The sequence below is a fragment of the Candidatus Thiothrix sulfatifontis genome, assembly GCA_022828425.1.
Lineage (GTDB): Bacteria > Pseudomonadota > Gammaproteobacteria > Thiotrichales > Thiotrichaceae > Thiothrix > Thiothrix sulfatifontis.
Genome location: CP094685.1, coordinates 1,603,214 through 1,660,884, shown reverse-complemented (window position 1 = coordinate 1,660,884; position 57,671 = coordinate 1,603,214). Strand labels below are relative to the sequence as shown.

56 protein-coding genes, 2 tRNA genes, 3 rRNA genes and 1 other RNA gene (2 of these 62 running past the window's edge) are annotated in these 57,671 nt (G+C 51.9%); 25 read left to right on the top strand and 37 right to left on the bottom strand.

What is annotated here, in order from left to right:
• Nucleotides 1–757: the beginning of a DNA polymerase III subunit gamma/tau gene (gene dnaX / locus L3K52_08660; GenBank protein ID UOG93777.1), read on the bottom strand. It extends 779 nt beyond the left edge of the window; the window shows 757 of its 1,536 coding nt (coding positions 1–757); its start codon is at nt 755–757; its stop codon lies off the left edge, out of view.
• A 33-nt stretch (nt 758–790) separates the two neighbouring features.
• An RNA gene (gene ffs / locus L3K52_08655) (signal recognition particle sRNA small type) lies at nt 791–887 on the bottom strand.
• A gap of 182 nt (nt 888–1,069) precedes the next feature.
• Here ffs and L3K52_08650 point away from each other — a divergent pair.
• The 6 genes from L3K52_08650 (at nt 1,070) to L3K52_08625 (ending at nt 8,793) form a co-directional block, all read left to right on the top strand.
• Nucleotides 1,070–1,432, top strand: a complete 363-nt coding sequence (locus L3K52_08650) for a response regulator (protein ID UOG93776.1) — start codon at nt 1,070–1,072, stop codon at nt 1,430–1,432.
• A 65-nt stretch (nt 1,433–1,497) separates the two neighbouring features.
• Nucleotides 1,498–1,944, top strand: coding sequence for a chemotaxis protein CheW (locus tag L3K52_08645; protein ID UOG93775.1), 447 nt, complete (start codon nt 1,498–1,500; stop codon nt 1,942–1,944).
• 32 nt (nt 1,945–1,976) lie between these two features.
• Nucleotides 1,977–3,245: an ABC transporter substrate-binding protein gene (locus tag L3K52_08640; GenBank protein ID UOG93774.1), complete on the top strand. Its 1,269-nt coding sequence runs from the start codon at nt 1,977–1,979 to the stop codon at nt 3,243–3,245.
• Nucleotides 3,246–3,260: 15 nt separating this feature from the next.
• On the top strand, nt 3,261–5,090 hold the full coding sequence (locus L3K52_08635; GenBank protein ID UOG93773.1) for a methyl-accepting chemotaxis protein: 1,830 nt from the start codon (nt 3,261–3,263) through the stop codon (nt 5,088–5,090).
• A gap of 3 nt (nt 5,091–5,093) precedes the next feature.
• Nucleotides 5,094–7,988: a response regulator gene (locus L3K52_08630; GenBank protein ID UOG93772.1), complete on the top strand. Its 2,895-nt coding sequence runs from the start codon at nt 5,094–5,096 to the stop codon at nt 7,986–7,988.
• A gap of 16 nt (nt 7,989–8,004) precedes the next feature.
• Entirely contained in the window at nt 8,005–8,793 is a 789-nt protein-coding gene (locus tag L3K52_08625; GenBank protein ID UOG93771.1) for a response regulator, read from the top strand.
• Nucleotides 8,794–8,885: 92 nt separating this feature from the next.
• On the opposite strand, the gene rrf is transcribed toward L3K52_08625, so the two are convergent.
• The 6 genes from rrf to tyrS form a co-directional block, all read right to left on the bottom strand.
• A 5S ribosomal RNA gene (rrf, locus tag L3K52_08620) occupies nt 8,886–9,001 on the bottom strand.
• Nucleotides 9,002–9,141: 140 nt separating this feature from the next.
• Nucleotides 9,142–11,968: ribosomal RNA gene (locus L3K52_08615) — 23S ribosomal RNA — on the bottom strand.
• Between the two features lie 299 nt (nt 11,969–12,267).
• Nucleotides 12,268–12,343 (bottom strand) — tRNA-Ala (locus L3K52_08610).
• Between the two features lie 23 nt (nt 12,344–12,366).
• Nucleotides 12,367–12,443, bottom strand: a tRNA-Ile gene (locus L3K52_08605).
• Between the two features lie 87 nt (nt 12,444–12,530).
• A 16S ribosomal RNA gene (locus tag L3K52_08600) occupies nt 12,531–14,019 on the bottom strand.
• The 16S, 23S and 5S rRNA genes sit together here with 2 tRNA genes alongside, the layout of an rRNA operon.
• Before the next feature lie 348 nt (nt 14,020–14,367).
• Nucleotides 14,368–15,567 carry a tyrosine--tRNA ligase gene (gene tyrS, locus L3K52_08595; protein UOG93770.1) on the bottom strand — a complete coding sequence of 400 codons (1,200 nt, stop codon included), beginning with the start codon at nt 15,565–15,567 and terminating at the stop codon, nt 14,368–14,370.
• Nucleotides 15,568–16,151: 584 nt separating this feature from the next.
• On the opposite strand from tyrS, the gene L3K52_08590 reads away from it, so the two are divergent.
• Nucleotides 16,152–17,429: a M23 family metallopeptidase gene (locus L3K52_08590; protein UOG93769.1), complete on the top strand. Its 1,278-nt coding sequence runs from the start codon at nt 16,152–16,154 to the stop codon at nt 17,427–17,429.
• A gap of 45 nt (nt 17,430–17,474) precedes the next feature.
• Here the strand turns inward: L3K52_08590 and iscX are convergent, their stop codons facing one another.
• The 14 genes from iscX to L3K52_08520 are packed head-to-tail and all read right to left on the bottom strand — an operon-like array spanning nt 17,475 to nt 29,117.
• Nucleotides 17,475–17,678 carry a Fe-S cluster assembly protein IscX gene (gene iscX, locus L3K52_08585; protein ID UOG93768.1) on the bottom strand — a complete coding sequence of 68 codons (204 nt, stop codon included), beginning with the start codon at nt 17,676–17,678 and terminating at the stop codon, nt 17,475–17,477.
• Between the two features lie 12 nt (nt 17,679–17,690).
• Nucleotides 17,691–18,029, bottom strand: coding sequence for an ISC system 2Fe-2S type ferredoxin (gene fdx / locus L3K52_08580; protein ID UOG93767.1), 339 nt, complete (start codon nt 18,027–18,029; stop codon nt 17,691–17,693).
• Between the two features lie 4 nt (nt 18,030–18,033).
• The gene (hscA, locus tag L3K52_08575) at nt 18,034–19,896 is read right to left on the bottom strand and encodes a Fe-S protein assembly chaperone HscA (protein ID UOG93766.1); all 1,863 of its coding nucleotides are present in this window, start codon (nt 19,894–19,896) and stop codon (nt 18,034–18,036) included.
• 8 nt (nt 19,897–19,904) lie between these two features.
• Nucleotides 19,905–20,447 carry a Fe-S protein assembly co-chaperone HscB gene (gene hscB / locus L3K52_08570; protein ID UOG93765.1) on the bottom strand — a complete coding sequence of 181 codons (543 nt, stop codon included), beginning with the start codon at nt 20,445–20,447 and terminating at the stop codon, nt 19,905–19,907.
• Nucleotides 20,447–20,767, bottom strand: a complete 321-nt coding sequence (iscA, locus tag L3K52_08565; GenBank protein ID UOG93764.1) for an iron-sulfur cluster assembly protein IscA — start codon at nt 20,765–20,767, stop codon at nt 20,447–20,449. Before iscA ends, hscB begins: the two co-directional genes overlap by 1 nt.
• A 1-nt stretch (nt 20,768) precedes the next feature.
• Entirely contained in the window at nt 20,769–21,164 is a 396-nt protein-coding gene (gene iscU, locus L3K52_08560) for a Fe-S cluster assembly scaffold IscU (GenBank protein ID UOG93763.1), read from the bottom strand.
• Nucleotides 21,165–21,185: 21 nt separating this feature from the next.
• Entirely contained in the window at nt 21,186–22,400 is a 1,215-nt protein-coding gene (locus tag L3K52_08555; GenBank protein ID UOG93984.1) for an IscS subfamily cysteine desulfurase, read from the bottom strand.
• A gap of 30 nt (nt 22,401–22,430) precedes the next feature.
• On the bottom strand, nt 22,431–22,898 hold the full coding sequence (locus L3K52_08550) for a Fe-S cluster assembly transcription factor (protein UOG93762.1): 468 nt from the start codon (nt 22,896–22,898) through the stop codon (nt 22,431–22,433).
• 54 nt (nt 22,899–22,952) lie between these two features.
• Nucleotides 22,953–23,750 carry a serine O-acetyltransferase gene (gene cysE / locus L3K52_08545; GenBank protein ID UOG93761.1) on the bottom strand — a complete coding sequence of 266 codons (798 nt, stop codon included), beginning with the start codon at nt 23,748–23,750 and terminating at the stop codon, nt 22,953–22,955.
• A 40-nt stretch (nt 23,751–23,790) separates the two neighbouring features.
• Nucleotides 23,791–26,106 (bottom strand): carbamoyltransferase HypF, encoded by a 2,316-nt coding sequence (gene hypF / locus L3K52_08540; protein UOG93760.1) that lies wholly within the window; start codon nt 26,104–26,106, stop codon nt 23,791–23,793.
• A gap of 38 nt (nt 26,107–26,144) precedes the next feature.
• Nucleotides 26,145–27,170, bottom strand: a complete 1,026-nt coding sequence (gene hypE, locus L3K52_08535) for a hydrogenase expression/formation protein HypE (GenBank protein UOG93759.1) — start codon at nt 27,168–27,170, stop codon at nt 26,145–26,147.
• Nucleotides 27,167–28,309, bottom strand: a complete 1,143-nt coding sequence (gene hypD, locus L3K52_08530; GenBank protein ID UOG93758.1) for a hydrogenase formation protein HypD — start codon at nt 28,307–28,309, stop codon at nt 27,167–27,169. Before hypD ends, hypE begins: the two co-directional genes overlap by 4 nt.
• A complete protein-coding gene (locus L3K52_08525) occupies nt 28,306–28,590 on the bottom strand; it encodes a HypC/HybG/HupF family hydrogenase formation chaperone (GenBank protein UOG93757.1) in 285 nt (94 codons plus the stop codon). The genes hypD and L3K52_08525 overlap by 4 nt, the downstream gene beginning before the upstream one ends.
• A gap of 14 nt (nt 28,591–28,604) precedes the next feature.
• Nucleotides 28,605–29,117 (bottom strand): ACT domain protein, encoded by a 513-nt coding sequence (locus L3K52_08520; GenBank protein ID UOG93756.1) that lies wholly within the window; start codon nt 29,115–29,117, stop codon nt 28,605–28,607.
• Nucleotides 29,118–29,292: 175 nt separating this feature from the next.
• On the opposite strand from L3K52_08520, the gene L3K52_08515 reads away from it, so the two are divergent.
• Genes L3K52_08515 through L3K52_08485 form a run of 7 tightly spaced genes read left to right on the top strand, consistent with a single transcriptional unit; the run spans nt 29,293 to nt 37,509 of the window.
• Complete coding sequence (locus tag L3K52_08515) at nt 29,293–29,565, top strand: type II toxin-antitoxin system Phd/YefM family antitoxin (GenBank protein ID UOG93755.1); 273 nt, start codon at nt 29,293–29,295, stop codon at nt 29,563–29,565.
• Nucleotides 29,546–29,815 (top strand): Txe/YoeB family addiction module toxin, encoded by a 270-nt coding sequence (locus tag L3K52_08510; protein ID UOG93754.1) that lies wholly within the window; start codon nt 29,546–29,548, stop codon nt 29,813–29,815. The genes L3K52_08515 and L3K52_08510 overlap by 20 nt, the downstream gene beginning before the upstream one ends.
• A 14-nt stretch (nt 29,816–29,829) precedes the next feature.
• Nucleotides 29,830–31,722 (top strand): site-specific DNA-methyltransferase, encoded by a 1,893-nt coding sequence (locus L3K52_08505; GenBank protein ID UOG93753.1) that lies wholly within the window; start codon nt 29,830–29,832, stop codon nt 31,720–31,722.
• Nucleotide 31,723: 1 nt separating this feature from the next.
• Entirely contained in the window at nt 31,724–32,824 is a 1,101-nt protein-coding gene (locus tag L3K52_08500) for a PDDEXK nuclease domain-containing protein (protein UOG93752.1), read from the top strand.
• A complete protein-coding gene (locus L3K52_08495) occupies nt 32,817–34,043 on the top strand; it encodes an AAA family ATPase (GenBank protein UOG93751.1) in 1,227 nt (408 codons plus the stop codon). The genes L3K52_08500 and L3K52_08495 overlap by 8 nt, the downstream gene beginning before the upstream one ends.
• Before the next feature lie 4 nt (nt 34,044–34,047).
• A complete protein-coding gene (locus L3K52_08490; GenBank protein UOG93750.1) occupies nt 34,048–34,722 on the top strand; it encodes a DUF4276 family protein in 675 nt (224 codons plus the stop codon).
• 15 nt (nt 34,723–34,737) lie between these two features.
• On the top strand, nt 34,738–37,509 hold the full coding sequence (locus L3K52_08485) for a DEAD/DEAH box helicase family protein (GenBank protein ID UOG93749.1): 2,772 nt from the start codon (nt 34,738–34,740) through the stop codon (nt 37,507–37,509).
• Nucleotides 37,510–37,582: 73 nt separating this feature from the next.
• Here the strand turns inward: L3K52_08485 and L3K52_08480 are convergent, their stop codons facing one another.
• From L3K52_08480 to L3K52_08465, 4 genes are read right to left on the bottom strand one after another with little or no spacing between them, the layout of a single operon-like run.
• A complete protein-coding gene (locus tag L3K52_08480; GenBank protein UOG93748.1) occupies nt 37,583–37,798 on the bottom strand; it encodes a hypothetical protein in 216 nt (71 codons plus the stop codon).
• Between the two features lie 41 nt (nt 37,799–37,839).
• Nucleotides 37,840–38,589 (bottom strand): hydrogenase nickel incorporation protein HypB, encoded by a 750-nt coding sequence (gene hypB, locus L3K52_08475; protein ID UOG93747.1) that lies wholly within the window; start codon nt 38,587–38,589, stop codon nt 37,840–37,842.
• Nucleotides 38,589–38,930, bottom strand: a complete 342-nt coding sequence (gene hypA / locus L3K52_08470) for a hydrogenase maturation nickel metallochaperone HypA (GenBank protein UOG93746.1) — start codon at nt 38,928–38,930, stop codon at nt 38,589–38,591. Before hypA ends, hypB begins: the two co-directional genes overlap by 1 nt.
• A 39-nt stretch (nt 38,931–38,969) precedes the next feature.
• On the bottom strand, nt 38,970–39,335 hold the full coding sequence (locus L3K52_08465; protein ID UOG93745.1) for an NAD(P)H-dependent oxidoreductase: 366 nt from the start codon (nt 39,333–39,335) through the stop codon (nt 38,970–38,972).
• Nucleotides 39,336–39,419: 84 nt separating this feature from the next.
• On the opposite strand from L3K52_08465, the gene cysZ reads away from it, so the two are divergent.
• Nucleotides 39,420–40,148, top strand: a complete 729-nt coding sequence (gene cysZ, locus L3K52_08460; protein ID UOG93744.1) for a sulfate transporter CysZ — start codon at nt 39,420–39,422, stop codon at nt 40,146–40,148.
• On the opposite strand, the gene tsaB is transcribed toward cysZ, so the two are convergent.
• Genes tsaB through mrcB form a run of 4 tightly spaced genes read right to left on the bottom strand, consistent with a single transcriptional unit; the run spans nt 40,145 to nt 45,752 of the window.
• Nucleotides 40,145–40,843: a tRNA (adenosine(37)-N6)-threonylcarbamoyltransferase complex dimerization subunit type 1 TsaB gene (tsaB, locus tag L3K52_08455; GenBank protein ID UOG93743.1), complete on the bottom strand. Its 699-nt coding sequence runs from the start codon at nt 40,841–40,843 to the stop codon at nt 40,145–40,147. The genes cysZ and tsaB overlap by 4 nt on opposite strands.
• Nucleotides 40,824–42,749, bottom strand: a complete 1,926-nt coding sequence (locus L3K52_08450) for an ATP-dependent DNA helicase (protein UOG93742.1) — start codon at nt 42,747–42,749, stop codon at nt 40,824–40,826. Before L3K52_08450 ends, tsaB begins: the two co-directional genes overlap by 20 nt.
• A 25-nt stretch (nt 42,750–42,774) precedes the next feature.
• The gene (locus tag L3K52_08445; GenBank protein ID UOG93741.1) at nt 42,775–43,317 is read right to left on the bottom strand and encodes a tetratricopeptide repeat protein; all 543 of its coding nucleotides are present in this window, start codon (nt 43,315–43,317) and stop codon (nt 42,775–42,777) included.
• 8 nt (nt 43,318–43,325) lie between these two features.
• On the bottom strand, nt 43,326–45,752 hold the full coding sequence (gene mrcB / locus L3K52_08440; GenBank protein ID UOG93740.1) for a penicillin-binding protein 1B: 2,427 nt from the start codon (nt 45,750–45,752) through the stop codon (nt 43,326–43,328).
• 50 nt (nt 45,753–45,802) lie between these two features.
• On the opposite strand from mrcB, the gene L3K52_08435 reads away from it, so the two are divergent.
• From L3K52_08435 to L3K52_08415, 5 genes are read left to right on the top strand one after another with little or no spacing between them, the layout of a single operon-like run.
• Nucleotides 45,803–47,374, top strand: a complete 1,572-nt coding sequence (locus L3K52_08435) for an AAA family ATPase (GenBank protein UOG93739.1) — start codon at nt 45,803–45,805, stop codon at nt 47,372–47,374.
• The gene (locus L3K52_08430; protein UOG93738.1) at nt 47,364–48,209 is read left to right on the top strand and encodes a hypothetical protein; all 846 of its coding nucleotides are present in this window, start codon (nt 47,364–47,366) and stop codon (nt 48,207–48,209) included. The genes L3K52_08435 and L3K52_08430 overlap by 11 nt, the downstream gene beginning before the upstream one ends.
• A gap of 8 nt (nt 48,210–48,217) precedes the next feature.
• Complete coding sequence (locus L3K52_08425; protein UOG93737.1) at nt 48,218–48,655, top strand: type II toxin-antitoxin system RatA family toxin; 438 nt, start codon at nt 48,218–48,220, stop codon at nt 48,653–48,655.
• Nucleotides 48,642–48,953: an RnfH family protein gene (locus L3K52_08420; protein ID UOG93736.1), complete on the top strand. Its 312-nt coding sequence runs from the start codon at nt 48,642–48,644 to the stop codon at nt 48,951–48,953. The genes L3K52_08425 and L3K52_08420 overlap by 14 nt, the downstream gene beginning before the upstream one ends.
• Nucleotides 48,953–49,201, top strand: coding sequence for a hypothetical protein (locus L3K52_08415; GenBank protein ID UOG93735.1), 249 nt, complete (start codon nt 48,953–48,955; stop codon nt 49,199–49,201). Before L3K52_08420 ends, L3K52_08415 begins: the two co-directional genes overlap by 1 nt.
• Nucleotides 49,202–49,212: 11 nt before the next feature.
• On the opposite strand, the gene L3K52_08410 is transcribed toward L3K52_08415, so the two are convergent.
• Entirely contained in the window at nt 49,213–49,542 is a 330-nt protein-coding gene (locus tag L3K52_08410) for an outer membrane protein assembly factor BamE (GenBank protein ID UOG93734.1), read from the bottom strand.
• A gap of 67 nt (nt 49,543–49,609) precedes the next feature.
• Between L3K52_08410 and fur the strand changes: the two genes are divergently transcribed.
• The 5 genes from fur to L3K52_08385 all read left to right on the top strand — a co-directional run bounded on the left by fur (nt 49,610) and on the right by L3K52_08385 (nt 52,494).
• Nucleotides 49,610–50,029 (top strand): ferric iron uptake transcriptional regulator, encoded by a 420-nt coding sequence (gene fur / locus L3K52_08405; protein UOG93733.1) that lies wholly within the window; start codon nt 49,610–49,612, stop codon nt 50,027–50,029.
• A 72-nt stretch (nt 50,030–50,101) separates the two neighbouring features.
• Complete coding sequence (gene rpsU, locus L3K52_08400; protein UOG93732.1) at nt 50,102–50,317, top strand: 30S ribosomal protein S21; 216 nt, start codon at nt 50,102–50,104, stop codon at nt 50,315–50,317.
• A gap of 1 nt (nt 50,318) precedes the next feature.
• Nucleotides 50,319–50,765, top strand: a complete 447-nt coding sequence (locus L3K52_08395; GenBank protein ID UOG93731.1) for a GatB/YqeY domain-containing protein — start codon at nt 50,319–50,321, stop codon at nt 50,763–50,765.
• A 41-nt stretch (nt 50,766–50,806) separates the two neighbouring features.
• Nucleotides 50,807–51,877 carry a uroporphyrinogen decarboxylase gene (gene hemE, locus L3K52_08390; protein UOG93730.1) on the top strand — a complete coding sequence of 357 codons (1,071 nt, stop codon included), beginning with the start codon at nt 50,807–50,809 and terminating at the stop codon, nt 51,875–51,877.
• Between the two features lie 338 nt (nt 51,878–52,215).
• Nucleotides 52,216–52,494 carry a hypothetical protein gene (locus L3K52_08385; GenBank protein UOG93729.1) on the top strand — a complete coding sequence of 93 codons (279 nt, stop codon included), beginning with the start codon at nt 52,216–52,218 and terminating at the stop codon, nt 52,492–52,494.
• Here the strand turns inward: L3K52_08385 and L3K52_08380 are convergent.
• The 6 genes from L3K52_08380 to folC all read right to left on the bottom strand — a co-directional run.
• Nucleotides 52,458–53,639, bottom strand: a complete 1,182-nt coding sequence (locus tag L3K52_08380; protein ID UOG93728.1) for an O-succinylhomoserine sulfhydrylase — start codon at nt 53,637–53,639, stop codon at nt 52,458–52,460. The genes L3K52_08385 and L3K52_08380 overlap by 37 nt on opposite strands.
• Before the next feature lie 3 nt (nt 53,640–53,642).
• Nucleotides 53,643–54,278: a L,D-transpeptidase gene (locus L3K52_08375; GenBank protein UOG93727.1), complete on the bottom strand. Its 636-nt coding sequence runs from the start codon at nt 54,276–54,278 to the stop codon at nt 53,643–53,645.
• Between the two features lie 13 nt (nt 54,279–54,291).
• Entirely contained in the window at nt 54,292–55,797 is a 1,506-nt protein-coding gene (gene purF / locus L3K52_08370; protein ID UOG93726.1) for an amidophosphoribosyltransferase, read from the bottom strand.
• A 110-nt stretch (nt 55,798–55,907) separates the two neighbouring features.
• Nucleotides 55,908–56,423 carry a CvpA family protein gene (locus L3K52_08365; GenBank protein UOG93725.1) on the bottom strand — a complete coding sequence of 172 codons (516 nt, stop codon included), beginning with the start codon at nt 56,421–56,423 and terminating at the stop codon, nt 55,908–55,910.
• 5 nt (nt 56,424–56,428) lie between these two features.
• On the bottom strand, nt 56,429–57,502 hold the full coding sequence (locus L3K52_08360) for an SPOR domain-containing protein (GenBank protein ID UOG93724.1): 1,074 nt from the start codon (nt 57,500–57,502) through the stop codon (nt 56,429–56,431).
• Between the two features lie 53 nt (nt 57,503–57,555).
• Nucleotides 57,556–57,671, bottom strand: the end of a protein-coding gene (folC, locus tag L3K52_08355) for a bifunctional tetrahydrofolate synthase/dihydrofolate synthase (GenBank protein ID UOG93723.1). The gene runs 1,102 nt beyond the window's last position; only the last 116 of its 1,218 coding nucleotides appear in the window; its start codon lies off the right edge, out of view; its stop codon occupies nt 57,556–57,558.

Here is a 57,671-nt window from a genome sequence, read left to right as displayed (position 1 = left end):
AATGCTCGTGAGGCAACAAGCCCAGCATATCCTGCACCTCGTCTTCACTCACCGCCCCGCCACCGGCAACAATGGCCTGATCAGTCAGGCTCAGCGCATCGCGCATACTGCCATCTGCCGCTCGTGCCAGTAAGCGCAACGCACTCTCGCTGAAGGGGATATTTTCCTGTTCCAGCACATTCGCCAGATGCCCGCTGATCATATCCACCGGCATCCGCTTCAAATTGAATTGCAGACAGCGTGACAAAATCGTGACCGGCAATTTCTGCGGATCAGTGGTGGCAAACAGGAATTTGACGTGCGGCGGCGGCTCTTCCAGCGTTTTCAATAACGCATTGAAGCTATGACCGGAGAGCATGTGAACTTCGTCGATCAGGTAAATCTTGAAACGCCCACGGGTCGGCGCGTATTGCACATTGTCCAGCAAATCGCGGGTATCTTCGACCTTGGTGCGGGAAGCCGCATCGACTTCGATCAGGTCAACGTGACGGCCTTCCGCAATTTCACGGCAACTGCGGCATTCCCCACACGGTTTGGCGGTAACACCCGTTTCGCAGTTGAGGCATTTGGCAAAAATTCGCGCAAGCGTCGTCTTCCCTACCCCGCGCGTGCCAGTGAACAAATAGGCATGATGCAGCCGTTGCTTGCCATCATCACCTTCCAAGGCGTTCATCAAAGCTCGCAATACGTGCGCCTGACCCACCATTTGCTGGAAGTCTTGAGGCCGCCATTTTCGTGCAAGAACTTGATAACTCATGAGGTATTCGTAGAATTTTAGAGTGGTGGCAGCCTGCACCAGCCACATCCCGGCGCCCGAATCAGTAGCTGTTGCTGCTCCCTTCCGGGCCTGACAAGGTTCACCACTTATCGTCGCGGGAGAACCCATGCAGGCCACCATTGCGAAGAACGTGGAATTATGAACGAATTGCCTGCTAACAACAAGGCATTTACGCAAGCGTCAGCAAACCCACGCCATTCATAGAAATTTCATTGCTTAATCGGAAACGATTGACTATAAACATTGCTGGTAATTATTTATCCCTGTTGAGTGTACTTAAGAGAAATGCCCATGACGATCCGCAAGATTCTTATTGCTGACGATTCCAACACTGAGCGTCTACACCTTACACACATTCTCGAATCCGCCGGTTATCAAGTGGTAGCGGCGCAATCTGGCAATGAAGCGAAAATCTTAGCCGAAAGCCAGCACCCTGATTTGATTCTGTTGGATATTATTATGGATGACGGTGACGGTTATCAGGCGTGCCGTGCGATCAAACGCAACCCAGCGACGCAAGACATTCCCATTATTATGGTATCGAGCAAATCCAACCCCGTGGACAAGCAATGGGCGCAAAAGTTGGGTGCAAGCAATTACATCGTCAAACCCTACACAGATGCGGACGTACTCGCCCAAGTAGCCGCATTGTAACAATGTCTTATCACCAATGATGTGTCAAACAATAACAACAGCCGATAATAATGAGGAATAAACAGGTGGAAATAACCGCTGATACAGTTGAAAACCGATTTTGTTATTGCATAGGTACGCACACGCTGCTATTGGAAAGCGTGATCCGAGCAGAAGTGCTGACGGATCAAATCAATTACCCGATGCCCTTTGCACCGGCATGGTGTGCAGGACTCATCAGCCTGCGCGGTGATTTGGTGCCGATCATTGATATGCACCAAGTGGTGCAAGGTCAAACGTATCAGGGCAAACCGCAATTGCTACTCATACAGCACCCTCAATTTCCCCCCATCGCTTTAACGTGCGACGGCTATCCTCGCTCGCTGAAATTAATGGCTGCGGATTTGACCCCACAGACAGAAGATAACCTGCCAAGTTGGATTCCCCACACCCTGCACCACCAAGGCATTCGTTTACTGGCCGCTGACCATGGCAAATTATTGCGGCATATCCAGCGTACACAAGGAAGTTAAACCCACCGTAACCCAACAAGGAGGAGTTAAGTATGAAAAACAACAACAAACCCCTATTATTCACAATATTATTCAGTCTGTTTTTTACTGGCATTCCTGTAAATGTCCAAGCTGAAGATGGCGTGACTGCCACTGAAATCACCATCGGCGGCGTCATGGATTTGGAAGGGCATTCCAGCGGCCTAGGTTCAGGCATGAAAGCAGGCATTGAAGCCGCGCTAAGCAATCAAACCGTGGCGGGGCGCAAAGTTCGCATCATTGTGGAAAACGATTCTTACACCCCGGATAAAGCTGTCGCTGCCACCGAAAAACTCATAGCACAAAAAGTCATGTTGTTTGCCGGTAATGTCGGCACGCCCACCGCGCAAGTTGTATTGCCGTTGCTAGAGCAACAAAAAATTCCAGCAGTAGGTTTCTTCACCGGAGCGGGCTTACTACGCCCTGGACAAGGTGACATTATTAACTTCCGTGCCAGCTATGTGCAGGAAACCAAAGCTGTTATTGATGCAGCACTGCAACAAGGCGTTAAGCCCAACGAAGTGTGCGCTTATGTGCAAAATGACGCTTATGGCATGGCAGGTGTCGCCGGTATTCGTTCAGCCCTGCAAAAAAGTTCAGGAGTTGATACTATTCTCACCGCGTTAGATAAGATCATCGCGGCAAGTGGCACCGAACCGGAACGTAACAATTTAGGGCCAGTAGGCGTTTACACGCGTAACACGTTCATTGCGCGTGATGGTTACGACTCGCTTAAAGCGTGGGAACAACAAGGCAGCGCCTGCAAGCTTGTGGTCACTGTCGGCACGTATGAAGCGGTTGCCCGCTTCATTGCGTATGCACGCAGTAAAAATGAACCGTGGATCTTCAGTGCGGTATCCTTCACCGGAGCCGACGATTTCCGCAAAACATTGAACAAATTTAATACGAGTGACCGTATCATTATGACCCAAGTAGTGCCATTGCCGGAAAGCGACCTGCTCATTGTGCAAGAAGCCCGCACAGCACTCGGTAAAAATTACGGTTATGTGTCACAAGAAGGTTATATTGTGGGTAAATTACTGTTGCACGGCTTGAGGCAATTGGAGACCGATGAAAAAACAATCAATCGTGCCAATTTGCTCGCCGCGTTTAGAGGCAAACAGTTTGATCTCGGCGGCTTAGCAATGGATTTTAGCAATGACAACCAAGGCTCTGATTTGGTTGTCATGACACGCCACACCAATGATAAATGGCTGGCCATGCAAGATAACACTTGGCGTGACTGGCTCAACCAACAACAAAAATCACCAACGAAAGATTAAGCGAGGCAGATTACTATGGTCACTCCGGCAAAGAAACGCGCCAGTTTTCTGAGCAACTTATCCGTTGCTCGCCGCATTTATGCACTGATTCTGGTTCCATTAGCCATTCTATTCATCACAGGTATTTTCGCCATTATCGCGTTGAACCAAAACCGCTCCGCACTGGAAGACATCAACCTCCGCGTAGTGGCGATCGACAAAGGCAACAAAGTTATTCGCCGAATGCAACGCGATTACGCGGTTCTGCTGCACGAAGTTCAAATCGGTAGCCGCACTTGGGACGACGGGCGCAAAACCATGGACAAGCTCAAAGCTGACCTCAGCAGCAGCATTTTGCCCAATTATAAAACCGTGAAAGCGGCAAGTATGCAAGATGCGCAAACCCTGAAAGTTTTTAAAGAAGCCGATAACTTACTCGCTGCCATCGACAAAGTTAGCGAACTGCTTAAAACCGAAGACCGAGGCAAGCTGGAACTGTACCTGCAAAACGACATCAACACCGATACCGGACCGCTGCGTGACGACCTTCACGACGAAATAGAGCGTGACATCAAGCAAGTAGAAGAAGCCTTCGTCAGTGCACAAAACAATGTTGGTATCTTTTTGATTACCAGTATCGCCCTGATTTTGTTCGGAACATTGATTGCTGCTGCGTTAGGCTTCTTTATTTACAAATCCATTGCGGATTCGATTGAACAGCTCATTAGCACCATGCGTAAAATTTCCGAAGGTGATTTGAATGCCCGTGTAGAACTTGAAGGCAAAAACGAATTAGCCGAACTCGGACAAAACTTCGACCAAATGATCGAAGACCGTATCACCACCCAAGCGCGTATCGACCAAGAAAACCAACAGCTTAACCAATCAGTGGGTTCATTGTTGAATGCGGTATTTGACCTAAGCGAACGCGATCTGACTGTTCGCGCCAAAGTTACCGAAGACGCAACCGGCCCGCTGGCGGATGCGATTAACCAGCTTGCCGAAGACACCGCCGACGTCCTTAAACAAGTACGCGACGTCGCCACGTCGGTCGAGACCACTTCGCAAGACGTTAATCATTACGCGCTATCGGTCAACAAACTGGCACAATTGGAACAATCTGAAGCGGAAGAAACCACCGCGCAATTGGGCAATATTTTACAACGTTTGGATAGCATTGCCGCTTTTGCGCAGCACGCTAATCAGGTTGCGGACACCACCTCCAGCACCACCCGTAACGCGCAACAAGCCGTATCGCGCAGTATGGAAAACATCACCAATATCCGTGATACCGTGCAAGAAACCGGCAAACGCTTGAAACGCCTCGGTGAACGTTCCCAGGAAATCAGCCAAATCATCGACTTCATCAACAACCTCTCCGAACGCACTACCGTACTGGCACTCAACGCCAGTATGCAGGCCACGGCTGCGGGTGACGCCGGACGCGGGTTCTCGATGATCGCCGAAGAAATCCAACGTTTGGCGGAAAGCTCGCGGGATTCCACCAACCAGATTTCCACCTTGGTTCGCAATATTCAACAAGAAGCCAACACCACCATCGCCACGATGGATAACACCATCGCGCAAGTAGTCAACGGCTCAACACTGGCCAGCGAAGCCGCACAACAAATGCAAGCCACGCTTGAGGCGACTAACCAACTGGTTGCTTCGGTCGAAAAAATTGCTGAATCTTCAGCCGAACAGGTCGCCATCAGTAAATCGCTGCAAACCCGCGCGGAACGCATCGTGGAAGCCACGCAATCCACGGGTAAAGAACTGCTCTCCCTCACCGGATTGACCAAGAACATGGCGGAATACGGGCAACGTCTGGTGAAATCGGTTAACGTTTTCAAACTGGATGCGTAAGCCATGGATGATGTCAGCGCCTTTGCCGAAGTACTGGAAGATGTTGCCCTGCAACTCTCCAGCCTCAATCCGCTTGCGGAAGAGCCAGCAGAAATTGCCGCGACTGCTGCCACCATAGTTGCCGAATACCAACGCTTGTCTGAAGCTGCCCGTCAGTACGGCATGGCGGGTGTGGCACAAACCGCAGAGTGGATACACGATCTGCTGCTTAGCTATCAGGAAATGTTACCGGAAGCCATCCTCGAATTGCTGCAAGGCGGGCAATTGTTCGGCTGGATCGAACTGGGTGCTTTTGCCCTGCGCGAGCCAGAAGATCACTCGCATTTGCCTGCAATTGCCGCAGAGTTAATGAATGAGGCTTGGCCAGAACCGCCCACGCCGGATATTTTGGAAAACTTGCTAGTTAATTTGCGCGTTAATACCCTGCAACCAGCGCCTGTTGAAGAAGAAACCGTCGCCACGGTTATGGCTATTGATGCAACGATACCAAGCAACGCCATCGCACAAAATCCACTGGCTTGGGATGCTGACATTCACCCCGAATTATTGGAAGCCTATTTACAAGAAACGCCGGGGCAAATCGCCGAAGCCGCCCGCTTGATTCACCTGATTTCCCAAGGTGACAATACCTCAGAACAAAAACGTCATGCGGCACGTCTGGCGCATACGGTCAAAGGAGCCAGTGGCGTCGTCGGTGTCAAGGCGATTGCTGCCTTCACACATCGATTGGAAGATATTCTCGAACTCGACATTAACCCGCATTTATCCAATGGTCTAGGCGCAACCTTAGCCGCTTGCGCTGATTGCCTCGAAACCCTGTTCGACCATTTGCAAGAACACAAACCGCTGCCGGACGAATACCACAGCTTGCTTGCAGAAATGGATGCGTGGGAATTACGCCTTGCCGAAGCAACACCAACAGAAGCCGCCGAGCCTGATGTTTCCGAACTGTTGCCGTCAACACCGCTGATTCTGCCCGATTTCATCACCCAATCGGGTTTAACCATCGACGATGAAACCAGCACAAACAACACGCTCAATGCCGAAGTGCCGCGTAGCAGCGCCACCCATTTGAGTGTGCCGCTGGAAACCGTACAACGCTTGCTCAACTTGGCAGGGGAATTAATCACCTCCACCAGTCAAATTGCCGAACAAGCACAACACACCTTGGCATTTGGCAAACAACTCCAACAGCAAGACGAACGCATTCGCCAGATGCTAGAAGAACTCAGTGAAACCATCGACCAGCAATCCAGCAATTTGCACTCGCCATCCACTTATCAGTCTTTTACAACCTTGAATCAGGCAGACGGTTTTGACCAATTGGAATTGGAAGCTTATAACGACTTACACAGCGCCTCCAATTTGCTCACCGAATCCATTGCCGATAACCGTGAATTAACCCGCAATCTGCAACAGCAAATTCGCCAAATTTCGGAACAGGTTTATCAGCAACAACGCCTGCAACGGCAACTCAGTGAAACCATTTTGCGCACCCGTCTCATTCCGGTGCAATCCATCGTCACACGCCTAGAACGTACCGTGCGGGAAACGTGCCGCCGCACCGACAAGCAAGCCAACATCAGCATCATCGGGCAAAACTTGCAAGTGGATACCGACATCTTGCAAGGGCTGAACGCCCCTCTGTTGCACATGTTGCGCAACGCAGTTGACCACGGTATCGAAACACCCGAAGCACGCCAAGCCGCAGGCAAATCGCCAGAAGGTCAAATTGAGCTGCGTTTTGAACAAAAAGGCAATCAGATTCACCTCACCTTGAGCGATGATGGGCAAGGCTTAAACCCTGAGCAAATCCGGGCGCGGGCTATCGAACGCGGCATGATTAAACCGGATAGCAAACTCAGCGAATCTGATATTTTACGCCTGATCCTGCAACCGGGCTTCACCACCCGCGATCAAGTCAGCGATATCTCAGGGCGCGGCGTGGGCATGGATGTGGTGCAAACTGCTGTCGAAGACCTGCAAGGCTTGCTGCATATCAGCAGCCAAATAGGGCAAGGCACGACCATTCACATCCAAGTTCCGCTGACGCTGATTGCCACTAATGCCTTATTGGTACGTGCAGGCAATCATTTAGTCGCCATTCCCAGCAATACCATTCAACAACTGCTTTATGTTGCCATCGATCAATACCGATTTGAAGGTGAAAACTGGTTTATTCAACACCAAGAGCAATCGCTGGAAGTGCTGCAACTGGCGCAATTACTCGGCTGGCAAGCACCTGCAACTGACTTACGCAAAGGCCATTCACTCTTGATCATTGCCAGTGAGCAGAAAAGTTATGCGCTGTATGTCGACGAAATTCAACAACCGCGTGACATCGTGGTCAAAAGTCTCGCGCCTTGGCTAAACTTAGCTCAAGGCGTCAGCGGTGCTTGTACTCTAGCCAATGGTGCAGTTGCGCCAGTATTAGACGTACTGCGCATCTTGCGTCATCTGGAAAGCGGTCAGCTCACCTTAAAAAGTCATGACACGCTCAACACCAACAAAACGGCACAACGTGCCCGCATCCTAATCGTTGACGATTCACTCAGCAACCGTAAGTCGCTTAGCCTCATGGTGGAACAAATGGGGCATCAAGCCATGACCGCTGTTGATGGCCTCGAAGCACTGCAACACTTGCATGAACATACGATAGAGCTGGTGTTGACCGACTTGGAAATGCCGCGCATGAATGGCTTAGAAATGACCCAAGCCATCCGCATCTGGCCTGAAAAACGCCACTTGCCAATTGTTATGATCACCTCGCGTGGCACGCAAAAGCACCGCAATATGGCACAACAAGCGGGAGTCGATGCTTACCTCACTAAGCCGGTTGACTACGACACCCTGCACAAACAATTACAGCGCTGGCTGCAAACACAACTTGTGGCCTGACTAAAGAGAGAACCCCATGCTTATCACAACAAAAGAAACAATCGGCATTTGTTTATTTGAGCTTCCCGAGAAAGATCAGACAGTTATTCAACGTGTTGTCACATTCGGGGCTTCGCAGGGCAAACATTACAACTTGCAACCCAACATCACGTATTCTGAAATTGTAATCACATTGGATGAAGTAGAGCTACCTAACAGTGCCGCTGTGCATATCCGTATTGGTGAATCGGATCTACCGTATGACATTTTATTGCAGCGCCCACTATTAGTGACTCGTGTTATGCGAGCTCTTGATGATGCCGCACAATTACTTAAGTCACGCCCCGCGATTACCGAAGCAACTCCAGAAATACTCGTACAGGAAATACCCGCTCCAACAGTGGTTGTGCCAGAAAATGGGACTGAACCAGTAGAAACTTACCATTATACCGCACTCGTCGTCGACGATAGTGCAGCCATTCGCAAACAGTTAGAGCTGGAGCTACGTCACGCCAATATTGCAGCAGAATTTGCGGAAACAGGTGAAGAGGCTTTGGAAAAGTCAGCGCAAAAGCAGTATGACTTGGTATTCTTGGATGTCATTATGCCCGGTATTGATGGCTACGAAGTCTGCCGCAAAATGCGTTCTAGCAAAACCATGAAAAAAACCCCAATCATCATGCTAAGTGGCAAAACCTCGCCATTGGATGAAGTTCAAGGAGTTATTGCTGGCGCATCCACATACTTGACCAAACCCGTTCAACATGAACAGTTTCAACAGACATTAAAACGTGTGTCTAAATGGCTCACAAACTTTGCCCGCTGAAGCGGGCATTTTTTATGGTATCGTATTTCACAAATCACAGGCATAAAAAAAGCCCCGCAACGGAAACCGTTAACGGGGCTTTTAGGAATGATGCTTGGCGTTGACCTACTCTCACATGGGGAGACCCCACACTACCATCGGCGATGCTGCGTTTCACTTCTGAGTTCGGGATGGGATCAGGTGGTTCCACAGCTCTATGGACACCAAGCAAACTGGCAAGGTTGGGAAGGGAATGCCTAGGCAGCCTTCTCGACCTAATCTGGAAAAATATCAAGTGATACGCAATACTGAGGTCTGACAGTTGCCTGTCTTCGATGTATATATCTCTAGTAGACCGTTTTGGGTTATAGGATCAAGCCTCACGGGCAATTAGTACTGGTTAGCTGCATACATTACTGCACTTCCACACCCAGCCTATCAACGTCGTAGTCTCCAACGGCCCTTTAGGACCCTCAAGGGGTCAGGGAGATCTCATCTTGGGAGGGGCTTCCCGCTTAGATGCTTTCAGCGGTTATCCCGTCCGAACATAGCTACCCTGCAATGCCACTGGCGTGACAACAGGAACACCAGAGGTTCGTCCAACCCGGTCCTCTCGTACTAAGGTCAGCTTCCCTCAAATCTCCAACGCCCACGGCAGATAGGGACCGAACTGTCTCACGACGTTCTGAACCCAGCTCGCGTACCACTTTAAATGGCGAACAGCCATACCCTTGGGACCTGCTTCAGCCCCAGGATGTGATGAGCCGACATCGAGGTGCCAAACTCCCCCGTCGATATGGACTCTTGGGAGGAATCAGCCTGTTATCCCCGGAGTACCTTTTATCCGTTGAGCGATGGCCCTTCCATTCAGAGCCACCGGATCACTAAGACCTACTTTCGTACCTGCTCGACTTGTCTGTCTCGCAGTCAAGCGTGCTTATGCCTTTACACAAACCTCACGATTTCCGACCGTGATTAGCACACCTTCGCGCTCCTCCGTTACTCTTTAGGAGGAGACCGCCCCAGTCAAACTACCCACCATGTATTGTCCCCGGCATTGTGATGCCTGGGTTAGAACTCCGAACATACCAGGGTGGTATTTCAAGGACGACTCCACCAGAACTGGCGTTCCGGTTTCATAGTCTCCCACCTATCCTACACAAGTAGGTTCAAAGTTCAATACAAAGCTATAGTAAAGGTTCACGGGGTCTTTCCGTCTAGCCGCGGGTACACTGCATCTTCACAGCGATTTCAATTTCACTGAGTCTCGGATGGAGACAGTGCCGCCATCGTTACGCCATTCGTGCAGGTCGGAACTTACCCGACAAGGAATTTCGCTACCTTAGGACCGTTATAGTTACGGCCGCCGTTTACCGGGGCTTCGATCAAGAGCTTCGCTTGCGCTAACCCCATCAATTAACCTTCCGGCACCGGGCAGGCGTCACACCCTATACGTCCTCTTTCGAGTTTGCAGAGTGCTGTGTTTTTGATAAACAGTCGCAGCGGCCTGGTCTCTGCGGCCCGCTTGCGCGGGCGTACCTTCTCCCGAAGTTACGGTACCATTTTGCCTAGTTCCTTCATCCGAGTTCTCTCAAGCGCCTTGGAATTCTCATCCAGCCCACCTGTGTCGGTTTGGGGTACGGTTAATTTATACCTGAAGCTTAGAGGCTTTTCTTGGAAGCATGGCATCGAACACTTCAGTACCGTGGTACCTCGTCGTCACGCCTCAGCATTAAGATCCCGGATTTGCCTAAGATCTCTGCCTAAACGCTTAAACAACCATCCAATAGGTTGCTGTCCTAGCCTTCTCCGTCCCCCCATCGCAGTATAAATTAGTACAGGAATATTGACCTGTTTCCCATCGACTACGCATTTCTGCCTCGCCTTAGGGGCCGACTAACCCTGCGCCGATTAACGTTGCGCAGGAAACCTTGGGCTTTCGGCGGACGGGTTTTTCACCCGTCTTGTCGTTACTTATGTCAGCATTCGCACTTCTGATACCTCCAGCAAACTTTCCAGTTCACCTTCACAGGCGTACAGAACGCTCCTCTACCACTTGCTTACGCAAGTCCGCAGCTTCGGTGTGTGGCTTAAGCCCCGTTGAATCTTCCGCGCAGGCCGACTCGACCAGTGAGCTATTACGCTTTCTTTAAAGGATGGCTGCTTCTAAGCCAACCTCCTGGCTGTCTGTGCCTTCCCACATCGTTTCCCACTGAGCCACAACTTGGGGACCTTAGCTGGCGGTCTGGGTTGTTTCCCTTTTGACAACGGACGTTAGCACCCGCTGTCTGTCTCCCGTGCTCGCACTTCCTAGTATTCGGAGTTTGCAATGGGTTGGTAAGCCGGTCAGGGCCCCCTAGCCATAACAGTGCTCTACCCCTAGGAGTGATACACGAGGCGCTACCTAAATAGCTTTCGAGGAGAACCAGCTATCTCCGAGCTTGATTAGCCTTTCACTCCTATCCACAGCTCATCCCCTACCTTTTCAACGGGAGTGGGTTCGGTCCTCCAGTACCTGTTACGGCACCTTCAACCTGGCCATGGATAGATCGCTCGGTTTCGGGTCTACTCCCAGCGACTGAACGCCCTGTTCAGACTCGCTTTCGCTACGCCTCCCCTATCGGTTAAGCTTGCCACTGAAAGTAAGTCGCTGACCCATTATACAAAAGGTACGCAGTCACCCCGTAGGGCTCCCACTGCTTGTACGTACACGGTTTCAGGTTCTATTTCACTCCCTTCACCAGGGTTCTTTTCGCCTTTCCCTCACGGTACTGGTTCACTATCGGTCAGTCAGGAGTATTTAGCCTTGGAGGATGGTCCCCCCATCTTCAGACAGGATTTCACGTGTCCCGCCCTACTTAATGTGTCCTTAAAGCATTTTCGTGTACGGGGCTATCACCCGGTATCGCTGGCCTTTCCATACCATTCCACTAACACTAAAAGATTCGGCTGCTCCCCGTTCGCTCGCCGCTACTGGGGGAATCTCGGTTGATTTCTTTTCCTACAGGTACTTAGATGTTTCAGTTCCCTGCGTTCGCCTTCCTTTCGGAATACCACAAAAGTGGTGGGTTTCCCCATTCGGAAATCTACGGGTCAATGCCAATTTGCAGGCTAACCGTAGCTTATCGCATGCTATAACGTCCTTCATCGCCTCTGACTGCCAAGGCATCCACCGTGTACGCTTAGTCACTTGATCCTATAACCCGAAACAGTCTACTACCTTTTGTGCAGTAAACTTGGGTTACAGAGTGTCTATAATCTCGTAACGATCAATCTTGAGATATATAATCTTCTCAGTTATACATTTCGCCTTGATATTTTTCCATTTTGTTAAAGAACGACCTATCTACTTAGGTTGAACTGACAAAAGCCAGTGCAAAATAAACGGCTGCTTCATGGTATGATGAAGGAGGGTTTGCTTTGCGGTGACTTCTGAAGTTACCGTGGTTGTGTACATTTATTGCAATGCCTTTCGATTCGGGGGGAATCAGAAAGTGGTGGAGCCAGACGGGATCGAACCGACGACCTCCTGCGTGCAAGGCAGGCGCTCTCCCAGCTGAGCTATGGCCCCATGAACCTTTTGCGATGCAAGAGTGGTGGGTCTAGGTGGACTCGAACCACCGGCCTCACCCTTATCAGGGGTGCGCTCTAACCAACTGAGCTATAGACCCGTGTTCGGTACTAGAGCACTTGCAATAAATGCGGTCTGCCAGACTACTTGTGTGGGAACTTGTGTTCGTGTGAGTGACGTTTCTCGTAAAGGAGGTGATCCAGCCGCAGGTTCCCCTACGGCTACCTTGTTACGACTTCACCCCAGTCATCGGCCACACCGTGGCAAGCGCCCTCCTTTCGGTTAGACTACCTGCTTCTGGTGCAACAAACTCCCATGGTGTGACGGGCGGTGTGTACAAGGCCCGGGAACGTATTCACCGCGACATGCTGATTCGCGATTACTAGCGATTCCGACTTCACGGAGTCGAGTTGCAGACTCCGATCCGGACTACGGATGGCTTTCTGGGATTTGCTCCACCTCGCGGTATCGCTTCCCTCTGTACCACCCATTGTAGCACGTGTGTAGCCCTGGTCATAAGGGCCATGATGACTTGACGTCATCCCCACCTTCCTCCGGTTTGTCACCGGCAGTCTCCTTAGAGTTCCCACCTTTACGTGCTGGCAACTAGGGATAGGGGTTGCGCTCGTTGCGGGACTTAACCCAACATCTCACGACACGAGCTGACGACAGCCGTGCAGCACCTGTGTTAGTGTTCCCGAAGGCACCAAAACATTTCTGCTAAGTTCACTACATGTCAAGACCAGGTAAGGTTCTTCGCGTTGCATCGAATTAAACCACATGCTCCACCGCTTGTGCGGGCCCCCGTCAATTCCTTTGAGTTTTACTCTTGCGAGCGTACTCCCCAGGCGGTCAACTTAATACGTTAGCTCCACCACCAAACTCTAAAGCGAGCCTGACGGCTAGTTGACATCGTTTACGGCGTGGACTACCAGGGTATCTAATCCTGTTTGCTACCCACGCTTTCGTGCCTCAGCGTCAGTGTTGGTCCAGAGAGTCGCCTTCGCCACTGATGTTCCTTCCGATCTCTATGCATTTCACCGCTACACCGGAAATTCCACTCTCCTCTCCCACACTCTAGTCTACCAGTATCAGATGCAGTTCCCAGGTTGAGCCCGGGGATTTCACATCTGACTTAATAAACCGCCTACGCACGCTTTACGCCCAGTAATTCCGATTAACGCTTGCACCCTCCGTATTACCGCGGCTGCTGGCACGGAGTTAGCCGGTGCTTCTTCTGTTGGTAACGTCATTATCTTCCCAACTGAAAGTGCTTTACAACCCGCAGGCCTTCTTCACACACGCGGTATTGCTGGATCAGGCTTGCGCCCATTGTCCAATATTCCCGACTGCTGCCTCCCGTAGGAGTCCGGGCCGTGTCTCAGTCCCGATGTGGCTGGCCATCCTCTCAGACCAGCTAAAGATCGTCGCCTTGGTAAGCCTTTACCTTACCAACTAGCTAATCTTACGCGGGCTCATTAAATAGCGGCTTGCGCCTTTCCCCCGTAGGGCGTATGCGGTATTAATCCGGCTTTCGCCGGGCTGTCCCCCACTACTCAGTAGATTCCCACGTGTTACTCACCCGTCCGCCACTAAATCCGAAGATTCCGTTCGACTTGCATGTCTTAAGCATACCGCCAGCGTTCAATCTGAGCCAGGATCAAACTCTTCAGTTCAATCTTTATCGTTTGAAATTGAAGAGCAAATCCATCGAAATTACGTATAAAATATATTAACGTGAACTCAATGGTTGCTTGCTTCTTATGCCTCTCGACACAATCACAAGCCCCCACACAAGTTTTCTGGCTTCTTTTGTTAATCTGCGCACTGCTCTCTAAGCAGCGAGGGGCGAATCTTAAAGCGTTTCGATTGTCGTGTCAAGCACTTTTTCAAAACTCTTTTTCGATTCCAAAAACACAATAATTACCTAAGTCATTGATTCTGCTTTTGTTTCAGAGCGTTTCCGCCCTGAGTGAGATGCGCATTATACAGACCGCTCTGAGGCCGTCAACTGCTTTTTTACATTATACCAAGGTTATTTTAGCGAACTTACGCTTGCCCACCTGGAAGACTGCCGTGATTCCCTTTTCAATCAAAAGATTACGGTCTTCAACCTTGATGCCATCGACTTTCACGCCACCTTGTTGAATCATCCGCAACGCATCCGACGTACTGCCAATTAAGCCCGCCGCTTTCAATAATGAAGCAATTGGCATTCCCACGCCTTCGGCAATCAGGCTAATTTCGTCCATTTCATCCGGCATCGCACCTTTCTGGAAACGTGCGATAAAGTCTTCACGCGCCCCGACTGCCGCCGCCTGACTATGGAAACGCGCAATCAGCTCTTCCGCCAACAGGAATTTGAGGTCACGCGGGTTCGCTCCCTGCTCCACATCCTGCTTGAAACGCTTCAGCTCAGGCAGTGGGCGGAAACTCAATAATTCAAAGTACCGCCACATCAGCTCATCCGAAATCGACATGATCTTGCCAAACATATCGTTAGGCGCGTCAGTAATACCAATGTAGTTACCCAACGACTTAGACATTTTATTAACGCCATCCAAGCCTTCGAGCAATGGCATGGTCATCACCACCTGCTGTTCCTGCCCGTATTGACGTTGTAATTCACGCCCGACTAGCAAATTAAATTTTTGATCCGTGCCACCCAGTTCCACATCGGCCTTCATCGCCACGGAATCGTAACCTTGCACCAATGGATACAAAAACTCATGGATGGCAATTGGCTGCCCTGACTTATAGCGTTTTGTGAAATCATCGCGCTCTAACATCCGTGCCACAGTATGCTTTGCCGCCAACTGAATCAGCCCTGCACTTCCCAACTGATTCATCCACGTTGAATTAAACATAATCTCTGTTTTATCAGGATCAAGAATCTTGAAAATTTGCTCCTGATACGTCACCGCGTTTTGTTGTACTTGTTCGGCTGTCAAAGCAGGTCGCGTGGCGGATTTGCCCGTCGGATCGCCGATCATCCCGGTAAAATCACCGATCAGAAATAAAATCTGGTGTCCAGCGTCCTGAAACTGTCTCATCTTATTAATGAGCACGGTATGCCCCAGATGCAGATCAGGCGCAGTCGGATCGAAACCCGCTTTTATTCTGAGTGGCTTACCTTTTTTAAGTTTCGCCACCAATTCGGCTTCGACCAGTACCTCTTCGCAGCCACGCACCAGCTCTTGCATCAGGTCAGCAACATCATCCATTTAACATGCTCCAGAATTGACAATTCTTTAATTTTGATCTACATAGGAAAGTAAGTTTATCAGTTTTCTCAGGTGCAAGGTCAAGCAAGCCTAGAGAGTGTCAGCATTTTTGGCTGATAAGCGTGGTGAGTCAACCTCTATTGAGTTCAGGAATGATTCAGTACATACTCGCTAACCTCTGCTTCACTTGCAGGTTTCTGTATGAAAAACATACAGAAACACACCATTTGATAACAAGTATGGAGTGAAAACCCTTGTCATCGTTTACACGAAAGTCGCAACCCAAAAAAAGCTGGGACGAGACTATGAAAGGCTTTGATTTCCCCGGATGTTACATCCCTGTAGATCATAAATCCGGGTCAACAAAGACGCCTTCCAAACTGTTGGAAAGCATTTTAAAACCTGCCCCGGTCAACACCAGGGTCGCGCCACCCAAAAATAGCGCGAAGCCAAAAGTACCAGCCACACCGCGTACTCTTGCTACACCGCCCCTTTCTACGAAAAAACCGCTGCGCTACCTCGCGACTCGTTCATTGTTACTTGCCTGTGGCCTTGCTACACTGGGCAATGTACCTGTTTACTCAATGATCATCAGCACGGAAGACGGCAAAATCATTCACCTGACAGAGCCATTGCTGGATAGCACATCCCCTGCACAAATCGTTAAGGATCTGAATTTACCAGCCGTTGCGGTTGAATCTTTCTCAGGATACGCCGTCGATATTTTGCCCGATGCCACGCAAGGTAACTGGTCGGCACACACCGTAGAAACGGATGACACCCTAGAATCCATTCTAGGCAGACTCGAACTCACCAAAACGTCACAGAAACTGCTGGAAAACACCGCTATTAAGCAAGCACTCGGCAATCTGAAAGCGGATACCCGCCTCTTCACCCAAGTGGTTGATGACAGCTTACAACAGCTCATTTATGCCAAAAACAACGCGGAAGTTTACATCGTTTCCGTGACGGATGACGGCTACGTCGGCAAATGGGAAAGCAATGCATTGGAAACCCGCAATGCCAAAATCGCTTTCACGGTCAAACATTCCATACAAAAAGATGGCAAAGCCGCAGGCTTGAGCAAGTCGGTCATTCGTCAACTCAGTCAAGTATTCCAGAAAGATGTCGATTTCAAGAAAGGCATCAAAGCGGGCGATAAAATTGGCGTTATTTTTGAAGATTTCCGTTACCAAGGCGAAAGCATCTACACCGACAAAGTACTGGCAGCCGAATACGCCACCGCGAAGAAATCCTATCAGCGGGTACGTTTCACTTTGGGTGAAGGCAGAACCGACTACTTCCGCCCCGATGGTGACACTGAACTGAAACGTGCCGCCTTTGACCGCAAGCCGCTGACAGACGGACGCCTGAGTTCGGGCTTTGGAATGCGTCGCCACCCTGTTTTTGGCTTACGTAAAAACCATGCCGGTACAGATTTCGCTGCGCCCCGTGGCACACCGATTTATGCCACCGCCGACGGCAGCGTCAAATCCATTGGTCGACAAGGTGGCTACGGCAATGTCATTGAATTGAGCCATATTAACGGCATTACTACCCTGTACGGCCACATGTCAGCTTTCAAAGAAGACTTAAAATCAGGTCAAAGCGTTAAACGCGGTGATGTGATTGGGTATGTTGGCTCAACAGGAACATCCACTGGCAACCATGTGCATTACGAATTCCGCGTTAATGGTGAACCGCAAAACCCAATGGCAGTAGAACTTCCGCAAGTCGGCATTATGACAGCCGAGGAAATGCAGAGCTTTAAAAGTATCGCGACTGCAATGGTACAAGACCTTGCAGACTTGCGCAAATTGGCTTCAGCCGATCAAACAAGTCGCACACAAAACGGCGGTTGAATTCCAACAGTTGGCTTGTTGTGAGCAACAACAAGCCACGTTCGCTTACTCCGCTTCTTCAATCCACGCCATTTGAATCGCTTCTAGGATCTTTTCATTGGATTTTTCCGGGTTATCACTAAACCCATCCAATGCCTGCACCCACGCATGTAAATCGGTAAAACGAATATAACGCGGATCAACATCAGGGTGCGCGTCGTTCAATTGGATAGCAATTTCCAGTGTATCCGTCCATTTAAGTTCGTCCACTTCCCACTCCCCTTAATGATTTTCAGACACCATATTGATGGTATATTTGGGAATTTCGATCACCAGATCTTCATCGGCAACTTTTGCTTGGCAACTCAGACGTGAATCAGGGTCTACACCCCACGCTTTATCCAGATAATCTTCTTCCAGATCAGTGGCGTCTGTCAGTGAATCGAAACCTTCGCGGATGTAGACGTGGCAAGTGGTACACGCACACGATTTTTCACAAGCGTGTTCGATGGCAATGCCATGCGCCAACGCTGCATCACAAATGGTCGTCCCTGTTTCGACATCCAACACCGCACCTTCTGGGCAAATGTCTTCGTGCGGTAAAAAAATCAGTTTTGGCATGGTGTTATCCTTTGAATTCGTCAACCCGGTGGCCGGTCATCGCGGCGCGAATACTGGCATTCATACGGCGCTCTACATAGGCTTCAGCAGCTTTTTCCAACGCCTTGATTCCGGCTTCAATCGCTTGGTAATTATTGCTGGGGCGCAGTTCGGCTAATTTTGCACGGAAACCGAGAATATGCTCACGCTCGACAGCACTCAGCAATACCTCGCCATCGGCTTGTAAGGCAGCATCCAGCGCTTCGATGGCGCGGTCTGCTTCCACTTGCTGTTCCCTCAATCGCCGCGCTTCCATGTCATCGCGGGCATAGGTCATGGAATCACGCAACATGGTTTCGATTTCAGTATCGCTCAAACCGTAGGACGGCTTCACCTCGACACCCGATGTAATGCCGGTAGTTTGCTCTTGCGCGGTCACATTCAACAAACCGTCCGCATCCACTTGGAAAGTCACGCGGATACGCGCCGCCCCCGCCACCATTGGCGGAATACCGCGCAATGAAAAACGCGCCAATGAACGGCAAGCCTCGACGGTATCCCGTTCGCCTTGCAGCACATGGATAGACATCGCCGTTTGCCCATCCTTAAACGTGGTGAACTCCTGAGCACGAGCCACGGGAATGGTGGTATTGCGCGGAATCACTTTTTCCACCAAACCGCCCATGGTTTCCAGCCCCAAGGACAAGGGAATCACGTCCAGCAGCAGCATATCGGAATCGGGCTTATTGCCTGCCAATATATCGGCTTGAATCGCCGCCCCCAGCGCCACCACCCGATCAGGGTCGATATTCACCAAAGGCGGTTTACCGAAAAATTCGCTGACCTGTTCGCGCACTGCCAATACACGGGTCGAACCACCGACCATGACGACATCTTTCACCTCATCCTTGCTCAGATTCGCATCACGCAAAGTACGGCGGCACGCCATCAAGGTCTTTTTAATCAAGGGCGCAATCAAGTCATTCATCTGGCTGCGCGTGAATTCGCCCTGCCACTCGCCTAACGTCACCGCAGTGGTTTCTGCCGTCGTCAGCGCTTCTTTGGCATCACGCGCCACCACCAACGCACCGCGCAGCACGGTTTGTTCGGCACTGCCTTGCAGACCAGAAGCTTGCAACAGCCATTCCGCAATCACATGGTCAAAATCATCGCCACCGAGTGCTGAATCGCCACCCGTTGCCAATACTTCAAACACGCCTTTATGCAAGCGCAAAATCGAAATATCAAACGTACCGCCGCCCAAATCGTAAACCGCAATCACGCCTTCCGCATCCTGGTCCAAACCATAGGCAACGGCGGCAGCAGTTGGCTCATTCAACAAGCGATAAACATTTAAACCCGCCAACGTTGCAGCATCACGGGTGGCTTGACGTTGCGCATCATCAAAATACGCCGGAACGGTAATCACCACACCGGTCAAATCACCACCCAAGGTAACTTCCGCGCGTTGTTTGAGGACGCGCAAAATTTCTGCCGATACCTCTACCGAAGACACATCGCCGCCCACGGTATGAATGCGCGGCACTGTCGATTCACCACTCACAAAATGGTACGGCAAATGCCCACCAAGCTGTTTCACATCATCGACCCCGCGCCCCATCAGGCGTTTGGCAGAAGCAATGGTGTTGTAAGGGTCTTGGCTAATCGCGGCTTTGGCCGCGTACCCCACCAGCGGTGCAACATCGGCTTGATAACGCACCACGGAGGGCAACAAATGCCGCCCCTGCGCATCCGCCAGCGTATCCGCTTGCCCGCTGCGCACGGTAGCGACTAATGAATTGGTGGTTCCAAGGTCAATGCCGACTGCCAGCCGGTGCTGATGCGCGGTCGTGGACATGCCGGGTTCGGAAATTTGCAGTAATGCCATGATTAATCCTAGAAGCTTTCTTCAAGACGTTCTTCACGCTGGCGAATGTCTTCCAGCAGGCGCTCGAAAAAGCGCATTTTGAGCATAGCATCTTTGGCGTCAGGCAAGTGTTGCTGCGCCCATGCTGAGGTGAAATCGCCTTCCAAATCGTGCATGGCTTGGCGCACTTGCGTGGCTAACGCATCCAGCACTTCAAACGGCTCTTCCGCCGTTTCAGCCTCTTCAATCGCCTCACGCAATTCCATCTGCTCCATTAGGAACTCAGGGTCGGAAGAGGTATCGCGCTCATCGTTAATGACAACACCCGCCTGCACCAGCAAATAACGCGCCCGCAGACGCGGTTGCCGCAAGGTATCGTGGGCTTCATTTAACAACGACGTAATTTGCATTGCCAAGCGCCGCTCCTGATCGCTGCCGCTGGCAAACCGATCAGGATGGTATTGGGATTGCAATTCACGAAAACGCTGACTTAGCACCGCACCATCGACCTCGAATTGCGGCGGCAAACCGAACAGGGCGAAATAATCCTGTTGCAGCGCTGACATTGCCATCAGACCGTGAAGCTCTCGCCACACCCGCAACGCGCTTTTTCGTTGGGGTTGGTGAATTTGAAGCCTTCGTTCAAGCCTTCGCGGGCGTAATCGACTTCCGTGCCGTCCAGATACACCAAGGCTTTCGGGTCAACAATCACCTTGACGCCCAGACTTTCAAACACCGTGTCTTCGGCTTGAAGGTCATCCACAAACTCCATGACGTAAGCCATCCCAGAGCAACCATTGGTTTTGACACCCAAGCGCAAACCCAAGCCCTTACCACGATTGGCAATGAACTTGTTGACGCGGGCAGCAGCGGATTCAGTCAAGGTAATCATCTTATGCGCCTGCCTGTTCTAGCTGTTTCTTTTGGTAGTCTTCAATCGCGGTACGAATCGCGTCTTCTGCCAAGACCGAACAGTGGATTTTCACCGGGGGCAAATCCAATTCCGCCGCAATGTCAGTGTTCTTAATCAGCTTGGCTTCTTCCAAGGTTTTGCCTTTGACCCATTCCGTCAGCAAGCTGGAAGACGCAATCGCCGAACCGCAACCGTAGGTTTTAAACTTAGCATCTTCGATAATGCCTTGGTCGTTCACCTTGATTTGCAGCTTCATCACGTCGCCGCAAGCCGGAGCGCCGACCATGCCCGTGCCGATATTCACATCTGCCTTGTTGAAACTGCCCACGTTGCGGGGATTTTCGTAATGGTCAATGACCTTTTCACCGTATGCCATGATCTGTACCTCGTAGAAATCTTAATGCGAAACCCATTCGACCTTACTAATGTCGATGCCTTCTTGGAACATTTCCCACAATGGAGAAAGTTCACGCAGTTTTTCGACCGCTGTGCGAATACGTCCGATGGCGTAATCCACATCTTCGACAGTGCTGAATCGCCCCATCGACAAGCGTAGGGAACTGTGTGCCAATTCATCGCTACGCCCCAAAGCACGCAACACATAGCTGGGTTCGAGACTGGCGCTGGTACACGCTGAACCGGAAGACATCGCCAAATCTTTCAACGACATCATCAGACTTTCGCCTTCGACGTAGTTGAAACTGATGTTCAGAATCCCAGCAACACGGTGCTCCAAATCACCGTTCACGTACACTTCTTCAATGTCTTTTAGACCATCGTACAAGCGATTGCGCAACATCAGCACGCGGTCTCTCTCGGTATCCATCTCCAACTTAGCGATGCGGAAGGCTTCCCCCATGCCCACGATTTGGTGAGTGGGCAGTGTGCCGGAGCGCATTCCACGCTCATGACCGCCACCGTGCATTTGCGCTTCGATACGCACACGCGGCTTGCGACGTACATACAACGCACCAATGCCTTTCGGACCGTAAATCTTGTGAGCCGAAAAGCTCATCATGTCGACTTTCAGGGTTTCCATGTCAATCGGCACTTTGCCCGCGCTTTGCGACGCATCAACGTGGAAAATGGTTTGGTTGGCACGACACAATTCGCCAATCGCTGCAATGTCTTGAATCACGCCGGTTTCATTGTTTACATGCATGATGGAAACAACGATCGTGTCTTTACGCAATGCCGCTTTGAACTTATCCAGATCAATCAAACCGTTCGGTTCTGGATCAAGATAAGTGACTTCAAAACCTTCACGTTCCAATTGACGGCACGTATCCAACACCGCTTTGTGTTCGGTTTTGCAAGTAATAATGTGTTTACCGCGCCGCTCGTTGAAGTGTGCTGCACCTTTGATTGCCAGATTGTTGGCTTCGGTAGCACCGCTCGTCCAGACTATTTCTTTGGCATCCGCGTTAAGCAATGCGGCAACGTCATGGCGGGCTTGTTCCACCGCTTCTTCGGCTGCCCAACCAAACGCATGGCTTTTCGATGCTGGATTGCCGAACATGCCGGTAGGGGTCAAGTATTGCATCATTCTTTCGGCAACACGCGGGTCAACGGGAGTCGTTGCGGCGTAATCGAAGTAAATGGGCATTTTCATTTCACTCATGGGGCTCATCCTGCACTAGCATTAATGGGAATGTGAATGGATAAAATCAATACGTTTGTTGTGTTGACGCGCGGCGGTTTCTTGAACTTCCATTCTGGCTGTCATGTCAGCGAGGGTAATCTCTGACAGGAAGACGCGGATTTGGTTACTCAAGTCCATCCACAAATCGTGGGTCAAACAACGCTTATTGTCTTGGCAATCGCCTAAACCGCCGCAGCGGGTAGCATCCACGTTTTCATCGACGGCGCTGATAATGTCAGCAATCACGATGGATTCGGGTGTACCACTGAGCTGATAACCACCACCGGGGCCGCGCATACTCACTACCAGACCGGCTTTGCGCAATTTGGCAAACAGTTGTTCCAGATAGGAAAGTGATATATCCTGCCGTTCAGAAATCTCTGCCAGTGATACTGGCTGTTCTCCATTGTGCAAGGCCAAATCCAGCATGGCTGTCACTGCATAGCGACCCTTAGTCGTCAGTTTCATATTGATGCTCTCCATTCAAGCTAAATGCATCCTACCAATACCCGACAAAACTAGTCAAGTATTAAGGTTTTTTGTATCCCTTTTAGCAGAGTGCTCTCCACCACCACCCATACCACTAAAACCTTCCGTCTTTAACACCGGCAACGGCACCATTTCCAACTCCCCACCAAGACGATGCACTTCTTCGCAGAGTTTATCCATGCGTTCGTCCATGAGGTGAATGTGATCAAGCATTCGGTTGACAGCATTGGCTACCGGGTCAGGCATGTCTTGGGTCGCACCGTAAGCGTCGAACCCCATTTTTTGCGCAATTTCCTCGCGGCGTTTTTCTTGCTGTTTGCGTGGGGTCACGATACGCCCTGGAATGCCGGTGACGGTTGCACCTTCTGGCACGTCTTTCACCACCACCGCGTTAGAGCCGACTCGCGCACCGTTGGCTAACGTAATCGGGCCGAGGATTTTTGCGCCTGCGCCGACAACCACATCATTGCCCAAGGTAGGGTGACGTTTGCCTTTTTGCCAGCTCGTGCCGCCCAAGGTGACACCGTGGTAGAGGGTGCAATCGTCGCCAATTTCAGCGGTTTCACCGATGACCACGCCCATGCCGTGGTCGATGAAAAAACGCCGCCCGATGGTTGCGCCGGGGTGAATTTCCACGCCGGTAAACAAACGTGCCACATTCGACAATACCCGCGCTAACCATTTGAAGCCCCGCTGCCACAGCCAATGACTCGCGCGATGAATGAACACGGCATGTAAGCCGGGGTATGTGGTGACAATTTCAAAGACATTGCGGGCAGCAGGGTCACGGTCAAAAATGCAGTAAATATCTTCACGAATGCGCTCGAACATGCGAGTCCTCTGGGGTGGCAAATTGAGCTACTTAGTATGCCTACATCTGCGTGGTTGCGCCAATCACTGCTTGACCCAAGGCAATACCGCCGTCGTTAGGCGGTACGTGTTGATGCGTCAACACTGGCAAGCCCGCCGCTTGCAGGCGCTGACTAACACCGTTAAACAGGATGGCATTCTGGAATACGCCACCTGACAATGCGACAGCTTGAATAGTCGGGCATTCCACACACAAATGTTGTGCCAATTCGACGATTATGCGGATCAAACCTTGGTGGAATTGTGCCGCAATCGCTTCACGGCAATAGCCGGTTTGCAAATCTTTGAGCAATGCATACCACATCGGTGCGGGGTCGATTTCCCAACAACCCGCCGTATTTTTTTCCAGCGCAAACGGATACGGAGGAACGATTTTGAGTAAGCACGCGGGGGTAAGCGCTTCGAGTTCAATGGCTGCTTGCCCTTCATAGCTGATGCTGTCACGGCTGCAATCCAGTGCCGCTGCCACCGCATCAAACAATCGCCCGCAAGAACTGCTCAACGGGGAATTCAGCCCCCGTGCCACCATGGTTTCCAGCGTCGCTAACGGTTGTTGTTGCAAGTATTGAATCAGTTCCAGATCGGCAAAACAGGTGCTGACTTCTGACCAGCCGAGTGCTTGCAAATGCGCCCAGGTATTGCGCCAAGGTTGCAAAATGGCTTGCGTACCGCCGGGCATGGCAACGGGTTTGAAATGCCCTACCCGCTCATAGCCACTGTAATCGGCCAGCAAAAATTCGCCGCCCCAGAGTGTGCCATCATCACCGTAGCCTAAGCCATCCAGCACGATGCCTAGCACTTTGCCACCCTCCACCGGCCAGCCGTTTTCTGCCATGCAAGCAGCAACGTGGGCGTGATGATGTTGCACTTCGAGCAGCGGCAGGCCTTGTTCACGCGCCCATTGCTGCCCCAGTTGGGTGGAACGGTAGCCGGGGTGTTTATCCACCACAATGGCTTGCGGCTGGTGTTGGAATAGGTCGCGGTAAAGTTGCACGGTGTGGGTGTATTCGCGCCAAGTACGCGCATCTTCGAGGTCGCCTAAATGTTGCGAGAGCATGGCTTGTCCGTCGCGTAGCAGGGCGAAGGTGTTTTTGAGTTCGCCCCCCATTGCCAACAGTGGCGGGACATCCGCAAAGCCTGACGGCAAGGTGAGGGGTTCGGGCGCATAGCCACGGGCGCGGCGTAGGAGGCGCGGTTTGCCTGCAAGGATACGGGTGACGGAATCATCAACACGGTTCACGATCGGGCGATTGTGCAAGAGCAGGTAGTCGGCGATGCCCTGCATTCGCTGGCGGGTTTCACCCAACGTTATACACTGCGGTTCTTCGCTGCGGTTGGCGCTGGTCATGATCAGCGGCGTGTCCCACGTTTCGAGCAGTAGCGCGTGGAGAGGGGTGTAGGGGAGCATGAAGCCGATGGTGGGTATTTCTCCACTTACCCTGCGTTCCAACAACACAATCGGAGCGTGCCTACTTTGCAACAACACCGCTTCTGCCTCACTTACGAAACAATACTGGCGAATGATGTTTATATCCCGCGCCATCAACGCCAACGGTTTCTGATAACGGCGTTTGCGCTGGCGCAAGGTTGCCACGGCGGTTTCATTCGTTGCATCACACACCAAGTGCACGCCGCCCAAACCCATCAGCGCGATAATGTGACCTTCACGTAGCAAGCGGCTGGTTGTATCGATGCAATCACGTTCCGCAGTGGTTGGTTCAATCCCCTGCCCCGCCATATTTTCCAGCCACACCTTAGGGCCACAAGTGGGACAAGCATTCGGTTGCGCATGAAACCGCCGGTCAGCGGGATCAGTGTATTCGCGCAAACAGTCGGGACATTGCGCAAATTCCGCCATGCTGGTGTTGGCACGATCATACGGAATGGTGCGTACAATGCTCAAACGTGGCCCGCAATGCGTGCAATTGGTAAACGGATAGCGGTAACGGCGATTGCTTGCATCAAAAATATCCGCACGGCAAGCAGGACACATTGCCGCATCCGCCACAATACCCGTGTGAATATCGCCGGATTCACTGGCAATAATACGGAAATCGGGGTGTGGACAAGCGGTATCCTCGGCATCCAGTTCCGTGATGTGAATACCATCAAGCCGTGCCAACGGTGGAACGTCGGTGTGCAATTGCTGTTGGAAATTAGCCAGTGCCGATTCGCTGCCCCATGCTTCGATCAACACGCCGCTGCTGTCATTGCGCACGGTTCCAACGATGCCGCACACCTGCGCCAGCCGCCAGACATTCGGGCGAAAACCCACACCTTGTACCAAGCCAGTAATGCGAATGCAGCACGATTTCACAGAGCTTTCCTTGTAATGAAAGAGGCATTGCGAAGGTGTTAGCAAATGCGCGGTAATTGCTCTCCCGGCAGCATATCCACAATCCGTTCCCCGCCGAAAGCGGTTTGCAAGATCACATGCCCGTCGCCTTCCACCACCTCGCCGATAATGCAAGCGTGATAGCCTGCGGGAATGCGCTGCATCGCCGCCAACACCGCTTGCGCCGCCGCTGCCGGAACAACGGCAACCAGCTTGCCTTCATTTGCCAAATACAGCGGGTCTAAACCCAGAATTTCGCACATGCCGCGCACCGGGGTACGGATCGGCAAAGCCTCTTCCTTCAACACCATATCGACGTTGGAACGTTCCGCAAATTCATTCAGCACCGTCGCCAAGCCGCCACGCGTCGCATCGCGCAAGCAATGGATGTCGGGGCAAACCGCAAACATCGCCTCCACCAGCGCATTCAACGGAGCGCAATCGGATTCAATATCCGCCTCCAACGCCAAATCGCCCCGCGCATTCAGGATTGCCGCGCCATGATCACCCAACCAGCCGTTGACGATCACCACATCGCCCACTTGCGCACTGCCAGCGGAGGGGTTGAAACCTGCGGGAATTACGCCCACGCCAGCCGTATTGATAAACAGCTTATCCGCCCCGCCGCGTTGCACCACTTTGGTATCACCCGTGACGATTTGCACACCTGCCTCATCCGCCGCCAAGCGCATGGATTGCAAAATGCGGGCAAAGGTTTCCAGCGGCAAACCTTCTTCGATAATGAAACCGCAACTCAAGTACAGCGGCTTTGCGCCTCCAACCGCCAAGTCGTTGACCGTGCCATTGATGGCGAGCGTGCCGATATTGCCACCGGGAAATTCCAGCGGGGTGATGACATAAGAATCGGTGGTGAAGGCTAGGCGGTCGCCTTGCGCAACCAATTCTGCCAGCGGAATACGCGCCTGATCTTCGCCCTCTTCCAACAGCGGATTACTGAAAGTGCGGCGTATTAGGTCATCGACCAGTTGGTGCATGGCGCGTCCGCCGCTGCCGTGGGCGAGGGTGATTGTGCCGGTGAGATTCATGCAGTTTCCTTACGTTTTGCCAGTTTGCCGTAGGCGTAATACGCCGCGCACGAACCCTCCGGCGACACCATCAACGCCCCCAACGGATTCTGCGGATTACACGTCTTCGCAAACGCCGGGCATTCCCACGGTTTTATCACCCCACGCAATACATCCGCACACTTAAGGTGTTCGGGGTCATACCCAACCGCGCCCTGAGCGAAGTCGAAGGGCAAACCAAACTTCTTCTCCGCATCGTAAGCCGCATACGCCTCCCGAATCTGGATACCCGCATCGCCAATATTCCCCAAGCCGCGAAACTCGCTGTGCTCCCGCGTTTCGTAAACCTCGGCAATCGCTTTCAACCCCGCAACATTGCCCGCCTCCGGCACAATCCGCGCATACTGGTTTTCGACCTCGCAACGCCCTTCGGCAAACTGTTTCACCAGCATCCACAAGGCTTGCAACATATCGAGCGGTTCAAAGCCGGTAATCACCAACGGCTTGTGGTAATCGCGGGTCACAAAATCATAGGGGTGAGTGCCGATGACCATGCTGACGTGACCGGGTGCGAGGAAACCATCCAGCCGCAAATCGGGGTCGGTGAGGATTGCCCGCATCGTCGCAGGCGTGGTGATGTGATTACAGAACAGCGAAAAGTTTTTCAGTCCTTCGCGGTGTGCCTGCAATAAGGTCAGCGCGGTGCTAGGCATGGTAGTTTCAAACCCTAGCGCAAAAAACACCACTTCGCGCTCAGGATTTTTGCGGGCAAGCGCCAGCGCATCCATCGGCGAATACACCATGCGCACATCGCAGCCATCCGCTTTGGCTTGCAGCAGGCTTTTGCGCGTCCCCGGCACACGCATCGCATCGCCAAACGTGGTGAAAATCACGCCGGGCTGTTCCGCAATTGCTACGCAATCATCCACCCGCGCCATCGGCAACACACACACCGGGCAACCGGGGCCATGCACCATTTCAATATTGTCCGGCAACATCGACTCAATGCCGTATTTGAACAGGGTATGCGTATGCCCACCGCAGAACTCCATGATTTGCAACGGTTCCCGTTGGCTGAGCGCAGTCGAAGCCAACTTGTGGATTTCCGCCACCAATTTCTTGGCGGTCGCAGGGTCACGGAATTCGTCCATGTATTTCATGCGGAAGCCCCTACTTGCCGCATAATCTCCATCTCCGCCTGCATATCGCCCAATTCTGCCAGCAAAGCCAGCGTGCGTGCGGCATCCTCCTCATCCAACCGGCTCATCGCGAAACCTGCGTGTACCAATACCCAATCGCCGATGCAGCTTTCTGCCGGATGCTCGTCATCGACCACGCAAGTGATAATGACATCGCGTTTTACCCCGCCAATGTCTACTTTGGCGACGAGGAATTCAAGATCGACCAGTTCGGTGATTTGTCCGGGAATGCCGAGGCACATGCTACTCTCCTTGCTTAACTAAAATTGAGGTCAACCGTCAGCGGATCAGGCATCGCTTCAAACGCGCCTTGCACGTCATCTGCCGTCACACCATCCGGCAAACCCAGCTTGAGGTGGGCGTAAAACATCAGCTCGCTGGACATTGGCGCGGCGCGTTGTTCGCTTTCCAGCTCTTCGATATTGACGTTCAGCGCGGCAAGTTGACGGGTAATGTCGTGGATAATGCCGGGGCGGTCGTGTCCGAGCAGCTCCAAGGTCAGCGGCATGATATTGCGCGAGGTGACGGCATCACTGTGCGTGACCAAGATTTGCAGGCCGTCGTTTTGCAAGGCTTGCAGGGCTTGTTTGAGATTGGCGACGTGTTCTTGCGGCAGGGTGACGTGGGCAAGACCGGCGAATTGTCCGGCAAGGTGAACCATGCGGCTTTCCTGCCAGTTGCCGTGATGGGCGGTAACGGCTTCGGCAAGGGATTTGACCAGACCGGCGCGGTCAGAGCCAAGAACAGTCAGTACCAGTGAGGCTTGCATGAGAACTCCTTGTTGCGGTTGTAATGGTTGGATTGTAGCAGGTCAGTGCGTGGTACAAACCCTGCACGGGTCAAACGTTCATTTATTGGTGAACCATCTTATTTTACTGTAAAAAATACGCCATCATTGTACAATGAATCGGTACAACCTTATGAGCCTTACTAGGAGATACACAATGGAAGTCATGAGTTATTCCAACTTCCGCGAAAAACTCGCCTCGGTGCTGGATGCCATTAGCAATAATAGTACCGTTGTGAAAGTCACACGACAAAATGGCAAAGCAGCAATTGTGATGAGCCTTGAAGATTGGGAGCGCGATCAAGAAACGCTGTATGTCTTACAGAATAAATCCCTTATGCGCCAAATTGCCGAATCATTACAGACGCATCAAGCAGGCAACGGACGTTTAGCCAACAAGGATATTCTGGATGAAATCGTTGGTGTTTGAAGGCAATACGTGGGAAGCCTACGAAGCCTTGCGTACTACCGATAAGGCATTACACAAAAAACTCTGCCAAATACTCAAAGAAATGCTGCGTGGCGATCCAGCCGAGGGCATCGGTAAACCTGAGCCGTTGCGTCATGGTTTAGCGGGTTTATGGTCGCGGCGTTTATCGCAACGTGATCGGGTAATTTACCGTTTCGATGATAATGCCATTTACATTCTCGCCCTTGGTGGGCATTACGACGACCATTGATGATAAGGAATACCATGCACAAGCTGACCTCCCATGACGCTGAAACCCAAAGCCTTGATCTGGTCGCCGACAATATCGCCAAACTAACCGCGCTGTTCCCGGAAATCCTCACCGAAGGGGCGGATGGCGGCAAACGGGTGGATTTTGAAGCCTTGCGCGAGTTGTTGGGTACTGCGGTGGAGGACAAGGAAGAGCGTTACAACTTCACTTGGCATGGCAAGACGCAAGCGCAGCGGCTGGCGCAAACGCCATCCACGGGTACGTTGCGTCCATGTCCGGCTGAATCCAAGCATTGGGACAGCACCCAGAATCTGTTCATCGAAGGCGATAACCTCGAAGTGCTGAAGCTGCTGCAAAAGAGCTATCACCAGCGGGTGAAGATGATCTACATCGACCCGCCGTACAACACCGGCAAGGATTTCATCTACCCCGATAACTACCGCGACAATATCGCCAACTATCTGGAACTGACCGGGCAGACCGGGGAAGATGGGCGCAAGCTCGCCGCCAATCCCGAAACGTCGGGGCGTTACCACACCCACTGGCTGAACATGATGTACCCGCGCCTCAAACTGGCTCGCAACCTGCTGCGGGAAGACGGCGTAATCTTCATCTCCATCGACGACACCGAAGTTACCAACCTGCGCAAACTCTGCGACGAAATCTTCGGTGAAGAAAACTGTTTAGCATCTTTTGTTTGGCAAAGAAGAAAGATGGCTGATAGTCGAAATGAAAATCGAGTGTCTACCGATCATGAATACGCTATTTGTTATGGAAAAACACCAATCAGTCAATTTAAAGGTAATAATATTGATAAAACAAAATATTCAAACCCAGATAATGATCTGCGTGGAGACTGGTTCAGTGCTGATTTAACTGGTGTTGCAAATCAGTCAGAAAGGCCAAATCTTCACTACGATCTAGTTAATCCATCAACAGGTATTAAATATCCTCCCTCTCCAACAAGGGGCTGGTCATGCGCTAGAAGTACGATGTCTCAGCTAATTGCTGAAGATAAAATTCTATGGCCTAGAAGCCCCGATGGCAGGCCAAGAATGAAAAAATTCCTGAATGAGATAACCCGTGATAGAACGGGATTTTCATCTTGGTTAAGTGTCGGGCAAACTGCGGAAGGAACACGGATAATACAAGATTTGTTTGATGAAAAGATTTTTCCGTTTTCTAAGCCTATCAGCCTACTAACAACATTTATTAATCAAGCAACTGAACAGCCAGAACCCGATTTAAGTAAACCTGAAGAACCTGTAATTGTTTTGGATTTTTTTTCGGGGAGTGGAACGACGGCGCACGCGGTGATGGCGTTGAATGCAGAGGATGGCGGCAACCGCAAGTTCATCATGGTGCAGTTGCCAGAACCGACTGATAAGCCCGATTACCCCACGATTGCGGACATCGGCAAAGAGCGGATTCGCCGTGCCGGAGAAAAAATTCTCACCGATAAAGGCAGCATCATCAATCTGGACGTAGGTTTCAAAGTCTTCAAGCTGGATTCGACCAATATCAAGCCGTGGGACGTGGGGTTCGACGACCTCGAAACCAGCCTCCCGCTGTTCGCCGACAGCCTCAAGGACGACCGCAGCAACGACGACGTGCTGTATGAAATCCTGCTCAAATACGGGCTGGATTTGAGCCTGCCCATCACCACCCACACCATCGCTGGCAAAACGGTCTACAGCATCGGCATGGGCGCACTGGTCGTCTGCCTCGACAAAGCCATCACGCTCGACACCGTGGAAGGCATCGCCAAGTTGAAAGACGAACTCCAACCCGAAGACGGCATGATGCGCGTGGTATTCCGCGATTCCGGCTTTGCCGACGACGTGGTGAAGGTCAACGCCGTGCAAATCCTCAAGCAGGCGGGGATTGAAGACGTGCGGAGTGTATGACATGGAAAACTTGCCAACCAATACCGACTTGCTGGCTGAAGTCCGTCAACTGATCGAATCCGCCAAAACGCAGGCAGTCGCCGCCGTCAATGCTGAAATGACGTTGCTGTACTGGCGTATCGGGCAACGCATCAACAATGAAGTCTTGGGCGGTGAGCGGGCAGAATATGGTGAACGCCTGATTATCAATCTCTCCCAACAACTGAGCTATGAATACGGGAGAGGTTTCACCGAAAAAAACCTGCGGCGCATGATGCAATTTGCCCAGTCCTTTCCTGATGAGCAGATTGTCGCAACACTGTCGCGACAATTGAGCTGGAGTCATTTCACCCTGTTGTTGCCACTCAAACAACCGCTGCAACGCGAGTTCTACGCAGAAATGTGCCGCGTAGAACGCTGGAGTGTGCGTACCTTACGCAAACGGATTGACTCCATGTTGTACGAACGCACGGCATTATCGCGCAAGCCTGACGAACTCATTGCCCAAGAGCTGGCAACCTTGCGTGATAGCGAAAAAATATCACCTGATTTATTGCTGCGTGACCCGTATCTGCTGGATTTTTTGGGCTTACAGGACACATTTGTGGAAAGTGACCTCGAACACGCCATTATCCGTGAAATGGAGCGTTTTTTACTGGAGTTAGGTGCTGGATTTTGTTTTGTTGCACGGCAAAAACGTATCCAATTGGATGGTGACGACTTTTATCTTGACCTGCTATTTTACAACCGAAAATTGAAGCGTTTGGTGGCTATTGAGTTAAAGCTAGGTGAGTTTAAGGCCGCTTACAAAGGACAAATGGAGCTTTATTTGCGCTGGCTGGACAAGTTTGAGCGTGAGCCGGATGAAAAGTCGCCGTTAGGTATTATTTTATGTACGGGCAAAAAAGCAGAGCAAATTGAATTATTGGAATTAGACAAATCAGGTATCCATGTTGCTGAATACCTTACCGAGCTACCCGATCGTGCATTGTTAGCTGAACGCCTGCACCGCTCTATCGAACGCGCCAAAGCGCGTTTTGAAGTGAATAAAATCAGTGAGAACGTCAGTAACCGTCATCAGGGTTTGACTGACCAACAGTTGGAGGATTTGCTGGATGACTGAAGTAAATGTTATGGCAATGATACAAGGCATCCGCATCAGGAATTTCAAAAGCCTGAAAGACATCACGCTAGGCAATGTCTGCGACGGTAGCAACACCCAGCCGCTCACCCCCATCACTGCCGTCATCGGCAAAAATGGCGTGGGCAAAACCTCGCTGTTCGACGTATTCGGCTTTCTGGCGGACTGCATGAAATACGGCGTGGCGGAAGCCTGCGACGTGCGCGGTGGTTTTGACCGTGTGGTTTCGCAAGGGGAAAATGATCTCATTGAACTGACGCTGTGTTGTCTATCCGAATCAGACCCTATACCAACGCTGTTCGATTTGAAAATTGCAAAAGATAAAGATGGAAAACCCTACGTCAAATGGGAATGGTTCTACCAGTTTCTTGGATACGATGATAATAAAATAAAGTTGCGCTCATTTTTAGAAATGAGTGAGGGCGTTGGTTTTGTACATGAAGAGGATGAACAAACAGGCAAGTCTTTTATGATTCGCATGACAGATAAAGATAAACAACAACTCGCTACAGCGACTGTCACCCGATTAAAGTCATACCCGCACCTTTCCAGTTTTCGTAACTTTGTGGAAGGCTGGTATATGAGCTATTTCACGCCTGATGCAGCGCGTAATATCAATCAGAAAGGCGCACAACAGCACTTAAACCGTAGCGGTGACAACCTCAGCAACGTGGTCGAGTTCATGATGGATGAACACCCAGAACGCTTTCAGGCTGTGTTGGAACGGATTGCCAGCAAGATTCCCGGTATTGGCAAGATCAGCACCTACCGCGATTCCATCACCAGAAACCTTTACCTGATGTTTGAGGGCAAAGGCTTTGCCAAACCCTTCACCCAGTCACAAATGTCAGACGGCACATTGAAGCTATTCACCTACCTGCTGTTGCTGGAAGACCCCGAACCCGCGCCGCTGCTGTGCATCGAAGAGCCGGAAAACGGCCTGTATCACCAACTGTTGGAAACACTGGCGCAAGAAATCCGCGAACACACCAGCAATGCGCGTTCACAGGTATTCATCACCACTCACCAGCCCTATTTTGTGGACGCACTGGAGCCGGAAGAAGTCTGGATACTGGAAAAAGGCGAAGACGGTTTTTCCACCATCCGCCGCGCCAGCGATGACCCGTTAATCAATGCAATGGTGGAAGAAAGCCAGCCTTTAGGGGCATTGTGGTACAGCGGCTACTTGGATGCGAGGTAGCTGGATGCACTTTGAAATTCTGGTCGAGGGTCAGACCGAAAATACCGCGCTATCGTCTGGTATTCTGGAACAAATATTGGGTAAATACCGTGAACCCCATACATGGAAAATACATCCTCATCAGGGGATTGGTAAGCTCCCGGATGATTTGTTTGCTGCGCCCAACCCCAAAGACCGCACTTTGTTGCATAACCTGCCTGACCGCTTAAGGGGTTACAGCAAACGGCTGGCATTGGGGGATCATTCTGTCAGTGCCGTGTTGGTGTTGGTCGATCTGGATAACCGCCCGGATTGTATCGCCTTCAAACAAACCTTAGTGGACATCCTCAAGGTATGTGAACCGCCACCCAATGCTTTGTTCCGCATTGCCATTGAGGAACTGGAAGCATGGTTTTTAGGTGATGTGGCTGCTATTCGTGCCGCTTATCCTGATGCCAAATTGGATATACTCGAAAATTACCAACAGGATTCCATTTGCGGAACATGGGAATGGTTAGCGGAAGCTATACATCCCGGCGGCTTACAGGCTTTGCAAAATAAGGGTAAACGCTCACCAACCGTATCGGCACAAAAACGCCAATGGGCTGCACGCATTACTCCACATATGGATATAAACCAGAACGTCTCTCCCAGTTTCAATGCATTCAAAACAGGGCTTGAGAAATTGCTGCATGAATAAGGCTAAAAGATAACCATGAAAATCCAGTTCGACAGCAGCCTTGCCTACCAGCAACAGGCAGTAGAAGCCATCCTCGGCGTATTTGAAGGGCAGGAAACCACCCAAACCACCTTCACGGTTACGTCAAAACCCGTCTTCAACGGACGCGGGCAAGGCGACCTGCTGCAAACTGCCGCCGCCAGCGAATACGGCATCGGCAACCGCCTGATGTTGCTGGAGGACGAATTGCTGGACAACGTGCGCCGCGTACAACTCCAAAACGGCCTCAAGCAAACCAGCAAGCTGGATAAAAAAGCCCTGAATTTCACCGTTGAAATGGAAACCGGCACGGGCAAAACCTACGTCTACCTGCGTTCCATTTTCGAGTTGCACCTGCGTTACGGCTTCACCAAATTCATCATCGTCGTGCCGTCCATTGCCATCAAGGAAGGCGTGTACAAATCGCTGCAAATCACCAACACGCATTTCAAAGACCTGTACCAGAACATCCGCTACGACTACTTCATCTACGACTCGCAAAAGCGCGAACAGGTGCGCAGCTTCGCCACCAGCGACTACGTGCAAATCATGGTGATCAACATTGATGCCTTCCGCAAAAGCTTCAGCGACCCGGACAAAGAAACCAAAGCCAACCTGATCCACCGTGCTGACGACCGATTGAACGGGCAACGCCCAATTGAATTCATCCGCGACACCTGCCCGATTGTGATTATCGACGAACCGCAAAGCGTGGACAGAACCGACAAAGCCAAGGAAGCGATTGCCAGCCTCAACCCGCTGTGTACCTTGCGTTATTCCGCCACCCACGCAGACAAGCACCAGATGCTCTACAAGCTGGACGCGATTGATGCGTTCGAGCAAAAGCTGGTCAAGCAAATCGAAGTCAAATCCCTAAATGTGCAGGACGGGCATAACAAAGCCTACCTCAAGTTGCTCAGCGTCGATAACCGCAAGTCACCCATTACCGCCACCATAGAACTGGACGCACTGCAAAAAGGCGGCGGGGTAAAACGTATCAGCAAAAAGCTCAAAGCCGGGGCTGACCTGCTGGAAGTTTCCGGCGGGCGTGACTTGTACGACGGTTACATCATCAACGACATCGTTTGCACACCGGGCAGCGAATACATCGACTTCACCAGCAAGCCCGACATCCTTAAGCCAGGGCAGGCCATTGGCGATGTGGATGAAGATGCGCGTAAACGCCTGCAAATCCGCCAGACCATCGAAAAACATCTGGAACGCGAACTGCTCCTGAACCCCATGGGTATCAAAGTCCTGAGCCTGTTTTTCATCGACCGCGTAGCCAATTACCGCAGCTACGACGCAGCGGGTAATGTTGTCCCCGGCAAATACGCGCAATGGTTTGAAGCCGAATACCGCGCATTGATAGCCAAGCCAAAATACCGATCCCTGTTCGGCGAAATCGACCCAACGGCGGAAGTCAGCAAAGTGCATGACGGCTATTTCTCCGCCGACAAGCGCAAAAAAGGCGACCCGGATAGCCTGATCCGTTTCAAGGACAGCAGCGGCACAACGGCTGAAGACGAAAGCACCTACAACCTGATCATGAAGGAGAAGGAAAAGCTGCTCAGTTTCGATTCCAAACTGCGCTTCATCTTCTCGCATTCTGCCTTGCGTGAAGGCTGGGACAACCCCAATGTGTTCCAGATTTGCACCCTCAATGAAACCGCTTCCACCCTAAAAAAGCGTCAGGAAATCGGGCGCGGCTTGCGGTTGGCGGTCAACCAGCAGGGCGAACGCATCCAAGGTTTCACCGTCAATACGCTGACCGTCATGGCAAACGAGTCCTACGAAGCATTCGCTTTACAGCTTCAGCGTGAATACGAGCAGGATGCAGGTATCCGTTTTGATGTAAAAAAACACATCAAAAACGCCGACACAAGGCAAACCGTAGCACTCAATAAACAGGTTTACCTCAGCCCTGAATTCACCGCGCTGTGGGATCGCATCAAACACCAGACCACCTACCGGGTGAATTTCACCCCTGAAAACCTGATTAACACTTGCGCCAGCAAGCTGGGTGAGATGATCGTGGGTAAAACCCGCTTTGAATCCATTGAAGCCAAGCTCCACATTGACCGTAGCGAAATCGCAGGCACAGACGTAAAAACCCAAACCTACGTCTACGACCTGCGTGATTACACCTTACCGGACATCGTGACCTACTTACAGGATGCCACTAACCTGACGCGCCGCAGCGTGATTGACATCCTGCAACGCTCAGACCGCCTGAAAGACTTCAAAAGCAACCCGCAAAAGTTTATCGAACAGGCCACCGCCATTATCCAGCAAGCCATGCGCTTGGCACTGGTGGACGGCATCAAATACCACAAAATCGGTGATGGGCATTTCTACGCCCAAGAATTGTTTGAATCGGCGGAATTGCGCGGCTACCTCAACGACAATATGCAGGCCGCCACCAAATGCGTGTATGAGCATGTGGTGTATGACTCCGATGTGGAAGCCAGCTTTGCTTTGGGTATGGAGCAGAGTGAGGACGTGAAGCTTTACGCCAAACTCCCCGGCTGGTTCAAGATTGATACCCCGCTCGGCACCTACAATCCCGACTGGGCAGTGTTGGTGGAACAAGACGGCAAGGAGCGGCTGTATTTTGTGGTGGAAACCAAAGGCACGTTGCTGTCCGACGCGCTGCGCCCGGTGGAAGACGGCAAGATCAAATGCGGACGGGCGCACTTTGCCGCGATGGAAAACGACGTGCAGTTTACCAAGGCGAATGGGTTTGGGGAGTTTGTGGGGCATTGGTGAAATCCCTGCAATAAAAAACGGCGGCACAATCGCTTGCGCCGCCGTCTTTATCCATCCGAGAAACGCGGCTGGCTTACTTGCCGACCATCGCTTCGCATTCAGTGATCAAATCATCCAGAACTTTCACCGCTGTTTTGGCTTCTGCTTTGATTTCTTTCAGGAAGTCCAGCTCGCTTTTGCTTACCGCGCCGTCTTTCAGCACCAGTTCGCGCAGCATATCGACTTCTTTGATGCTGATATGACCATCAGCCAGTACAAAGCCTTTAGCCACTTTACGCCATTCTGCCATGATCCATTCTCCTTGTTGACATTGATTTAATAGAGCTTGGATTATGCTTGAATTGGTGGTTTGGCACAAATTAACCAGTCGATCCACGCCGCGATGCCTGCGCCGCTGGTAGCCGAAACGTGCAGAATCTGGATAGTGGGGTTAACGCGGCGTGCGTATTCTTCACACTTTGCCACATCAAAAGTCAGGTACGGCAGCAAGTCGATTTTGTTGAGGATCATTAAATCCGCCGCGTGGAACATGTCGGGGTATTTGATCGGTTTATCTTCGCCTTCGGTGACGGAAAGAATCACGACTTTATGCGCCTCACCCAAATCAAACGCCGCAGGGCAAACCAAATTTCCAACGTTTTCGATAAACAGAATGCCGCCGTTGGCGATAGGCAGAGATTCGAGCGCGTGCCCAACCATGTGCGCATCCAAATGACAACCTTTGCCTGTATTGATTTGCAAAGCGGGAACACCCGTGGCACGAATGCGGTCAGCATCATTGCTGGTTTGCTGGTCGCCTTCCACTACCGCCATCGGCACGTTGCCCTGCAAGCGAGTCAGGGTTTCGGTCAGCAAAGTGGTTTTGCCCGAACCGGGGCTGGAAACCAAATTGAGCGCCAGAATACCGCGCTCAGCCAACCACTGGCGATTTTGCGCCGCGTATTGGTTATTTTTGCCGAGGATGTCTTGCTCGATTTGCACCATCCGCGCACTGCTCAAACCCGCCGCGTGGCTATGACTCTGCCCACGAATCAGGGAATGTTCCGCCGAGTCTGTTCCGCATCCACATACCGTACACATCACGTCACCTCCAGTTCTTTAATGCGCATTTCTTCCCCGCGAATGACTTGTAGCTGAAAACTGCCGCAGTGCGGGCAGGCATCGTAACGCTGCTGGATGCTGACTGTTTGCGCACATTCCAAACACCATGCCTCAGCGGGGACTTCGATAATTTCCAGTGTAGCGCCATCGGCAAGCGTGTTGCGCACGATTACATCAAAACAAAAGCGCATCGCTTCAATTTCTACGCCCGACATGACGCCAATTTCTAACCATACCGTATTGACGCGGCTGAATGACTGGCGTTGCGCTTCGGTTTCTAGCACTTGCAGCACGCTTTCGCAGAGAGACATTTCATGCATCACGAACCTCCACCCTGAGTATAGCCCGTGCTGCTAAACTCAACGGTATTCCACCAAATCAGCCAACGGCTGACGCAACTTCGCGGGCTGTTCACCCGCACGATAGCCGAACGCCACCACCACGGCTGCCCCATACTGACTGGTATCCACGCCCAACAACGCCTCCACCCCCGATTTCGAGAAGCCTTCAATTGGGCAAGAATCAATCCCCATGCTCGCCGCCCCCGTCAGCATATTCGCCAGCGCGATATAACACTGCTTGGAACTCCACCCAAAAGTATTCAGATACGGCGACAAGCGCCCAAATTCCAGAATCTGCTGAAAATCATCCGCCGCAATCTGACGAGTCGGCTCGAACTTTTTACAGGCATGGCGGAAATTCATCGCTTGCATGAATGGCTGCATGGTTAAAACTCCTTAACTTAAAACGGTTTGCTAAATACGCTACAGTATAGTCACACCATCACTATTGAGAATAGGGAATACACAATGATAACGGGATTGTTCCAAGGCTTCGGCTACGTGTTTAGCGGGCTATCACTCATTACGCAGCAAGGCATCCGTCCGTTTGTGGTTGTGCCATTGTTGATCAATAGCGTGTTGTTTTCTGGCGGCATTTGGCTGGCAACCGCGCAACTTGATTACTGGATGACACGCCTGCTGCCGAGCTGGTTGACCTGGCTGGAATGGTTGCTGTGGCCGGTGTTTGCCGTGTTGATTTTCTTCGTGGTGTTTTACGTGTTTTCCATCGTCGCCAACATTCTTGCCGCACCGTTCAATTCGGTACTAGCCGAACGGGTCGAAGCACGTTTGAACGGACAGCCCGTCCCCGAATTCGAGGGCTACAAAAGCCTGCCCGCGCTGATCGTGCGCACCTTTCGCAGCGAACTCGGCAAGCTGTGGTACATGGGTAAGTGGTTTATTTTGCTGCTGATTGTCACCGTGATTCCCGGCATCAATATCATCGCCCCCGTCGCGTGGACGTTGTTTGGCGCATGGATGCTGGCGATTGAATACGCCGACTACCCGATGGGCAACCACAACCTATTTTTCAAGGATGAATTGATAGCATTGAAAAAGCATCGCAGCGAAGCGCTGGGATTTGGCTGGCTGCTATCGTTGATGACCGCGATTCCTGTACTGAATTTCTTTGCAATGCCCGTGGGCGTAGCGGGCGGCACAGCGTTATGGGTCAAGACGCTTGCACCAAACCGTTAAAATTTGGCAGCCAACCGTTCCTGCGTCGTCAACGCAATCTTATTCCGCAAGTAAACCGGCTGCGCCGCTTCTGGCGCGGCGGCTCTGCCCGCTTGCCAACCCGCGACGGCTAACGGCAACATGAATTCCGCCGCCGGTAACGATTCCGCATCCATCCCACTCAATTTATCGCCAAACTGCGCTTGCAACACCTCGCGGTAAGCCGACCAACCATGCCCAATCGCAAACCAACCTGCCGTTTCCGGCAACGGTGCATCCGCCGGAGCGCACACTTGCTCCACACCCTGCAACTGCATCAGCCCATCCTGCAACGCATATTGCCCCCAATACACCTCACCCATGCGTGCATCCAACGCCACCAATACCTGCGTTGCGCCGTGTTGCAGGTATGCCTGCTGCGCCAATGCCGCCAAGGTAGACAGCGCAATCACCGGCTTATTCGCCGCCATTGCCAAGCCTTGCGCCACACCCACGCCAATCCGAATCCCCGTAAATGCGCCGGGGCCACACCCGACCGCAAGCGCATCCACATCCGTCAAACGCAAGCCCGCCGCCGCCAGCACGGTTTCCACCATCGGCAAAATTTTGTGCGTGTGCGCTCGTGGGATCAATTCAAATTCGCAAAAAGTTGCACCATCCGCATACACAGCGGCAGAACAAGCTTCGGTCGAGGTATCAAGGGCTAGTAATTTCATGCAAATTCCCGGCGAAAAACCGTTCAACAATGTCTAATTTTTGGGTACGCGGCATACGCGGCAAGCTATCGAGGAAAATTTTGCCATAACTGCGGGTACGCAAACGAATATCGCAAATCATCAGCACCCCGCGATCCTGCTGATCCCGAATCAGCCGCCCGACCCCTTGCTTCAAGGTAATCACCGCCTGCGGAATCTGGTATTCACCGAACGGATTGCCGCCGCGCTTGCGGATGCTATCCAACCGCGCTTCTGTCACCGGATCGTTGGGTGCAGCAAATGGCAGCTTATCAATAATCACGCAACTCAAGGCTTCACCGCGCACATCCACGCCTTCCCAGAAACTCGCCGTACCCAGCAACACCGCATTGCCCAATTCCCGAAAGCGCTCAATCATATCGCGCTGCGGTGATTCGCCTTGAATCAACAACGGATACTCAAAACGGTCTTGCAGCAATTCCGCCGCCTCATTCAATGCCCGATAACTGGTAAACAACATAAACGTGCGCCCGCCACAGGCTTTAATCACCGGAATCGCCGCCTCCACCAAAGCGGACACAAAATCAGCATCTTGCGGTTCTGGCAAGCTAGGCGGCAAATACAGCAAGGAGTTGTGCCAATAATCAAACGGGCTATCCAATTGCAAGGTGGTGGCAGTATCCAGCCCCATGCGCTGGTTAAAATGCTCAAATGACTGCCCGACTGCCAAGGTTGCCGACGTCATTACCCAACTACAGGGCAATTCCGCCATGCACTTTTTAAAGGGAACGGCGACATCCAACGGCGTGGTGGTAATCACAAAACCACGGGTAAAGGTTTCAAACCATTGCACCGTATCCGGCGCGGGTGCGTGTAGCCGTGCCAGCCGTGCTTGTTGTTCCAACAAACGTTCGTAGCACGACTGCAAGCCTTTGCTACGTTCAGCGGCGTGTTCCAGCAATGCTGCCAAATCGGTCATGCAGGTTTCAAGCGCATCCATGTGCTGGACAATGCCGGGTTGCGTGCTAATCCGAATCCACGGCGCTCGTTGCCCCGGCGTATCCATTGCCAACCGCAAATCCATCACTGCTTTTTCCAGCCGATCCAAAAATTCGCGGATTTGCGGCATATCGGAAGCATTTTCCAGCGCCTCCACCAGCGTATCGCGTTTCCAATCGTACAACTGACGGCTGCTAAACGTGTCGCTGAAAAATGCCGAGGCGATTTCTGGCAATTGGTGCGCCTCATCCAACACCACCACGTTCGCCTGCGGTAGCAATTCGCCAAAACCTTCTTCTTTAAGCGCCATATCCGCGAAAAACAAGTGATGATTCACCACCACAATGTCCGCTTCCTGCGCTGCCCGCCGCGCTTTCACCACAAAGCATTCTTGGTAATCACCGCATTCCGCCCCCAAGCAATTTTCGGTGGTGGATGTCACCCGCCCCCAAATTTCCGCATCGTGTGGCACGGCAGATAGCTCGGCAATATCACCTTGACTGGTCAATTCCGACCAATCACGAATCCGGTGCAACCAGGTCACACTTTTACGATCCGGCAAACGGCCTTCGTCCAAGGTCGTTTTTAAGCGGTGGGAACACAAGTAATTAGCACGGCCTTTGAGCAAAGCGGTTTTGACGGCACTTTTCAACGCTTTGCGCACCAAAGGCAAATCTTTGTGGTAAAGCTGATCTTGCAGGGTTTTACTGCCGGTGGAGATGATCACCCGCTCCTCACACAACAGAGCGGGTGCGAGGTAAGCAAAGGTTTTGCCAACGCCCGTGCCTGCTTCAATCACCGCAGTGCCTTGGGTTTTCAGGGCAGTTTGCACCGCCTGCAACATGGCTTGCTGTTGCGGGCGGGCTTGGAAGCCGTCAATCCATTGCGCAAACGGGCCAGACTCACCCAGCAAATCACCCTGTTCCAACGGCAGCGGAGACTGGTCAGACGTGCTAATTGAGCTGCTCCTGATAAGTCTTGGCTTTGCTGAGCATATTGGCGGCTTGTTCACGGTTGCCTTGACGCTCATTAATTTTTGCCAGCTTCAACCATATATCGGGGTTGTCAGACTCAATGCGCAAGGCGCGTTCTAGGGTATCGGCGGCTTTGTCGAGATTGCCACCCGCTGCTTCGGCATCCGCCATTTTCACTAAGGCTTTGACCGCCGGAGAGCTTGGGTAAGCTTTAGGCGTTAGCACTGCGACAGGTTCGGGGACAGACGGTGCAGCACTAATCACCTCGGTTGGCGCGACTGGCACAATCGGTTTGGGCTTGGGTGCAGCGGACGCCACAGGTTTTTTAGGAATGACCACTTCGCTGCTGCTGTTAAGTTCAGGTTTTGCGGCGGGCGCGGGTGTTGACACACTCGGCGGCACTGTCACCGGGCGCACCGCAGATACCCGGTCTTGCAAGACCATGGGGTTCGGGGAACAGGCCGACAATAAGCCTGCTAAGGCAACAGGGATGCCGACAAAATAACGGGGATTCAGGGTCATGATTACTCTCATCGCATCAAATCATCAATCCAGCCAGAACGATCCGATGGCTGCTTAGCCGGAGCTGCGGCAGGCGCAGCGGGTGCGGCAGCAGCGGGGGCAGTCGCAGGCGCAACAGGTTCGACTGGCTTGGGTGGCGCACAATAACTGGTTTGCTGCGGTTGCGTACCCTTAATAAACGGAGTACGGATGGCTTTACCGCAGGCCGGATTAAACCGCAGCCCGGTAGACTGGTCAACATCAACCCAGACCAAGCGCGAAGAACTGGCGACCTGAAGCGGCTTCGTCGGCAACACTTTGAATAAATCCGACCACACTTTCAGCGCACCCGTACCGCCGGTCATATTGGTGGGTTTATTGTCATCACGCCCGACCCATACCGTCACCACGTGTTGCCCGGAAAATCCGGCGAACCAACTGTCTTTTTTGTCGTTGGTCGTGCCGGTTTTACCCGCTACTTTTTTCCAACTGGGCAGTGTCGATGCTAACTCTTTAGCGGTTCCCTCGACAGTGACGCGGTGCAGGGCATACGCCAGCAAATCGGCGGCTTCGGGGCTGGCAACTTGTTTCACCGTCAGCGGGTAGCGGGTCAATACTTGCCCACGCGGATTCATCACGCTACGAATCGCTTTCAACGGCGAATACGAACCGCCGGATGCCAACGTTTGGTACATTTGCTGGACATCAATCGGTGCCATTTCCAGCGCCCCCAGCAAAATCGAGGGATAAGCCGGAATCTCACCCGCAATGCCCAAATCGTGCAACGTTTGGACAATATTATCCACTCCCACACCGACACCGACACGCACAGCAGGGGTATTGCGCGACAACGTAATGGCTCGCAACAACGTCACCGCACCCATATTGGAATGGTCGTAATTGCGCGGTTGCCAGAATTTCTTCGCGCCCAATTTCACCGTCACCGGGCCGTCACTGATGCGGGTTGCCAGATTGTATTTTTTGGGATTCCCCAACGCTGCCAAATAAATCGCGGGCTTGACCAATGAGCCGATCTGACGTTGTGCCGTCAACGCACGGTTATAACCGGCGTAGCGCACATCACGGCTGCCCACCAACGCCATGACTTCACCGCCTTGCACACTGCTGATGATCAATGCGCCATTCAGCTTGCCTTTGGGAATACGTTCAGCCCGCTCCAAACGCCTAACCCGGTTTTGCAGAATGGTTTCGGCGGTTAATTGCACAATCGGATCCATCGCCGTGAAGATCATCAAGCCTTGGCTACGCACATCTTCTTCTTTGTAATCACGCTGCAATTGCTGGCGCACCAAATCCAAGTAAGCCGGGAACGGGCTATTGCCAGATGGTTTTTTCTCATTAACCCCCAACGGCTGCGCTAATGCATCAGCATACACGGCGGGAGTAATCACTTTTTCGCTAAGCATCACCTGCAACACCAAATTGCGCCGGGTTAATGCGCGGTCAGGGTGCAAACGCGGGTCGTAATAACCCGCGCCTTTCGCCAAACCAATCAAGAGCGCAATCTGATCGGGTTTCAACTCCCACACCGGGCGATTGAAGTAAAACTGTGCCGCCAATCCAAACCCGTGAATCGCGCGGTCGCCATCTTGCCCCAGATGAATTTCATTCAGGTAGGCTTCCATAATGTCTTGTTTGGTGTAACGCATTTCCAGCAAAAAGGCCATCGTTGCCTCTTTAAGCTTGCGATGCCAACTGCGTTCATTGGTGAGGTAGAAATTTTTCACCAACTGTTGCGTTAAGGTGCTGCCGCCTTGCACGGTGTGCCCTGCTTTAACGTTCGCCACCAATGCCCGTCCAATGGCCATGGGATTAACGCCTTGGTGCTCGTAAAACTTTTTGTCTTCCACCGCTACCAAGCCGGAAATCAGTAACGGAGGTACATCTTGTTGGCGCACCAATACGCGGTCTTCATTTTGACGCGGGTAGAAATTACCGATCAATACTGGCTCTAAACGCATCAAATCCAAGGGATTTTTGCCATCGGCATACGCCAGTGTTGACACTTTACCGCTGGCAACATTGACATTGATACTCCGCGCTGGCTCTTTGTCATCGGCAAACTGGAAACCACGGGTATTCACCACAAACTTGCTGCCGTTGCGATGGTATTGCCCGGTTTCGATCGGCTTATCGACAGAACGGTAGTTGAGTAATTTGAGTTCTTGTTCCAGATGATCCGCGAATAACTGCTGACCGGCGTAAAGATCCAAGGGCCGGGCGAACACCCGTGCGGGCAATTCCCAACGCCGTCCTTCAAACTGTTCGCGCACCTTATCATCCAGCTCCAAGGTGTACACAATCCCCAGCAACAAACCCAATACCATGGCAACCAACAGCAGGATACGGAACACCCGCCCAAACAGCGTGATGGCAAACCATAGCCCGTTGAAGAAACGCCGTAATGCCGATTCCTGTTTTACTTCCTGACTCAAACTGTTTTCCTGCTATGCTTATCTTTTCGGGTCATATACAGAGACATGGCATGTCCTTACACACATCCGACGCTCTGTGGGAGGCAATGCGCAACCCTGCATTCTACCCCCATACAACGCACAATATACACGTAATTCACACCCACATATCGACCATTTTCCTGACAGGCGCGTTCGCTTATAAGGTAAAAAAGCCAGTTAATTTCGGCTTCCTCGACTTTTCGCAACTGGCTGATCGGCAACATTATTGTGAAGAGGAAATTCGCCTCAATCGCCGTCTAGCGCCACAAATTTACTTAGAAGTCGTGCCTATCGTGCAAATAGGCAACACTTACCAACTGGGGCCAAGCGCCACACCCTGTGCGACTGTGGTTGAATATGCGGTCAAAATGCGTCAATTCGACCCCGCGCAACAATTAGACAAACTGTTAGCCGCTGACCACCTGCCAATAGATGACATGGATGAAATCGCCACCCGCCTGACACAATTTCATCAGCAAGCAGAACGTGCGCCGAGCACCAGCCCGTGGGGAACACCAGCCAACATTCTCGCGCCGATGCAACAAAATTTCGTCCTATTGCGCCAGCATTTGCATGATCCAACGCTCATAACGCACCTGAGTGTACTGGAAACTTGGACGCAACAGGAATATTCCCGCTGCCATGCCCGCTTACTGCAACGTCAGCAAGCGGGGCATATTCGCGCCTGTCATGGCGATTTACATTTGGGGAATATAGCCCTGATTGACGGCAAAATCACGTTTTTCGACGGCATTGAATTCAACGAAGCGTTACGTTGGATTGACACCGCCAGTGACACCGCCTTCCTGCTGATGGACTTGGAAGACCGGGGCAAACCCGCTTGGGCTAACCGTCTGCTCAATGCTTGGCTAAGCGCCAGTGGTGATTATGCTGCGCTGCCGGTGCTTAATTTTTACAAAGTGTATCGGGCGCTGGTACGTGCCAAAGTTCACGCGCTACGCGGCAGTCAGGTGCAAGACACGGCTACCCGCATGGAATGTTTGCAACACTGCACCGATTATTTGCACTTGGCAGAGCGCTACACCCATGCGCGTCAACCTGCTTTGCTGATTACGCACGGCTTGAGCGGTTCGGGCAAATCGTGGGGCTGCCGCCCGCTGGTGGAACAATGGGGTTACATCCAATTACGTTCGGATGTGGAACGCAAACGCCTCGCTGTTCTACCCGCCGAAACTATTTACAGCCCCGCCATGAATACGCGCACGTATGACCGGCTTGCGGAACTGGCAACTCTGGCGCTACAGCACGGTTACGCGGTAGTGGTTGATGCCACGTTCCTAGATATTGCGCAACGCCAACGCTTCCAACGTTTAGCGCAACAATTGCACGTGGGATTTTTAATTCTGCATTTCAGCGGCACACCCGCACAATTGCAAGCCAATATCACCCAACGCCAACACCTCGGCACGGATGCTTCTGATGCCGACATTGCGGTGTTGCAGCAACAATTAACCCACTACAAACCATTGCAGGATAATGAACCTTGTGTAACAGTTCGTTGCAATGAAAGTTTACCGTTAGCGCAGCTTCAAGCGCTGCTTGATTGCTCAGAAAAACCTGGAGTCGAAAATGCACCTTAATTCCCTGTCACTTTGCCTGATGACTGCTCTGTCCATTAGCATCAGCGGCCTTGCTCACGCCGACACCAAATTGACCTACACGGACACGGGCTTTGCCCCGCAAGAACGCCAAACCGTGATTCAAATCAATGGCGACAAAGTGCGCATGGGGGAAGTCGGCAGTGACGTGTACTCGCTGTATGATGACAGCAAAAAAATGCTGTACACCGTCAACACCAAGACCAAACAATTCATTGAAACCAACCCGGATAAAATCCGCGCTCGCATGACCAAAGTGGTCGAAATGCAGAATCAATTCAAAGAAGACATGAAAAAGCAAATGGTTTCCATGCCGGAAGACCAGCGCAAAGCCCTTGAAGAGCGCATCCAAAAAACCGAAGCCGCCATAAAAGCACCACCGCCAGCCATCACCATGGAAAAAACTGCCCGCAAAGAAACCATTCAAGGCATGGAATGCACCATTTCCACTGTCAAAATGAATAACAAGCCTGCGCGTGATGTGTGCATTGCCAGCACTGAAAGCATGGATGCTGCTGACCATAAAATGCTCGTCACCATGTTTGAATACATGGATAGCATTGCGATTGAATCCGCCAAAGCTCAAGGCATCACTCCGCCGACCGAAGGCTCCGCCAGCTTGCACCGCGAAGGCTTGGCCTTGCGCATTCAAGCCCTGCCCGAAGGCCCACGTAGCGAACTAAGCGGTTTAGCGAAAGAAGCCTTGGTCGACGCTGATTTCAGCGTACCTGCTGACTTCAGCATCTTTGAACCCGCCGATGCGCCACCACCGGCACCAGCATCTGCGCCAACGGCACCCACTCCAGCGGCACAGTAAGCACCACCATGGCACACATTAGTCGCAGTGCATTGGTGCCTTACAGCCCGGCACAAATGTACCAATTGGTCGACGCTATCAATCTCTACCCGCAGTTCCTACCTTGGTGCAGGACGGCGGTGGAGCACCAGCGCGACACCGAGCAAGTCAAAGCCAGCATCGAAATTGCCAAGGGCGCGGTGAATAAACGCTTCACCACCTTAAACCGCTTGCAACCCGATCAAAGCATTGAGATGCGCTTGATTGATGGCCCGTTCCAACATTTGCACGGTTGCTGGCGTTTTGATGAACTCAAAGCAGGCTCTTGCAAAGTATCGCTGGATTTGGATTTCGAGTTTTCCAACAAAATTTTGAGCCTCGTGGTTGGCCCGGTATTTAACCAAGTCGCCAATACACTGGTTGATTCGTTTGTCGAAAGAGCGAAAAAAGTTTATGGCAAGCCCTGATACCCTCAACATCGAAGTGGTTTACCCCCTACCCCATGAGCAACTGCTCATGAAAGCGCAAGTGCCGAACGGCAGTAGCATTCGTGACGGCATTCAAGCCTCCGGCATTCTGAAGCATTACCCGGAGTTGAAGCTGGACACATTGGAAGCCGGTATTTTTGGCAAACTCGCCAAACTGGACACGCTCGTGCGGGAACGGGATCGCATTGAGATTTACCGCCCCTTGCTTGCCGACCCCAAAGAAGTGCGCAAGCAACGCGCGGCTGAAGGCAAAGTCATGAAAAAAGGTGAAAGCTAATGCGCGGCATGGTTCCCCCCGACTCCTCTGGTGAAGGTGTATCACAGACCGTTTACGCGACGGTGTACCTGCCCAAATTTAAAACCAGCCGCAACCGCTTTCCAGCAAGTTGCATCACGGCCTATCCCACCCCTGACGCAGCCCTTGTCGCTGCCAGCGGCGATGACAAACGCTTTGCTGCCATCGTACAAGGCCCTTCCAAATCATCAGAAGGGCAGTACATTTTTTATTTACGGCAGTGGTTATAAACGCATTAGCATTACTTGGCTTTCACGTTGACCGGCACGACTTCATTGCGAATATCGCGCACCACCCCGTTCTGGAAAAACACCGTGACGCTGCTGCGTTGCACCGTGCCATCCGGTGATTTCAAGTAAAACACATAATCCCAACGGTCTTTGTGGAAATCATCCACCAACAGCGGCGTACCCAACGTCGTTTGCACTTGTGCCGCACTCATGCCGGGTTGCACCAATGCCAACTCTTCGCGAGTAATGTAGTTCCCTTGCTGAATTTCCATTTTGTAGGAACTGCAACCGCTCAGTAGTAAAACCGAAGCAAGGGTAAGTGAAATGATAGGCTTTATCATGTTAGTCTTATATCGTCCAAAGTAAACATGGGCATCATAATAGACTATTCAGGATGGAGAGTGCAGAGTGGAAGAGAAGGATATTAAACGCGCCGGATTAAAGATCACCCAGCCACGGGTTAAAATCCTTGATTTATTAAGCAGTTCACTCGAACATCACCTGAGTGCTGAAGATATTTACAAGTCGCTCATCGGCAATGGCGAAGAAATTGGCTTGGCTACTGTGTACCGCGTTCTCACGCAATTTGAAACCGCAGGTTTGGTGCACCGCCACCACTTTGAAGGCGGTCAAGCCGTGTTTGAACTGGCGACCGAGGAACATCACGACCACATGGTGTGTGTCAAAACCGGCAAAGTCATCGAGTTCCATGACCCGATCATTGAACAACGTCAACTGGAGTTGGCAAAGCTACACAACTTCCGCATCACTGACCATTCTTTGATCTTGTACGGCGAATTTGTCGAAGAAACCGATAAAACAGCGTGAATGTTTTGCATTTGGCTGGCAGGCGGGTATAATCTTGCGCTTTACTCAATTGTGGATTTGAGACAGATTTGTATGCCTAGTGTAAAAGTACGTGATACCGAGCCTTTTGAAGTTGCTCTGCGCCGTTTCAAGCGCACCTGTGAAAAAGCTGGCGTTGTAGCTGACGTTCGCGCCCGTGAATTCTATGAAAAGCCGACCTCGGTACGCAAGCGTATGCGAGCTGCGGCTGTGAAGCGCAATTTGAAGCGCATCTCCCGCGACCTCAATCGCCGTGTGCGCTTGTTCTGATATGAGCCTCAAGGCACAAATCACTGAAGACATGAAAACCGCCATGCGTGCGCATGAAAAAGCGCAACTTGGTGTGATTCGTCTGATTCTATCAGCTATTAAGCAGCAAGAAGTCGATACGCGCATTGAAATGGACGATACCGCCGTGTTGGTGGTATTGGACAAAATGACCAAACAGCGCCGCGAATCCATCCGCCAATACGGCGATGCAGGCCGCACGGATCTTGTCGCGCAGGAAGAATATGAACTGGGTATTATCCAGGCATACCTTCCGCAACCCCTCAGCGCCGCCGAATTGGATGACCTCATCCAACAAGCGATGGCTGAAACCGGCGCAACCTCGGTACGCGATATGGGCAAAGTCATGACTTGGCTGAAACCCAAAGCGCAAGGCCGTACCGACATGGGGCAAGTGAGCGGACTGATCAAAGCCCGTCTCGGCGGCTAATACCCGCCAATCTTCTACGCATTTAGTTCAGGGGTGTCGATATGACCGATCTTAAAAACGACCGTTTTTTACGCGCACTCCTGAAACAGCCCGTCGATACCACGCCCATTTGGATCATGCGTCAAGCCGGGCGTTATTTGCCTGAATACCGTGCTACCCGCGCCCGCGCTGGCAGCTTCATGGATTTGTGCAAAAATGCTGACCTTGCCTGCGAAGTCACCCTGCAACCGCTAGAGCGTTACGCGCTGGATGCGGCTATCCTGTTTTCCGACATCCTCACCGTTCCCGATGCAATGGGCTTAGGCTTGTACTTTTCGGAAGGCGAAGGCCCGCGCTTCACCAACCCCGTGCAAAGCATGGCGGATATTGAAAAGATCGGCATTCCCGACCCTGAAGGTGAATTGCAGTACGTGATGAATGCGGTACGCACCATCCGCCGCGAACTCGACGGTCGTGTTCCCTTGATCGGTTTCACCGGCAGCCCGTGGACGCTTGCGACGTACATGGTGGAAGGCAGTTCCAGCAAGGAATTCGCCAAGGTGAAGGGCATGTTGTATGACAACCCCAAAGCCCTGCACTTGCTGCTGGATAAACTCGCCGACAGCATTATCCTCTACCTGAATGCGCAAATTGCCGCCGGTGCGCAAGCCGCGATGATCTTTGATACGTGGGGCGGCTCGCTGACACCCGCCACTTACCGCGAATTCTCGCTGCGTTACATGCAGAAAATCGTCGATGGCGTGACCCGTGAAAATGAGGGTCGCAAAGTCCCTGTCATCCTGTTCACCAAAGGCGGGGCGCAATGGCTCGAACCAATGGCGGATACGGGTTGCGATGGTTTGGGGCTGGATTGGACGATTAATATTGCTGACGCTCGCGCCCGTGTGGGTGACAGAGTTGCGCTACAAGGCAATATGGATCCTTGTGTGCTGTATGCGTCACCGGAAGTGATTCGTCAGCAAGTCGCTGATATTTTAGCGAGTTACGGGCAAGGTTCTGGGCATGTGTTTAATCTGGGGCATGGGATTCACCAGCATATCAACCCCGAAAATGTCGGCGTGCTGGTAGATGCCGTGCATGAATTGGGCAAGCAATACCACACCGCCGCCTGAGTTACAGAATTTTGACCGGTAATGTCGGCTTTTCCATGTCTATACTCCAGATATTGCTACCCGATCAAGGAACACCTATTCAGAGCTTTCATGCTGGCTCGCTCACTTTTGAGTGTCTGGGTGACATTAAAGTTATTGTAAATTTTACAACAACGATAAACGGCCGATTAAATGTGATTAGTGCCATCTAACTGCTCTGCCTGCGATCAAGTTTGCAGCTTATTACCCGATCAAGATCAAATACTTATCAAACGTGCAGGCGTGGAACCACGTGGCTTGGCAAGCGTTTTGCATTATACTGTCAATGGCTCTTCTATCACATTTTAAGGATTTCTCTCATGAGCTGCCTACTCCCTCCTGTATGCGCCTTTTGCCAGCATTTTCTGGAAAATGACCCTGAGCGGGAATGCCAAGCCTTCGTCGAAATACCCGGCGCAATTGTCGAAGGCAAATGCGACCATACCGAACCTTATCCCGGCGATGACGGCTATCGCTTTGCCTTGATTCCTGAAGAATTAGAAACTTTTTTAGAATTAAACGAAGTCAGGCAGGAATTCGAGCTGCCTGCCTTCCGCTTACCTCAGAGCGCATCCAGCCCCTGTGCCAAATCGCGCTGAATATCCCGCACACTCTCCAAACCCACTGACACCCGCAATAAACCGGCAGCAATCCCCGCGTGCGCTTTTTGCTCCGGGGTTAAGCGCCCATGCGTCGTGGTCGCAGGGTGCGTAATCGTGGTTTTCGCATCCCCCAAATTCGCGGTAATGGAGAGCATTTGGGTGGCATCCACCACTTGCCAAGCGGCTGCCTGCCCGCCTTTCACGATAAAAGACACGATACCGCCGAAACCGCTTTGCTGCTGTTGCGCCAGTGCGTGCTGGGGGTGCGATACCAGACCCGGATAATGTACCCGCTCAATCGCCGGGTGTGCTTCCAACCATTGCGCCAACTGCATGGCATTCTCGCAGTGCGCTTTCATCCGCAGCGACAGCGTTTCCAACCCCTTGAGGAAAATCCACGCATTAAACGGACTCATGGTCATGCCGCCATTGCGCAACACACCGTAGACATCCTTACCGACGCGCTCCTTATCACCGACTACTGCACCACCTAGCGCCCGTCCTTGCCCATCCAAATATTTGGTGGCGGAATGCACCACAATATCCGCCCCTAATGCCAACGGGCGTTGCAAAGCCGGGGTGCAGAAACAATTGTCGACTACCAGCAAGCTACCGTGACGGTGTGCCAAATCCGCTAATTCACGAATATCCACAATTTCCGTCAACGGATTGGCAGGCGTTTCCACGAACAATAAGCGCGTATTCGGCTGCAACGCCGCTTCCCAAGCCGCCATATCCGTCAACTCGACAAAGCTAAATGCCACCCCGAATTTACCAATAATATTTTGCAGCAACAGCGTGGTCGTGCCAAACACCGCACGCGAACACACCACGTGATCCCCCGCTTTCAGCAAACCCAGCATCACTGCCAAAATCGCCGACATACCGGACGCGGTAGCCACACAACTCTCCCCGCCCTCTAACGCCGCCAGCCGCTCCTGAAAATAACGCACCGTCGGATTGGTGAAACGTGCATAAATGTTACCCGGCTCAGTCCCGTTAAACCGCGCTGCCGCTTCCGACGCACTGCTGAACACAAAGCTGGAAGTGGGAAAAATCGCTTCCGAATGCTCGCCTTCATTGGTGCGTACATGCCCGGCACGTACCGCCAGTGTTTCAAATTCCCACTCAGTATGGTTCAAAGTTTAACCCTCACGTTTTTGCGTAATTACCACCAAGGTGTCTTCGTTCACGCGGTTGAACAGGTCGATCACATCCGCATTGCGCATCCGAATGCAGCCGTGCGAAGCGGGATTACCCAGCCTGCCTTCTTCGTCAGTGCCGTGAATGTAAATGTAACGCTCATACGAATCCACCTCGCCGCCTTTATTGACACCCGGCTCCAAGCCATCCAACCACAGAATGCGGGTGGTAACATTATCAGCGGTGCTGCGCTCATCCGCACCCGTCAGAATTTGTGCAATGCGCCCGGTATTTTGCCGCGCTTTGAAGATTGCCCCCAACGGCGCACCATCGCCCAACTTTTGTGCCACGCGGTGTACACCTAAAGGGGTTTGCTGGCTACCTTTGGCACTGCCTAAGCCACTGGTGGCGGTGGAAATCACCCATTCATTCACCGCCTGCCCGTTTTCCACCAAGATCAGTGTCTGGGCGGTAGCATCCACCACCAATACCCGCGCAGTGGAATAGCCGGGAAAATCCTGTGCCAACTTCGTGAGCAGCGCAGTGAAACGCTCATCACCGGCGGGTGTTACCACCGCTGCTGCGGGCGCGGGCAATGGTGGCGGCAAACTTAAAGGCGTCACTTCTGACTCAGCCATCAATGCCCCGCTGTTAATCACTGTTGCAAATATCAATGGCAGCCATATTTTTTTCGCGTTTGGTTTGTTGTTCATCATTCCGTAAAGCCTCTAATTCAGCAAAATAGTCACCGTTTTCGCCGGTGGCATAATGCCCGGTGAATACCGAGCAGTCGAAAGCCTTCAAGCGCGGGTTGCCCTTACTCACTGCCGCAATCAAGTCTTCCAGTGACAAATACACCAAGCGATCCACGCCGATGGCTCGCGCCACTTCCTCTTCGGTACGCCCGTGCGCAATAAGTTCCTTCGCCGCTGGCATATCAATGCCGTAAATATTCGGGAACTTGATCGGCGGTGAGGCAGAAGCAAAATACACTTTTCGCGCCCCGGCATCGCGTGCCATTTGCACAATTTCTTGAGACGTGGTGCCGCGCACAATGGAATCATCCACCAGCATGACATTTTTACCCTTGAACTCCAGCGCCAGCGAATTGAGCTTTTGGCGTACCGATTTTTTACGCTGCGCCTGCCCCGGCATAATAAAGGTGCGCCCAATGTAACGGTTCTTGATAAACCCTTCGCGGTACGGCACGCCGAGGGTATACGCCATTTCCAACGCCGAAGTACGGCTGGTATCAGGAATCGGAATGATCACATCGATGTCATTATCCGGCCATTCACGCATCACCTGTTCCGCCATTTTGCGCCCCATGCGCATCCGCGCTTTATGCACAAACACATTGTCAATGATGGAATCGGGGCGGGCAAAATACACGTACTCAAAAATGCAGGTGTTATAGCTGGGATTCTGCGCACATTGGCGCGTAAACACCTGACCATCAGGGCGAATAAAAATGGCTTCACCCGGCTCAATATCACGCACCAAACGGTAGCCTTGCACATCCAAGGCCACGCTTTCGGAAGCCAGCATAAACTCTTTGCCCAATGGCGTTTCGCGCATCCCGTACACCAAAGGGCGAATCCCATTCGGGTCACGGAAACCCACCAAACCATCACGGGTCAACATCGCCACCACTGCATACGCGCCTTTGCAACGCCGATGCACACCTGCCACTGCTGCAAAAATATCTTCCGGCATTACCCGCAAGGCATCTTGGCTAAGCAATTCCTGTGCAAACACATTCAACAAAATTTCAGAATCGGATTCGGTGTTGATCTGGCGGCGATCCTGACGGTAAAGCTCTTTTTTCAGCACATGCGCATTGGTCAAGTTGCCATTGTGCGCCAACGAAATACCGTAAGGGCTGTTCACGTAAAACGGCTGGGCTTCTGCTGACGACGAAGACCCCGCCGTTGGGTAACGCACGTGCCCTATCCCCATTTTACCTTGCAGCATCGCCATGTGACGTTCATTGAAAACGTCTTTCACCAAGCCATTATCACGACGCAGATACAGCTTTCTGCCATCACTGGTTACAATTCCTGCGGCATCCTGTCCACGGTGTTGTAAAACCGTCAAGCCATCGTAAATGGCCTGATTAACAGGTTCATGACCGATAATCCCGATAATTCCGCACATATCAACCCTTCCGGTGAAACGAAAACGTCATATTCTAACCTTGTCAAAACAAAACAGCCATGCACGATTAAGCGCATGGCTGCATGATTCACTCGCTATTCTTTCCAGCCCTAAGGTTTTTTAGAAAAAATACCGGGCAATTCTTCCGGGAGCTTATTGGGGATCATTTCCTTCAGCGTGGCTGCGGTTTGCTCAAACCACGGCATTAACCGCGACTCTCGCCACCACGTTGCATCGGAATACTTCCCCACTGCGCTAAACAGCAATACCAACAACGTGACAATCAAGCCACCCCGCAAAATACCAAACGCACCACCCAACAGATAATCCACGCCCCCCAAACCAACGGAAGACACCGCCGCACTCAATAAGTGATTGATAATAGAACCGATAATCAACACACCCAAAAAGATGACGATGAACGCAATCACCACTTGCCCCAATTTACCCTGCCCCTCAAACGGGACGTGTACCGCCAATTGCTCGTAGTACAAAAAAGCAAACCCCAACGCCGCCAGCCAAGTGATCAAGGCAAACGCCTCTCTCACAAAGCCACGAATCAGCCCGATCAGTGCTGACAAAGCAATCAAGACAATAATGCTTGCATCCAAAATATCTGCTGTCATGGCTATTATTTGCTGCTAGTCACATAACTTTGTTGAATCGCTGCGTTCTGCTTGTAACGCGATTTCATCTTCGCTTGCGCCGCTTCAGCCGCCGCGCGATCAGCAAACCCAGTGACATTGACGCGGTAAACAGTCTTACCATTAACCGTAGCCGTTGATACCGCGACATTGTAGCCATCTGCTTTCAGCGGGCCAGCAGCCGCATCTGCTTTCGCCTTGTCCGCACTGGCTAACACTTGAACAGTGAAATTGCCTGCGCCGCCACCTGCCGCTAATGCAACCGATTTAGCAGCAGCCGCTTTTTCAGCCTCAAGCTTAGCGGCTTTTTCGGCAGCGGCTTTTTTAGCAGCCAGTGCAGCAGCCGCTTTTTCTTCCGCTGCTTTTTTAGCAGCCTGAGCAGCGCTGGCTTCTGAAACGGCTCTCGGTACGGGCTTCTCATTCACTAGCACGACTTTGCTGCTAGGCTTTTTCTCTTCAGGTGCAGCCGTAGCCGCAGGCTTATCTTTCTGAGAGGCAGACGGTGCAGCGGCTTGACTGGTTTTGGTCTCAGCCACCGGCGCTTTAGTCGCAGCGGGCGCGGGTTGTTGTTCAGCCACTGGCGCGGCAACTGGCGGCGTACCGGCTTTCGCATTGCCCGTTCCCATGCTACCCGTGCCATCTTTCACTTTGCCATCCGTGTCGACCACATCGCGCACTTCGTCGCCCGCGACCGGGCGCACATCAAAACCCGTGGTATTAGGAACAGTATCCGGCAGTTTAACCTCAACCCCCGGAATGACATTAAGACCACCGGCTTGTTGAGCGGTGCCTGCATCTTGCGTTTGTTGTGCAACGTCAATGCCAGCGCCTTGTTGCTGAGCCACCGCATTGGGGTCATCGCCGATAATTGTGGGTTTTTGATCATCACCACCAACGCCGGGGAAGCCCAGAATCGGCTTGGTTTCAGCCGTTTGATTCATTGCCATGTCTTGCTGACCGTCACGGTTTTTGCCTTTCAGCAACCATGCCAACAGTAATGCGGCAACGAGTACCAACACGACCGCGCCAATCATGCGTTTGGTTGTAGCCTTATTATCCATTTAATTCACTGCTCCTTTGTAATCTGACACTCAAAAACTGTTGGTTGGTGCTGTTAACGAATATCTATTTCCAGCATGGCGGATACTACCAGAAAAGAGCCGAATGCCACCACTCTGTCCTGTTTTTTTGCCTTTAAACCTATCACATGCCACGCACGCTCGAAATCAG

What these genes read in the sequence shown, in the direction of transcription:
- L3K52_08650 (UOG93776.1), top strand. Translation starts at nt 1,070, where the DNA reads ATGACGATCCGCAAGATTCTTATTGCTGACGATTCCAACACTGAGCGT.
- L3K52_08640 (UOG93774.1), top strand. Translation starts at nt 1,977, where the DNA reads ATGAAAAACAACAACAAACCCCTATTATTCACAATATTATTCAGTCTG.
- L3K52_08635 (UOG93773.1), top strand. Translation starts at nt 3,261, where the DNA reads ATGGTCACTCCGGCAAAGAAACGCGCCAGTTTTCTGAGCAACTTATCC.
- L3K52_08630 (UOG93772.1), top strand. Translation starts at nt 5,094, where the DNA reads ATGGATGATGTCAGCGCCTTTGCCGAAGTACTGGAAGATGTTGCCCTG.
- L3K52_08625 (UOG93771.1), top strand. Translation starts at nt 8,005, where the DNA reads ATGCTTATCACAACAAAAGAAACAATCGGCATTTGTTTATTTGAGCTT.
- tyrS (UOG93770.1), bottom strand. Translation starts at nt 15,567, where the DNA reads ATGGATGATGTTGCTGACCTGATGCAAGAGCTGGTGCGTGGCTGCGAA.
- L3K52_08590 (UOG93769.1), top strand. Translation starts at nt 16,152, where the DNA reads ATGATCATCAGCACGGAAGACGGCAAAATCATTCACCTGACAGAGCCA.
- fdx (UOG93767.1), bottom strand. Translation starts at nt 18,029, where the DNA reads ATGCCAAAACTGATTTTTTTACCGCACGAAGACATTTGCCCAGAAGGT.
- hscA (UOG93766.1), bottom strand. Translation starts at nt 19,896, where the DNA reads ATGGCATTACTGCAAATTTCCGAACCCGGCATGTCCACGACCGCGCAT.
- hscB (UOG93765.1), bottom strand. Translation starts at nt 20,447, where the DNA reads ATGGCAATGTCAGCGCTGCAACAGGATTATTTCGCCCTGTTCGGTTTG.
- iscA (UOG93764.1), bottom strand. Translation starts at nt 20,767, where the DNA reads ATGATTACCTTGACTGAATCCGCTGCTGCCCGCGTCAACAAGTTCATT.
- iscU (UOG93763.1), bottom strand. Translation starts at nt 21,164, where the DNA reads ATGGCATACGGTGAAAAGGTCATTGACCATTACGAAAATCCCCGCAAC.
- L3K52_08555 (UOG93984.1), bottom strand. Translation starts at nt 22,400, where the DNA reads ATGAAAATGCCCATTTACTTCGATTACGCCGCAACGACTCCCGTTGAC.
- L3K52_08550 (UOG93762.1), bottom strand. Translation starts at nt 22,898, where the DNA reads ATGAAACTGACGACTAAGGGTCGCTATGCAGTGACAGCCATGCTGGAT.
- cysE (UOG93761.1), bottom strand. Translation starts at nt 23,750, where the DNA reads ATGTTCGAGCGCATTCGTGAAGATATTTACTGCATTTTTGACCGTGAC.
- hypE (UOG93759.1), bottom strand. Translation starts at nt 27,170, where the DNA reads ATGAATCTCACCGGCACAATCACCCTCGCCCACGGCAGCGGCGGACGC.
- hypD (UOG93758.1), bottom strand. Translation starts at nt 28,309, where the DNA reads ATGAAATACATGGACGAATTCCGTGACCCTGCGACCGCCAAGAAATTG.
- L3K52_08525 (UOG93757.1), bottom strand. Translation starts at nt 28,590, where the DNA reads ATGTGCCTCGGCATTCCCGGACAAATCACCGAACTGGTCGATCTTGAA.
- L3K52_08520 (UOG93756.1), bottom strand. Translation starts at nt 29,117, where the DNA reads ATGCAAGCCTCACTGGTACTGACTGTTCTTGGCTCTGACCGCGCCGGT.
- L3K52_08515 (UOG93755.1), top strand. Translation starts at nt 29,293, where the DNA reads ATGGAAGTCATGAGTTATTCCAACTTCCGCGAAAAACTCGCCTCGGTG.
- L3K52_08510 (UOG93754.1), top strand. Translation starts at nt 29,546, where the DNA reads ATGAAATCGTTGGTGTTTGAAGGCAATACGTGGGAAGCCTACGAAGCC.
- L3K52_08505 (UOG93753.1), top strand. Translation starts at nt 29,830, where the DNA reads ATGCACAAGCTGACCTCCCATGACGCTGAAACCCAAAGCCTTGATCTG.
- L3K52_08500 (UOG93752.1), top strand. Translation starts at nt 31,724, where the DNA reads ATGGAAAACTTGCCAACCAATACCGACTTGCTGGCTGAAGTCCGTCAA.
- L3K52_08495 (UOG93751.1), top strand. Translation starts at nt 32,817, where the DNA reads ATGACTGAAGTAAATGTTATGGCAATGATACAAGGCATCCGCATCAGG.
- L3K52_08490 (UOG93750.1), top strand. Translation starts at nt 34,048, where the DNA reads ATGCACTTTGAAATTCTGGTCGAGGGTCAGACCGAAAATACCGCGCTA.
- L3K52_08485 (UOG93749.1), top strand. Translation starts at nt 34,738, where the DNA reads ATGAAAATCCAGTTCGACAGCAGCCTTGCCTACCAGCAACAGGCAGTA.
- L3K52_08480 (UOG93748.1), bottom strand. Translation starts at nt 37,798, where the DNA reads ATGGCAGAATGGCGTAAAGTGGCTAAAGGCTTTGTACTGGCTGATGGT.
- hypB (UOG93747.1), bottom strand. Translation starts at nt 38,589, where the DNA reads ATGTGTACGGTATGTGGATGCGGAACAGACTCGGCGGAACATTCCCTG.
- hypA (UOG93746.1), bottom strand. Translation starts at nt 38,930, where the DNA reads ATGCATGAAATGTCTCTCTGCGAAAGCGTGCTGCAAGTGCTAGAAACC.
- L3K52_08465 (UOG93745.1), bottom strand. Translation starts at nt 39,335, where the DNA reads ATGCAGCCATTCATGCAAGCGATGAATTTCCGCCATGCCTGTAAAAAG.
- cysZ (UOG93744.1), top strand. Translation starts at nt 39,420, where the DNA reads ATGATAACGGGATTGTTCCAAGGCTTCGGCTACGTGTTTAGCGGGCTA.
- tsaB (UOG93743.1), bottom strand. Translation starts at nt 40,843, where the DNA reads ATGAAATTACTAGCCCTTGATACCTCGACCGAAGCTTGTTCTGCCGCT.
- L3K52_08445 (UOG93741.1), bottom strand. Translation starts at nt 43,317, where the DNA reads ATGACCCTGAATCCCCGTTATTTTGTCGGCATCCCTGTTGCCTTAGCA.
- L3K52_08435 (UOG93739.1), top strand. Translation starts at nt 45,803, where the DNA reads ATGTCCTTACACACATCCGACGCTCTGTGGGAGGCAATGCGCAACCCT.
- L3K52_08430 (UOG93738.1), top strand. Translation starts at nt 47,364, where the DNA reads ATGCACCTTAATTCCCTGTCACTTTGCCTGATGACTGCTCTGTCCATT.
- L3K52_08425 (UOG93737.1), top strand. Translation starts at nt 48,218, where the DNA reads ATGGCACACATTAGTCGCAGTGCATTGGTGCCTTACAGCCCGGCACAA.
- L3K52_08420 (UOG93736.1), top strand. Translation starts at nt 48,642, where the DNA reads ATGGCAAGCCCTGATACCCTCAACATCGAAGTGGTTTACCCCCTACCC.
- L3K52_08415 (UOG93735.1), top strand. Translation starts at nt 48,953, where the DNA reads ATGCGCGGCATGGTTCCCCCCGACTCCTCTGGTGAAGGTGTATCACAG.
- L3K52_08410 (UOG93734.1), bottom strand. Translation starts at nt 49,542, where the DNA reads ATGATAAAGCCTATCATTTCACTTACCCTTGCTTCGGTTTTACTACTG.
- rpsU (UOG93732.1), top strand. Translation starts at nt 50,102, where the DNA reads ATGCCTAGTGTAAAAGTACGTGATACCGAGCCTTTTGAAGTTGCTCTG.
- L3K52_08395 (UOG93731.1), top strand. Translation starts at nt 50,319, where the DNA reads ATGAGCCTCAAGGCACAAATCACTGAAGACATGAAAACCGCCATGCGT.
- hemE (UOG93730.1), top strand. Translation starts at nt 50,807, where the DNA reads ATGACCGATCTTAAAAACGACCGTTTTTTACGCGCACTCCTGAAACAG.
- L3K52_08385 (UOG93729.1), top strand. Translation starts at nt 52,216, where the DNA reads ATGAGCTGCCTACTCCCTCCTGTATGCGCCTTTTGCCAGCATTTTCTG.
- L3K52_08375 (UOG93727.1), bottom strand. Translation starts at nt 54,278, where the DNA reads ATGGCTGAGTCAGAAGTGACGCCTTTAAGTTTGCCGCCACCATTGCCC.
- purF (UOG93726.1), bottom strand. Translation starts at nt 55,797, where the DNA reads ATGTGCGGAATTATCGGGATTATCGGTCATGAACCTGTTAATCAGGCC.
- L3K52_08365 (UOG93725.1), bottom strand. Translation starts at nt 56,423, where the DNA reads ATGACAGCAGATATTTTGGATGCAAGCATTATTGTCTTGATTGCTTTG.
- L3K52_08360 (UOG93724.1), bottom strand. Translation starts at nt 57,502, where the DNA reads ATGGATAATAAGGCTACAACCAAACGCATGATTGGCGCGGTCGTGTTG.